At 65.8% G+C, this 51,622-nt stretch carries 45 protein-coding genes, 2 pseudogenes and 1 riboswitch; of the genes and pseudogenes, 23 read left to right on the top strand and 24 right to left on the bottom strand.

Translation table 11 applies throughout. From position 1 onward, the window contains the following. Window positions 1–82: 82 nt before the first annotated feature. Window positions 83–1,600, top strand: coding sequence for a GMC family oxidoreductase (locus A5766_RS13280; RefSeq protein WP_269449449.1), 1,518 nt, complete (start codon window positions 83–85; stop codon window positions 1,598–1,600). A gap of 133 nt (window positions 1,601–1,733) precedes the next feature. On the opposite strand, the gene A5766_RS13275 is transcribed toward A5766_RS13280, so the two are convergent. From A5766_RS13275 to A5766_RS13265, 3 genes are read right to left on the bottom strand one after another with little or no spacing between them, the layout of a single operon-like run. Beyond that, window positions 1,734–2,336: an energy-coupling factor transporter transmembrane component T family protein gene (locus A5766_RS13275; RefSeq protein WP_064865519.1), complete on the bottom strand. Its 603-nt coding sequence runs from the start codon at window positions 2,334–2,336 to the stop codon at window positions 1,734–1,736. Further along, window positions 2,333–3,007, bottom strand: coding sequence for an energy-coupling factor ABC transporter ATP-binding protein (locus tag A5766_RS13270; RefSeq protein ID WP_039856616.1), 675 nt, complete (start codon window positions 3,005–3,007; stop codon window positions 2,333–2,335). Before A5766_RS13270 ends, A5766_RS13275 begins: the two co-directional genes overlap by 4 nt. A 22-nt stretch (window positions 3,008–3,029) precedes the next feature. Then, the gene (locus A5766_RS13265) at window positions 3,030–3,683 is read right to left on the bottom strand and encodes a biotin transporter BioY (RefSeq protein ID WP_005207916.1); all 654 of its coding nucleotides are present in this window, start codon (window positions 3,681–3,683) and stop codon (window positions 3,030–3,032) included. A 114-nt stretch (window positions 3,684–3,797) separates the two neighbouring features. On the opposite strand from A5766_RS13265, the gene guaA reads away from it, so the two are divergent. Then, window positions 3,798–5,423 carry a glutamine-hydrolyzing GMP synthase gene (gene guaA, locus A5766_RS13260; RefSeq protein ID WP_039856614.1) on the top strand — a complete coding sequence of 542 codons (1,626 nt, stop codon included), beginning with the start codon at window positions 3,798–3,800 and terminating at the stop codon, window positions 5,421–5,423. 25 nt (window positions 5,424–5,448) lie between these two features. On the opposite strand, the gene A5766_RS13255 is transcribed toward guaA, so the two are convergent. Continuing rightward, entirely contained in the window at window positions 5,449–5,700 is a 252-nt protein-coding gene (locus A5766_RS13255) for a hypothetical protein (protein ID WP_372495556.1), read from the bottom strand. Next, entirely contained in the window at window positions 5,697–7,052 is a 1,356-nt protein-coding gene (locus A5766_RS13250; RefSeq protein WP_064865527.1) for a PspC domain-containing protein, read from the bottom strand. The genes A5766_RS13255 and A5766_RS13250 overlap by 4 nt, the downstream gene beginning before the upstream one ends. 82 nt (window positions 7,053–7,134) lie before the next feature. Here A5766_RS13250 and A5766_RS13245 point away from each other — a divergent pair, with 82 nt between their 5' ends. Together A5766_RS13245 and A5766_RS13240 are read left to right on the top strand one after the other, a co-directional pair. Then, window positions 7,135–8,475 carry a PspC domain-containing protein gene (locus A5766_RS13245; RefSeq protein ID WP_442902959.1) on the top strand — a complete coding sequence of 447 codons (1,341 nt, stop codon included), beginning with the start codon at window positions 7,135–7,137 and terminating at the stop codon, window positions 8,473–8,475. Beyond that, window positions 8,472–9,167 carry a response regulator gene (locus A5766_RS13240; protein ID WP_005207911.1) on the top strand — a complete coding sequence of 232 codons (696 nt, stop codon included), beginning with the start codon at window positions 8,472–8,474 and terminating at the stop codon, window positions 9,165–9,167. The genes A5766_RS13245 and A5766_RS13240 overlap by 4 nt, the downstream gene beginning before the upstream one ends. A gap of 35 nt (window positions 9,168–9,202) precedes the next feature. Here the strand turns inward: A5766_RS13240 and A5766_RS13235 are convergent, their stop codons facing one another. Beyond that, on the bottom strand, window positions 9,203–10,534 hold the full coding sequence (locus A5766_RS13235; RefSeq protein ID WP_005207910.1) for a serine/threonine-protein kinase: 1,332 nt from the start codon (window positions 10,532–10,534) through the stop codon (window positions 9,203–9,205). A 130-nt stretch (window positions 10,535–10,664) separates the two neighbouring features. Here A5766_RS13235 and A5766_RS13230 point away from each other — a divergent pair, with 130 nt between their 5' ends. After that, window positions 10,665–11,696: an Rv2578c family radical SAM protein gene (locus A5766_RS13230; protein ID WP_039856586.1), complete on the top strand. Its 1,032-nt coding sequence runs from the start codon at window positions 10,665–10,667 to the stop codon at window positions 11,694–11,696. A gap of 61 nt (window positions 11,697–11,757) precedes the next feature. Here the strand turns inward: A5766_RS13230 and A5766_RS24415 are convergent, their stop codons facing one another. Then, entirely contained in the window at window positions 11,758–11,901 is a 144-nt protein-coding gene (locus A5766_RS24415; protein WP_156527456.1) for a hypothetical protein, read from the bottom strand. Between the two features lie 275 nt (window positions 11,902–12,176). Between A5766_RS24415 and A5766_RS13220 the strand changes: the two genes are divergently transcribed. Beyond that, window positions 12,177–13,088, top strand: coding sequence for a hypothetical protein (locus A5766_RS13220; protein ID WP_005207907.1), 912 nt, complete (start codon window positions 12,177–12,179; stop codon window positions 13,086–13,088). Continuing rightward, entirely contained in the window at window positions 13,088–14,671 is a 1,584-nt protein-coding gene (locus tag A5766_RS13215; RefSeq protein WP_005207906.1) for a DNA polymerase Y family protein, read from the top strand. Before A5766_RS13220 ends, A5766_RS13215 begins: the two co-directional genes overlap by 1 nt. Before the next feature lie 182 nt (window positions 14,672–14,853). Here the strand turns inward: A5766_RS13215 and A5766_RS13210 are convergent, their stop codons facing one another. After that, complete coding sequence (locus A5766_RS13210; protein WP_064865542.1) at window positions 14,854–15,921, bottom strand: alanine racemase; 1,068 nt, start codon at window positions 15,919–15,921, stop codon at window positions 14,854–14,856. Further along, the gene (locus tag A5766_RS13205; RefSeq protein WP_064865545.1) at window positions 15,918–17,837 is read right to left on the bottom strand and encodes an SDR family oxidoreductase; all 1,920 of its coding nucleotides are present in this window, start codon (window positions 17,835–17,837) and stop codon (window positions 15,918–15,920) included. Before A5766_RS13205 ends, A5766_RS13210 begins: the two co-directional genes overlap by 4 nt. A 217-nt stretch (window positions 17,838–18,054) precedes the next feature. Between A5766_RS13205 and A5766_RS13200 the strand changes: the two genes are divergently transcribed. The 5 genes from A5766_RS13200 to A5766_RS13180 all read left to right on the top strand — a co-directional run bounded on the left by A5766_RS13200 (window position 18,055) and on the right by A5766_RS13180 (window position 24,253). Further along, complete coding sequence (locus tag A5766_RS13200; protein WP_064865547.1) at window positions 18,055–18,483, top strand: MarR family winged helix-turn-helix transcriptional regulator; 429 nt, start codon at window positions 18,055–18,057, stop codon at window positions 18,481–18,483. Window positions 18,484–18,509: 26 nt separating this feature from the next. Next, window positions 18,510–19,085: a cysteine hydrolase family protein gene (locus tag A5766_RS13195; protein ID WP_064865549.1), complete on the top strand. Its 576-nt coding sequence runs from the start codon at window positions 18,510–18,512 to the stop codon at window positions 19,083–19,085. A 5-nt stretch (window positions 19,086–19,090) separates the two neighbouring features. After that, window positions 19,091–20,482, top strand: a complete 1,392-nt coding sequence (locus A5766_RS13190) for an MFS transporter (protein WP_231894637.1) — start codon at window positions 19,091–19,093, stop codon at window positions 20,480–20,482. Window positions 20,483–20,692: 210 nt separating this feature from the next. After that, on the top strand, window positions 20,693–23,959 hold the full coding sequence (locus A5766_RS13185; RefSeq protein WP_064904998.1) for an error-prone DNA polymerase: 3,267 nt from the start codon (window positions 20,693–20,695) through the stop codon (window positions 23,957–23,959). Between the two features lie 66 nt (window positions 23,960–24,025). Continuing rightward, complete coding sequence (locus tag A5766_RS13180) at window positions 24,026–24,253, top strand: DUF167 domain-containing protein (protein ID WP_005207899.1); 228 nt, start codon at window positions 24,026–24,028, stop codon at window positions 24,251–24,253. A 123-nt stretch (window positions 24,254–24,376) separates the two neighbouring features. Here the strand turns inward: A5766_RS13180 and A5766_RS13175 are convergent, their stop codons facing one another. After that, window positions 24,377–24,841, bottom strand: a complete 465-nt coding sequence (locus A5766_RS13175; protein ID WP_064862286.1) for a tRNA (cytidine(34)-2'-O)-methyltransferase — start codon at window positions 24,839–24,841, stop codon at window positions 24,377–24,379. 60 nt (window positions 24,842–24,901) lie between these two features. Further along, complete coding sequence (locus tag A5766_RS13170) at window positions 24,902–25,858, bottom strand: serine/threonine dehydratase (RefSeq protein ID WP_064904996.1); 957 nt, start codon at window positions 25,856–25,858, stop codon at window positions 24,902–24,904. Window positions 25,859–25,959: 101 nt separating this feature from the next. Here A5766_RS13170 and A5766_RS13165 point away from each other — a divergent pair, with 101 nt between their 5' ends. The 3 genes from A5766_RS13165 to A5766_RS13155 all read left to right on the top strand — a co-directional run bounded on the left by A5766_RS13165 (window position 25,960) and on the right by A5766_RS13155 (window position 28,946). Continuing rightward, window positions 25,960–26,844 (top strand): bifunctional methylenetetrahydrofolate dehydrogenase/methenyltetrahydrofolate cyclohydrolase, encoded by an 885-nt coding sequence (locus tag A5766_RS13165; RefSeq protein ID WP_064865552.1) that lies wholly within the window; start codon window positions 25,960–25,962, stop codon window positions 26,842–26,844. Further along, window positions 26,841–27,164, top strand: coding sequence for a DUF3017 domain-containing protein (locus tag A5766_RS13160; protein ID WP_005207895.1), 324 nt, complete (start codon window positions 26,841–26,843; stop codon window positions 27,162–27,164). The genes A5766_RS13165 and A5766_RS13160 overlap by 4 nt, the downstream gene beginning before the upstream one ends. A 255-nt stretch (window positions 27,165–27,419) precedes the next feature. Continuing rightward, window positions 27,420–28,946 (top strand): hypothetical protein, encoded by a 1,527-nt coding sequence (locus A5766_RS13155; RefSeq protein WP_064865556.1) that lies wholly within the window; start codon window positions 27,420–27,422, stop codon window positions 28,944–28,946. Window positions 28,947–29,006: 60 nt separating this feature from the next. Here the strand turns inward: A5766_RS13155 and metX are convergent, their stop codons facing one another. Both metX and A5766_RS13145 read right to left on the bottom strand, forming a co-directional pair. Then, window positions 29,007–30,155 (bottom strand): homoserine O-acetyltransferase MetX, encoded by a 1,149-nt coding sequence (metX, locus tag A5766_RS13150; protein WP_064904995.1) that lies wholly within the window; start codon window positions 30,153–30,155, stop codon window positions 29,007–29,009. Between the two features lie 29 nt (window positions 30,156–30,184). Then, a complete protein-coding gene (locus A5766_RS13145) occupies window positions 30,185–31,507 on the bottom strand; it encodes a bifunctional o-acetylhomoserine/o-acetylserine sulfhydrylase (protein ID WP_064865561.1) in 1,323 nt (440 codons plus the stop codon). A gap of 62 nt (window positions 31,508–31,569) precedes the next feature. Then, a riboswitch (SAM riboswitch) is annotated at window positions 31,570–31,718 on the bottom strand. Window positions 31,719–32,032: 314 nt separating this feature from the next. Between A5766_RS13145 and A5766_RS13140 the strand changes: the two genes are divergently transcribed. Further along, entirely contained in the window at window positions 32,033–33,853 is a 1,821-nt protein-coding gene (locus A5766_RS13140) for a cutinase family protein (RefSeq protein ID WP_064904994.1), read from the top strand. A gap of 85 nt (window positions 33,854–33,938) precedes the next feature. Continuing rightward, window positions 33,939–35,227 (top strand): annotated as a pseudogene (locus tag A5766_RS13135) (MFS transporter). Window positions 35,228–35,300: 73 nt separating this feature from the next. Here A5766_RS13135 and bfr read toward each other — a convergent pair. Beyond that, a complete protein-coding gene (gene bfr, locus A5766_RS13130; protein WP_005207884.1) occupies window positions 35,301–35,786 on the bottom strand; it encodes a bacterioferritin in 486 nt (161 codons plus the stop codon). 95 nt (window positions 35,787–35,881) lie between these two features. Further along, the gene (locus A5766_RS23895) at window positions 35,882–36,073 is read right to left on the bottom strand and encodes a (2Fe-2S)-binding protein (RefSeq protein ID WP_005207883.1); all 192 of its coding nucleotides are present in this window, start codon (window positions 36,071–36,073) and stop codon (window positions 35,882–35,884) included. A 144-nt stretch (window positions 36,074–36,217) separates the two neighbouring features. Here A5766_RS23895 and A5766_RS13125 point away from each other — a divergent pair, with 144 nt between their 5' ends. From A5766_RS13125 to A5766_RS13115, 3 genes are all read left to right on the top strand, one after another. Then, window positions 36,218–37,063 carry an exodeoxyribonuclease III gene (locus A5766_RS13125; RefSeq protein ID WP_064905004.1) on the top strand — a complete coding sequence of 282 codons (846 nt, stop codon included), beginning with the start codon at window positions 36,218–36,220 and terminating at the stop codon, window positions 37,061–37,063. An 80-nt stretch (window positions 37,064–37,143) separates the two neighbouring features. Further along, window positions 37,144–38,196, top strand: a complete 1,053-nt coding sequence (trpS, locus tag A5766_RS13120; protein ID WP_039856578.1) for a tryptophan--tRNA ligase — start codon at window positions 37,144–37,146, stop codon at window positions 38,194–38,196. A gap of 69 nt (window positions 38,197–38,265) precedes the next feature. After that, window positions 38,266–39,321 carry a YhjD/YihY/BrkB family envelope integrity protein gene (locus A5766_RS13115; RefSeq protein WP_005207880.1) on the top strand — a complete coding sequence of 352 codons (1,056 nt, stop codon included), beginning with the start codon at window positions 38,266–38,268 and terminating at the stop codon, window positions 39,319–39,321. Between the two features lie 5 nt (window positions 39,322–39,326). On the opposite strand, the gene A5766_RS13110 is transcribed toward A5766_RS13115, so the two are convergent. From A5766_RS13110 to A5766_RS13100, 3 genes are all read right to left on the bottom strand, one after another. Continuing rightward, entirely contained in the window at window positions 39,327–40,691 is a 1,365-nt protein-coding gene (locus tag A5766_RS13110) for a D-alanyl-D-alanine carboxypeptidase family protein (protein WP_005207879.1), read from the bottom strand. A 99-nt stretch (window positions 40,692–40,790) separates the two neighbouring features. Next, window positions 40,791–42,164 carry an aspartate aminotransferase family protein gene (locus A5766_RS13105; protein WP_005207878.1) on the bottom strand — a complete coding sequence of 458 codons (1,374 nt, stop codon included), beginning with the start codon at window positions 42,162–42,164 and terminating at the stop codon, window positions 40,791–40,793. Then, window positions 42,161–42,613 carry an Lrp/AsnC family transcriptional regulator gene (locus A5766_RS13100; RefSeq protein ID WP_005174049.1) on the bottom strand — a complete coding sequence of 151 codons (453 nt, stop codon included), beginning with the start codon at window positions 42,611–42,613 and terminating at the stop codon, window positions 42,161–42,163. The genes A5766_RS13105 and A5766_RS13100 overlap by 4 nt, the downstream gene beginning before the upstream one ends. 122 nt (window positions 42,614–42,735) lie before the next feature. Here A5766_RS13100 and A5766_RS13095 point away from each other — a divergent pair, with 122 nt between their 5' ends. Continuing rightward, entirely contained in the window at window positions 42,736–44,235 is a 1,500-nt protein-coding gene (locus A5766_RS13095) for a gamma-aminobutyraldehyde dehydrogenase (RefSeq protein WP_039856576.1), read from the top strand. Continuing rightward, complete coding sequence (locus tag A5766_RS13090; RefSeq protein WP_005207876.1) at window positions 44,235–45,656, top strand: NAD(P)/FAD-dependent oxidoreductase; 1,422 nt, start codon at window positions 44,235–44,237, stop codon at window positions 45,654–45,656. The genes A5766_RS13095 and A5766_RS13090 overlap by 1 nt, the downstream gene beginning before the upstream one ends. An 18-nt stretch (window positions 45,657–45,674) precedes the next feature. Here A5766_RS13090 and A5766_RS25040 read toward each other — a convergent pair whose 3' ends face one another. The 3 genes from A5766_RS25040 to A5766_RS13080 all read right to left on the bottom strand — a co-directional run bounded on the left by A5766_RS25040 (window position 45,675) and on the right by A5766_RS13080 (window position 47,120). Beyond that, entirely contained in the window at window positions 45,675–45,902 is a 228-nt protein-coding gene (locus A5766_RS25040; protein ID WP_005207875.1) for a hypothetical protein, read from the bottom strand. Then, a complete protein-coding gene (locus A5766_RS13085; protein ID WP_005207874.1) occupies window positions 45,902–46,603 on the bottom strand; it encodes an NAD-dependent epimerase/dehydratase family protein in 702 nt (233 codons plus the stop codon). The genes A5766_RS25040 and A5766_RS13085 overlap by 1 nt, the downstream gene beginning before the upstream one ends. Before the next feature lie 70 nt (window positions 46,604–46,673). Next, window positions 46,674–47,120, bottom strand: a complete 447-nt coding sequence (locus A5766_RS13080; RefSeq protein WP_005207873.1) for a PaaI family thioesterase — start codon at window positions 47,118–47,120, stop codon at window positions 46,674–46,676. A gap of 53 nt (window positions 47,121–47,173) precedes the next feature. Between A5766_RS13080 and A5766_RS13075 the strand changes: the two genes are divergently transcribed. Then, window positions 47,174–47,791, top strand: coding sequence for a TetR/AcrR family transcriptional regulator (locus A5766_RS13075; RefSeq protein WP_039856574.1), 618 nt, complete (start codon window positions 47,174–47,176; stop codon window positions 47,789–47,791). 6 nt (window positions 47,792–47,797) lie between these two features. Here the strand turns inward: A5766_RS13075 and A5766_RS13070 are convergent, their stop codons facing one another. The 3 genes and pseudogenes from A5766_RS13070 to A5766_RS13060 all read right to left on the bottom strand — a co-directional run bounded on the left by A5766_RS13070 (window position 47,798) and on the right by A5766_RS13060 (window position 50,957). Continuing rightward, entirely contained in the window at window positions 47,798–48,526 is a 729-nt protein-coding gene (locus A5766_RS13070; protein WP_005207870.1) for a type 1 glutamine amidotransferase, read from the bottom strand. Then, the gene (locus A5766_RS13065; protein ID WP_005207867.1) at window positions 48,523–49,461 is read right to left on the bottom strand and encodes a universal stress protein; all 939 of its coding nucleotides are present in this window, start codon (window positions 49,459–49,461) and stop codon (window positions 48,523–48,525) included. Before A5766_RS13065 ends, A5766_RS13070 begins: the two co-directional genes overlap by 4 nt. Next, a pseudogene (locus tag A5766_RS13060) lies at window positions 49,451–50,957 on the bottom strand (APC family permease). Before A5766_RS13060 ends, A5766_RS13065 begins: the two are co-directional and overlap by 11 nt. Window positions 50,958–51,622 lie beyond the last annotated feature (665 nt).

Genomic DNA, 51,622 nt, shown 5'->3' with positions numbered 1-51,622 from the left:
GAATTCGAGACCATCATCAACCACGAGGCCCCTCAGGCCGCGTGACTAACCCTGTCACCTATCCGTGCACCAGGCCCACGTGATGATCATGGCGGGAGCGGGCGTCGGCGGTGGCTCGCTCAACTACGCCAACACCCTGTACAAGCCTCCGACACCGTTCTTCACCGACCCCCAGTGGAACCACATCACCGACTGGGAGGCCGAGCTCACGCCGCATTACGAGCAGGCTCGACGCATGCTGGGCGTCGTCACCAATCCCACTGTCACCGAATCGGATCGGGTGATGCGCACTGTTGCCGAGCAGATGGGTGCGGCCGACACGTTCACGTCGACGCCGGTCGGCGTGTTCTTCGGTGCCAAGACCGGCCTGGCGGGTGTGCCGGGCGAGACCGTGCCGGATCCGTATTTCGGTGGAGCCGGACCCGAGCGGACAGCCTGCACCGAGTGCGGCGCGTGTATGACCGGCTGCCGGGTGGGCGCGAAGAACACGCTGATGAAAAACTACCTCGGTCTCGCCGAGCGCAACGGGGCGACGATCATCGACCGCACCACCGTCGACGGACTGGCGCAGCGTGCCGACGGGACGTGGGAGGTCGACACCAGGGGCTCGTCGTCGTGGGGTCCGTTCGGCGCGGGTCAGCGCACCTTCACCGCAGATCAGGTGATCGTCGCGGCCGGGACGTTCAACACGCAGAAGCTTCTCCACCGAGCCAAGGGCACGACCCTCCCGAGGATCTCCGACGCAATGGGCGCGTTGACGCGTACCAACTCCGAGTCGATCCTCGGAGCGATGGCTGCGAAATACGATTCGCAACACGACTATTCGCACGGGGTGGCGATCACGTCGTCGTTCCATCCGGAGCCGAACACGCACATCGAGCCCGTTCGATACGGCAAGGGCAGCAATGCGATTGCGTATCTGCAGACGGTGCTCACCGATGGTGGGAGCAGGCGCAACCGGTTCGGCCAGTTCCTGAAGGAGATCGCGCGGAACCCCTTCCTGCTCGTGCGACTCCTCTTCGTGCGCAAGTGGAGTCAGCGCACCGTGATCGCCCTGGTGATGCAGAGCAGCGACAACTCGCTGACCACATTCGTTCGCAAGCGCGGGCCGTTCCGTTATGTCACGAGCAAGCAGGGCCACGGCGAGCCGAATCCGACGTGGATTCCCAAGGGCAACGAGGCAACTCGACGTATCGCCGACATCCTGCCGGGAGGACTCGCTGGTGGCACGTGGGGCGACGTGATGAACATGCCGCTCACCGCCCACTACCTCGGCGGGTGTGCCATCTCCGATGACCCTGCGAACGGCGTCGTCGACGCGTACCACCGTGTGTGGGGCTATCCGACGCTGCATGTCACCGACGGTGCTGCGGTCTCGGCGAACCTCGGCGTCAACCCGTCGCTGACCATCTCGGCGCAGGCCGAGCGCGCGATCTCGTTGTGGCCCAACAAGGGCGAAGACGACCAGCGTCCCGAGCAGGGAAGTGGTTACCTACGGCTCGCGCCGATCGCGCCCGCACACCCGGTGGTGCCCGCCGACGCGCCGGGCGCGCTCCGGTTGCCGATCACCCCGGTGTCCTCGGCGACGGTGTCTTCCTGACCGCACGCCCGGCAGCGGAGGTGGCGCGCGCAGAGAACCACACCCCTCGGGTCCTCCGCCTGTACCGGTACATGCGAGCGACCCACAAGGCGTAACTTTCTGCGCGGCTCGGGACTCGAGCACTCCGGTGTGATCAGTCCAGCCCGCGGGCGCTGAGGCTCTCGGCGAACCCGTCGGCGGTCCGCAGCGCGGCGATCACGATGGGCGCAACCAGGATTCGTGCACCGGGCCGCAGTCCGCGTGCGCGGCGCGCCTCGTCGACCTGGCCTGCGATCTCGACGATCAGCGGAATCGTCCGGATTGTCAGGGCGAGCGAGATCGCGATGAGGTCGGTGCGCACGCCGAGCTTGCTCAGCGGCGACATGGCGCGCGTCAGCGAGTCGAGCATGTCGGTGGTGCGGGTGGTCAGGCTGACGACGGCGGCCAGCAGCACCGAGAGCGCGAGGATGCCGCATACCAGAACCGCTCGACGCCAGTCGGTGAAGATGAGCTGAAACACGAAGACGAACAACAGAATCCACAGCGTCGGCCGGAACTGGCGCCACGCCGTAACAGGGCCGATGCCGGCGAGGGCGTAGACCGCGACGACCGCTGCGGCGGCAATACCGAGGGCCGGAAGGGTTCTCACACACAGGGTGATGACGAGAATGCCTGCGGCGAGGCCCAGCAACTTCACGCCGGGGGACGCCCTGTGCAGCAGCGAGTTTCCGGGGCGGTAGGTGCCGAGCGGATTCATGCCATCGCCTCGCGATAGGCGCGCAGTGCGACGCCGGGCACATCGTCGACGGTGATGACCCCGTCGTCGATGACGAGAATGCGCTCGAAGTCGTCGACCAGGTCGAGGTCGTGGGTGACCACGACGAGCTGGACGTCGAGGTCGGCGAACACACGGCGCAACATGCGGCTGTTGCGTAGGTCGAGGAGCGTCGTCGGTTCGTCGGCGACGATGATCGCCGGTTCGGTGACGAATACGGCTGCGAGAGCGAGGAGTTGCTTCTGCCCGCCGGACAATCTGCTCGCGGGTTGGTCGGCGTGGTCGGCGAGGCCGAAACGATCGAGCACGCTCATCGCGCGGTCCCGACGCTCGGCCTTGTTCAGATCTGTTCTGGTCAGCGAGAGTTCGATGTCCTCACGCACCGTCGGCATGATGATCTGCCGGTCGGGGTCGGAGAAGATGAACCCGACGCGCCGTCGAACACGACGCTTCTCCTTCGACGCGTCGAGGCCATCGACGACGACGGTCCCGGTGTCGGGGACGACGAGCGCGTTGATCATCCGCGCCAGCGTCGACTTTCCGCTGCCGTTGGCGCCCACGATGCCGATGCGTCGTTCGGGGAGGTCGACCGAGACGTCACTCAACACTCGACGACCGTCGAATGAGTGTGAGACATCGCGGAATTCGATCACGCGAGGTCCATGCGGTGAGTTGTCATGCGGTGAGTGCGACGACGCGTCCACGTCGGATGCGCAGTGGGGTGATGAGGCCCGGCCACCCTCGATGTACCTGGCTGGCGACGAGCGCCGCGATCACCGCCTTGACGGCATCGCCTGCGATGAACCAGCCGTTGGCCGCGATCGCCGCCCACAGCGTGAGGTCGGCGCGGATCATCAGGCCGATGGTGCCGCAGATGTAGATCACCAGCACTCCGCCGATCAGATTCGCCACGATGCCCAGCAGGATTCGATAGCGCGGCATCATGAACGCCGTCAGCAACCCGATCACGAATACGCCGGGCAGGAAGCCGACGAAGAACCCGGCCGTCGGCGACGACAGCGCGGTCAATCCGTTGCGACCGCCCGAGAGGATCGGGAGTCCCGCGATCGCGAGGACCATGAAGATGACGACCGCCAGCGTGCCCTTCTTGGGGCCGAGGATGGCTCCGGTCAGCATCACGCCGAGGGTCTGGAAGGTGATGGGTACGCCCGCGCTGCCGACGCTGATCTGTCCCGGCAAGCCGAGTGCGGCGATCAGTGCGGCGAACACGGCGGCCTGGGTGATGTCGGAGATCGACAGGGACAGCCATCGCCGTCCCGGCCTGTCGGCGGATGACCTGGCCTTTTCGCGCTCGTCTGAGGTGCTCATATCGACATGGAGTATCCCACGGCGCCACCTGCGCTCCGAGGGCACCGCCTGCGCGGCGGTGACGGGTACCGCCTGCGCGGTGATGGCGTCGGTGCGCACGCATAGAATGGGGTGGTGACAGACTCTTCCGCCGACAACTCGCCTGCCGACCGATCTTCTGCCGAGAACACGCTCGTCGAGGGCCCGCGACCGGTCCTCGTCGTCGACTTCGGTGCACAGTATGCGCAACTGATCGCTCGACGTGTCCGTGAGGCGCGTATCTACTCCGAGGTCATCGCCCACGACGCCTCGATCGACGAGTTCAAGGCCAAGGATCCTGCCGCGATCATCCTGTCCGGCGGGCCGGCGTCGGTCTACGCCGACGACGCACCGAGCCTCGACCCCGCAATTCTCGAGCTGGGCATCCCCGTGTTCGGGATCTGCTACGGCTTCCAGACAATGGCTGCCGCGCTCGGCGGCGAGGTGGCCAACACGGGTGGGCGCGAGTTCGGACGCACGACGTTCACCGCCACCGACGACGGCGTGCTGCATCGCGGTCTCGACCGCAACCAGCCCGTGTGGATGAGCCACAACGACGCCGTGCAGGTGGCGCCCGAGGGCTTCGTCGTGACAGGGTCGACGCCCGGTGCGCCCGTCGCGGCGTTCGAGTCCGTCGAGACGAAGATGGCGGGTGTGCAGTACCACCCCGAGGTGCTGCACACGCCGCACGGACAGCAGGTGCTCACCCGGTTCCTCTACGAGATCGCGGGCCTCGAGGCCGATTGGACACCCGCGAACATCGCCGACGCACTGATCGACCAGGTCTCCGACCAGATCGGCGACGGCCTCGCGATCTGCGGTCTGTCCGGCGGCGTCGACTCCGCGGTTGCGGCAGCGCTCGTTCAGCGAGCCATCGGCGACCGTCTGACCTGCGTGTTCGTCGACCACGGACTGCTTCGTGCCGGTGAGCGTGAGCAGGTCGAGCACGACTTCGTCGCCGCCACCGGTGCGCGGCTGGTGACGGTCGACGCCGCCGACAAGTTCCTCACCGAACTGTCCGGCGTCAGCGATCCCGAGACGAAACGCAAGATCATCGGACGCGAGTTCATCCGCTCGTTCGAAGGTGCGGTCAGTGACGTGCTCGGCGATCGGGCGGCCGACGGCGACAAGGTCGACTTCCTGGTCCAGGGCACGCTGTACCCCGACGTCGTCGAATCCGGTGGCGGTAGCGGCACCGCGAACATCAAGAGCCACCACAATGTCGGCGGGCTGCCAGACGATCTCGAGTTCAGTCTCGTCGAGCCCTTGCGGTTGTTGTTCAAGGACGAGGTGCGAGCGGTCGGACGTGAACTCGGTCTGCCCGAGGAGATCGTGGGGCGTCAGCCATTCCCCGGACCCGGTCTCGCCATCCGCATCGTCGGCGACGTGACCGCCGACCGCCTCTCGATGCTGCGCAAAGCCGACCTCATCGCCCGCGAGGAGCTGACCGCCGCGGGTCTCGATCACCAGATCTGGCAGTGCCCCGTGGTGTTGCTGGCCGACGTGCGCAGCGTCGGCGTCCAAGGCGACGGCCGCACCTACGGGCATCCGATCGTCCTCCGGCCGGTATCGAGCGAGGACGCGATGACCGCCGACTGGACACGCGTGCCATACGAGGTCCTCGAGACGATCTCCACGCGCATCACCAACGAGGTGCCCGACGTGAACCGCGTCGTCCTCGACGTCACGAGCAAGCCGCCGGGCACCATCGAGTGGGAGTAGCAGCCGAGCGGGAGTAGGGCGAACGCTATCGGCGTCGCGCGCCGCTGACCAGGAGCACCAGGCCGACGATCAGCCCGATCCCGACGACGCCCCAGCCGAGGACCGACGCCGACGGGAGACCGGGCTTATCGGTCAGGCCCCAGATCGCCACCGCGATCGCGGCGATGCCGAGGAGGGCGAGACCGGGTGCGCGGCGGCCGACGGCATCACTAGCCTGCTCGGTGCTCCCGGTTCCCTTGCCTTCTGCTTCCATGCCTTTTGGGCTCCAGTCGTTCATCGGGTCACCTCCACGCTGCCCACGTTGGCGTGCGCGTTGATCGTCAACACCGGCATGTCGGCGCCGGCCGTGCCGACGGATAGCCCTTCTGGACATTGCGGATCACCGACATTCAACGTGCAGTTCGCCCGCACGTTCATGTCCTTCGGAACCCGCACGGTCACCTCGCCGAGGCCCGCACGAAGGTCGACGGTGCGGTCCGACGTGAGTGTGAGGTCGCGGACGTCGAGTTCGAGTGCGCCCATGGTGACCGAGTAGCTGTCGCGAATGTCGTTCTCGGACAGTGGCTTATACATGCGCTGACCCACGCCGCCGGACGGCACGACGCTCTCGTCGGACTGTCCGACCCACGTTGTCGTTGCGCCTGTGACGATGACCGCCGCGCCCAACGCGACGGTGAGGGGGACGAGTCCGACCTGCCGTCGCCCAGTGGATCGACGCAACGCGGCGAGCGTGAGCAGGCCAACGCCCACGACCGCGAGGGCCAAGGAGAGAATGCGTGTCGGGGTGAACCACTCGACACCCGCCTGGTGTGCCGCCACACCGCTCATCGCCACCAGAAGTGCCGCTCCGACGACGAGGAGCGATGCCCGAGTCGAGGAGCGTCGGTTCTCCGGTACCGCGGGGGGCGTCGGCGTCGAGGGTTCGGGTAGATCCCAGGCGAACCGTGCGGCACCGAGCGGGTCCCACGAGGGCGGTTGACGGTCGGCGGTGGTGAACACCGAGGTCACCGCGTCGGCACTGTCGACGCAAGGTGCGGTGGGGACGTCGACGGCGGCGGGGGTCGGGGCAGCGACCGGCGCTCCCGTCGAGCTCGCGAATGTCGGTGCTGCTCCGGTGCGCAGCGCGCGTGGAGTCCAGCGTTGGAACTCATCCGAACTGGCCGACGGCCCCGCGTCGAGCGTGTCGGCGCTGGTACCGGGAAGCGGTGTGGGTGTTCGACGGAACAGCAGCCACCAGCCGAGCACCATCAGGACGGTGCCGAGCACGGCGCCCGAACTCCAGGTGCCGTGCGGACCGAACGACATCACCAGGATGATCACGACGGCGACGACGATCACGAACTTCGGGTTGTGGTGGCGGCCGTGACCGTGTGCGCTGTGATCGTTGGCGGGTCCGGCGGCCGACAGTCTGCTCGAGGGGAATGCGATCCAGCCGATGATGTAGAGGAGCAGGCCGCTACCACCGAACAGCGTCGAGACGACGAAGGCCACCTTCACGAGCGTCGGATCGACGCGGTAACGGAACGCGATGCCGGCGCAGACACCTGCGACGGTGCGTGGAATCGCCGGGCGAACGGGACGCGTGTGCCAGAGCTGTTCGATGTCTCCGCGAACTTGTGTGGCATCCATGAGTCCAATCCTGGCGGCATCACGTGCTGTGGGCATCGGGGACATACCCTGACGTTCCCCCGGAAATCGGGGAACAACCCTGATGTGGCGACCGGGGTGTGTGGGGCAGTATCGAAGTGTGAGTACCCCTGCTGCCCCGGACGTGCCACCGATCCCTCGGCTGGTGCGGCGTGACGCGGGCCGGGTCATCGGTGGCGTCGCGGGCGGCGTTGCCGACCATCTCGGCGTCGATGCGTTCCGCGTCCGTGTGGTGTTTGTGGTGTTGGCTGCGCTGGCGGGTGCCGGTGTGCTGGCCTACGGACTGCTGTGGTTCTTCTGCCCGCAGGGCAACGACACCGAATCGCCCGCGCCGGGGGAGCGTCGACAGGCATTGGGTCTCGCGGTGCTCGCGCTGGTTGCGATGACCGTTCTCGGGTTCGCGGCGTCGGGAACGCCTGCCGCCTATCTCGTGCCGTTCGTGTTCGTCATGGTCGGTGCGGGCCTGGTATGGCGTGAGTTCGACACGTCGAAGACCGCGCCCCACAGCACCGCGCTCACCTGGACACGGTTGGCGGGCGGCGCGGTTCTCGTCGTCGGTGGTCTTGCAGTGATAGTCGTGGCGGGCAGACGCAACTACGGCGGCTTGAGCACCACGTTGCTCGCCGTTGCGGCCACGTTGATCGGTGTCGTTCTGCTGACCGTGCCCCTGTGGATGCGGTTGTGGCGCGCGCTGAACGAGGAGCGTGCCGCCCGTATCCGAAACGCCGAGCGCGAGGAGATCGCATCGCACCTGCACGACTCGGTACTGCAGACCCTCGCGCTCATCCAGAAGCAGGCGGGCAAGCCCGAGGAGGTTGCCCGGTTGGCCCGCAGTCAGGAGCGCGAGCTGCGTGGGTGGCTCTTCGGCGACGTCGCGCAGCGCGGCACGTCGTTGAGTGCGTCGATCCGAGAGGTCGGCGCAGAGGTGGAAGACACGTATGGGATCGAGGTCGAGGTGATCACCGTCGGTGATCTGCGGCCCGACGAGGGAGCCCGTCACGGACCGGGGAGCGAGGTACGACGCTGGCCCGCTCTGATCGGCGCGACGCGCGAGGCGCTCGTCAACGCGGCCAAGCACTCCGGCGAGCGTAGCGTCGACGTCTACATGGAGGTGGGCGACGAGGAGGTCGAGGTGTTCGTGCGCGATCGAGGCGTCGGATTCGATCGCGACGGTGTCGACCCGGACAGACAGGGGCTTACCCGCTCCATCACGTCTCGGGTGGAACGTGCTGGGGGACAGGCACGTATCGATTCGACGCCGGGGCGCGGCACGAACATCCGACTGATCATGCCGCGTCCCACGACGCACGCCGACGCGGATAGCGATGGCCACGACGACGCGCACGAGGCCACGCAGGAAGCCACGCACACCGACGAGTCGATCGACCACGGGAAGGCACGATGAACGAGAACGCGACCGCCGGGCCGGATGCACAGAGCGCATTGTGCCGCGTGTTTCTCGTCGACGACCACGCGGTGTTCCGCTCGGGTGTACGCGCCGAACTCGCCGACGAACCGGGATTGCACGTGGTCGGCGAGGCGGGCACCGTCGCCGATTCGATCACTGCGATCACGCGACTGCGGCCAGACGTCGTGCTCCTCGACGTACACATGCCCGCGGGCGGTGGTGTCTCCGTATTGCGCGGTGTCACAGAGACATTGGGCGACGACGCGCCCGTCTTCCTCGCGCTCAGCGTGTCCGACGCCGCCGAGGATGTGATCGCCACGATCAGGGCGGGCGCACGCGGGTACGTGACCAAGACGATCGACGGTCGGGAACTCGCGGACGCGGTCCGACGTGTCGCAGACGGCGATGCGGTATTCAGTCCGCGGCTCGCCGGATTCGTGCTCGATTCGTTCACCGGGAAGTCGTCGGTGCCCGAGCCCGCCCTCGATCCCGAACTCGACTCTCTCACAAGGCGAGAACTCGAGGTGTTGCGTCTGTTGGCGCGCGGATACACCTACCGCGAGATCGCCGAAGAGTTGTTCATCTCGATCAAAACCGTCGAAACCCACGCGTCGAACGTCTTGCGGAAGACTCAGCAGTCCAACCGAAATGCGTTGACCCGGTGGGCGGCCACTCGCCACATCGGTTGAGGCTCAGCGCGAGTGTGTTTCAGTGCGAGTGTGTCTCAGCGCATCAAGACGATCGCGAGGACGATCACGACGGCCAGCACCACGAAGAAGGCGAGTACCGCCAGCGCGAGGGCCGTCGGCGAGGTGCCCGAAGCTCGTTGGGAGGGTGGAAGACTCGCGTACGGGTCGATCGGGTAATGCTCGCCTTGATACCGGCCACTCGGGTATTGCCCGCTTGGATACTGGCCACTCGGGTACTGGCCGCTCGGGAATGGCGGTGTCGACGAGACCAGAGTGTGGTGTCGAGGTTGCGACGGTGGGGTCTGCCATCCGGCGGCCACCGACGTGCCGGAGGTTAGTTGGTCTGACACGGGGCGGGCTGATGGGAAACCACCGGGACGGGCCGAATCTGGTTGCGACGTCTGGCCGGGTCCTGCGGGGCCCGCGCCGTGCGGCGTCTGCGGGGGAAGGGTTGCCGCACCCGATGCGCGGGGAATCAGGCTCGTCAGTACCTGGTCGGCGGAGGCGCGGCCACCCGACGCGACCGCGATGAGTTCGTCGCGGGCCTGTGCCATCGTGATCCGCTTTGTGGGACTGGGCTCGAGCATGTGCAGCAGCACTGGTTCGAGAGCGCCCGCCCGCTTCATCGGATTGATCTGCGCACGAGCCACCTTGTGCAACATGACAAGTGAGTTGTCGTCGACTCCGAACGGTGGTTCGCCCTCGACCATCGTGTAGACCGTCGCACCCAGCGAGTACACGTCCGATGCCTCAGACGGTTCGGCACCGCGCGCGACCTCGGGGGCGAAATATGCTGGGGTGCCGGTGATCACGCCGGTTTGTGTCAGGGAGACATCGTCCTTGGCGCGAGAGATACCGAAATCGGTGAGTTTGACCAGCCCCGCGTGACGTCCCGATTCGGAGATGAGGATGTTGCCGGGCTTGATGTCTCGGTGCACGATGCCCGCGGCGTGGGCCTCGGCCATGGCGTCGGCGACCTGTGCGCCGATCTTGGCCGATTCGGTGACGTCGAGTGTGCCTGCCGAGTAGAGGATCTGGGCGATACTCCGTGACGGAAGGTACTCCATCACCAGCCACGGTTCACCGCGGTCGAGCGCAACGTCGTGCATCGCGATCGCGTTGCGATGGGCGAGTTTCGCGGCAATCCTGCCCTCACGCATCGCGCGCTTACGGGCATTGTCGGCGGAATCGTCGGAGAGGCCCTCGGTGGAGAGGACCTGCTTGACCGCGACGTCGCGATCGAGCAGTTGGTCGCGGGCGAGCCAGACGGTGCCCATGCCACCGCCGCCGATTCGGGATTTCAGCCGATAACGGCCGGCCACCAGGTACTGCGGACCCGGTGTGCGGTAGCTCTCGGCGAGTGACATACGGAAATGATAGCCGCGTGGCGCGCGGGGACGTGGCCGTCGAGAGCCCGTCGGCGGTTCAGTGGTCCATACATGGCGGTCATGGCAGCGCGGGTTGACAGTGCCTAGTACGTATGTTCGACTCATCACCATGAGGTGGTCCGAACAGGTGGTCGAAGTCGACGACGGCGCGCTACCCGGTTTCGCGCGTGCAGGACTCGTGCGGTCGGTGCAGACTCCGGAGTTCGAGGGCATCACCTTTCACGAGGTGCTCGCCAAGAGTGCGCTCAATGCCATGCCGGAGGGGTCGGGATTGCCGTTCCGGTTCACGGTCAACACATTTCGTGGATGTTCGCACGCGTGCCGATACTGCTTCGCGCGGCCGACGCACGAGTACCTCGACCTCGACGCCGGGCTCGACTTCGATTCGCAGGTGGTGGTCAAGCTCAACGTCGCCGCGGTGTTGCGCAAAGAACTCCGACGACGTTCGTGGCAACGGGAGACCGTCGCATTGGGCACCAACACCGATCCGTATCAGCGTGCTGAGGGTCGATATCGGCTGATGCCCGGCGTGATCACCGCGCTCGCCGAATCGGGGACGCCGTTGTCGATCCTGACCAAGGGCACACTGCTACGTCGAGATCTACCGCTGTTGCGCCAGGCGTCGGCTCAGATCCCGGTGAGTATCGGAGTGTCGCTGGCCATCTTCGACGACGACCTGCAGAAGCAGATCGAACCGGGAACGCCGTCGCCGCGGGCACGGTTGGAGCTGATCCGTGCGATCGCCGAGGCGGGATTTGCGCCACACGTGATGGTTGCGCCGGTCATTCCGTATCTGAGCGATTCCACCGCGCACCTCGACGCGCTGCTCGGTGCGCTCGCCGACGCCGGGGCGGCCGGGGTGACCGCGTTCCCGATGCATCTGCGCAGTTCGACCAAGCCGTGGTTCATGAATTGGCTTGCCGCTAATCATCCGGCGCTGGTGCGCAAGTACAACGGGTTGTACGGCCGGGGCGCGTATGTCACCGCGGAGTACTCGTCATGGCTGCGAGATCGATTGCAGCCGTTGGTGGCTCGACACGGTTTGGCAGGGCGCGATCACGGCAGGACGGAGTTGGTGGATACCGGCGAGCGCGACCTGATCGCCCCGCCCGAGATGGCCGAGGCGTTGACCTTGTTCTGAGCCGCGCAGTTCTAGGCTGCGCAGTTCTAGGCCGCGCAGTTCTGAGCCGCGCGGTTTTGAGTCAAGCGGTTCTGAGCCACGCGCCCAGGTGTTCTCGGGCGGCGTGGTTGTTGTGCGGGGTCGCTGTGGGGTCTGCGTCGCCGTAGGTCTGCGTCGTCGTAGGTCTGCGTCGCTGTGGGTCTGCGCCGTTGCGGGTGGTGATCATGTCGGCTCCTGAGCCGGTCGTCGCGTCTGCGGTGTCGACGGTTTGTCGAAGGTTTGGGGCAGGAAAGAGCAGGTCATCCTGCATTTTCGCGTCGTGATCGGTGTTCGTGAGCGGCGGCTCGACCGTTCGTCACCTGGGCTGTTGCGGAGTGTCAGAGGGGCGTCGTACGATCTGAATATCGAAAAAACGTTCGATCAAACTCGGTGATCCGAGCGACCGACGGCGCAGCAACTTCCCGGCTCGCCATGCATCACAACGCTGGCCAGGAGGTCTTCATGAGTGTTTTGCCGTTGGCTCATCCGAACGCATCGCAGTCGGATGCTGATGCTCTCGATGAGGGTGGTCTGCCCGATCGGGATGGTCTGCCCGACGGGGCGCGGGCCGATACGCTGGCGCAACTCCGCAAGCGAATGGCGGTGCTGTCCGGCATGCCGGACAGGTTGTCCGTCGATCGTGTTGACGAGGTCGGCGACAGGTTGCCGCTTCCGGATGTTGTCGCAGATCTGTTGCCGCACAGCAATTCTCGACAACATGATGCTCGCCGCGGGGGGATCCCCCGAGGGAGCGTGATCGATTGTTCGGGAGCCCGGTCGTTGGTGGTCGCGATGATCGCCGCGGTGAGTCGCAGTGGTGGTCAGGTGGGAATCGTCGGCTTGCCGTGGCTGAGCTTGTTGTCGGTCGCAGAGATGGGTGCCGATCTCGCCCGTATCGCCATCGTGCCGGATCCGGGGGTCGATCCGATCGAGATCGCCTCGGTATTGCTCGACGGCATGGATCTGGTGGTGCTCGGCCTGCGTGGAGTCGACGTTGCGCCCGCGCGGTGCCGGGTGGTCAGCGGCCGGGTGCGCCAGCAGTCGTCGGCGCTGCTGGTCGTCGACGGTCATTGGCCGGGCGCGCAGGTGCGTATGGAGGCGAGCGTGCTCACCTACCGGCATGTCCCGGGAACGTCGGGCGCCGATCTCTCCGCAGCACGACGTGGGCACGGTCGGATCGGGGGTCTGCGGCTGCAGGTCACCGCAACCGGGCGTGACCGCAGGCGACGCAGCGCCGACGTCGATCTGAGTTCGTTGAGTGCGCAGGGTCAAGCAGGGCTGGTGGGGCTGACACGCCCGGAAGAACCGGTAGTGGGTAGACCGGATGATCAGATCAGCGCAGACGACCAGATGCTCACCGCGGTGGCGAACTGATGGGTCGGGTCATGGCCGTGTGGTGCCCGGACTGGCCAGCGATGGCGGCAGCGGCCGACGAGGATCTGCCTCCGGCACAACCGATTGCGGTGCTGTCGGCCAATCGGGTGACCGCAACATCGGCGACTGCCCGAGCGGCGGGGGTCCGACGCGGCATGAGAAAACGGCAGGCGCAGGCGGTGTGTCCGGAGATGCGGGTGTTCACCGCGGACGTCGATCGTGATGCACGTTTCTTCGAGCCGGTGGTGGCTGCGGTGGCCGAGGTGGTCGCCGTGGTCGAGGTGCTACGCCCGGGGCTGGTAGTGATGCCTGCCGATGGCGCCGCGCGACATCACGGCGGAGAGGAGTCGCTGGCCGAACAACTCGTCGACCAGATCTCGGTGTGCGGAGTCGAATCGCAGGTCGGGGTTGCCGATGAACTGTTCACTGCGGTGATCGCTGCACGTCGGGGTCATCACGTCGAACCGGGCGGAAGCCGCGCTTATCTGGCCGATCTCCCTGTGGCAGAACTGAACGTGGAGCCGAGTTTGTCTGTGCCCGAACGGGCAGAGCTGGTCGATCTGTTGCGTCGACTCGGACTCGTCACCATCGGCGATTTCGCCGCGATGTCTGCACGCGACGTCGCAACCAGATTCTCCGCCGACGCCGCCGTCGCCCACCGGCTGGCCAACGCGCTGACCGATCGTCGACCGTCGGGCAGTGCGGTCGCGCCGGAGTTGGTGATCGAGTACGTCTGTGAGCCACCGATCGACCGGATCGACGCCGCGGCGTTCGCTGGCCGACGCCTCGCCGACATGCTGCATCGTCGACTCGCCGACGTACCCGCGGCGTGTACCAAGCTCAGGGTCGAGGCCGTTACCGAACGCGGACAACGACATTCACGGATCTGGCGGTGTGCACAACCGCTGACACCCGACGCCACTGCCGACCGCGTCCGGTGGCAGTTGGAGGGCTGGCTGACCGGCGCGGGCAGGGGGAGGAGTCGCGGCGACACCCGACCCGACTCGCCGATCGCGATGCTTCGACTCGAGCCGGTGGAAACGGTCGACGCCGGCGAGTTGCGCTACGCACTGACCGGTGCGGGACTGCCGGGCGAGTCGGAGGTCTCCGAGCGCGCACGCCGGTCGTTGGAGCGTGTGCAGGGTCTGCTCGGTGGCGACGCCGTGCAGGTGCCGGTGCGCAGTGGTGGTCGCGGGCCGTCGGAGCAGATCACGATGATCGCACTCGGTGACGAGAAGATCCCCGAGCGCGACCCGCAGGCACCGTGGCCAGGCCGCGTGCCCCAGCCCGCACCCGCGGTCATGTCCCGCGCCCCGGTGTCGTTGACCGACGCGTCGGGGCAACCGGTGACCGTCACCGGTCGGGGAGCGTTCTCCGACGAGCCCGCCGTCGTACGCATGGCACGTCCCGGCCGCGACGCCGCCCGCGACACCTGGGCGTTGAGCTGGTGGGCCGGACCGTGGCCTGCGGGCATGGACGATACCGGCATCGTCGCCAGAGCCCAAGTGCTCCTGGAGGATTCACGCGCGCTGCTGCTCTACTACCGGGCAGGCGAATGGATGGTCGAGGGCGTGTACGAGTAGCGGTGCTCTGGTGTGCGCGGCGGTGCGGAAAGTAGGGGAAGGATTCTTTCCTTGGGTTCTTTACGTTTTCTCGTGTTGTTTCTGGGGGAGGGGTACGAAACCCGCGGAAAAATTCTTTCCCCTAGTTTCTGCGCGGGCCGGCGCGGCGCGACCCGAGCCGTGCACGCGCGCGGAGCCCGCGGTCAGCTGTTCGCGCCGCGGGCGACCACGCGCCACGTCGCAACCTCGCCCTCACCACCCTCACCAGCACCACCGCCGACGACCAGCTCGTCGACGAGGTTCACCGCGGTGCAGACGTGGTTGGGTACGACGCGCACCGTCGAGCCGAGCGAAGGGACGTACTCGTCCGGGTACTCGACAACCGCGTGGTGTTCGGAGAGCGCGACGATGCGTGCGGCAGGCTCGTCGAGTATCCGACCGTGCCCGCTGGCCCACGCGGGGCGGTCGGCGCCGATGATCTTGCTGCCCGCGTCGAGAACCACACGACGCCCGTCACGACGGACGACGGTGCTGACGGCGGTCAGCGCCACGTCGTCGAATCCGCAGACGCCGAGCTCCACCTGCTGGGCGTCGTAGAACGGGTAGACGCCCGGTCGGATCTCGGTCAGCACGCCCGAATCCGCGAACTCGATCGTCGGCGTCGAGCCGCCGCTCCGCACGCGTGGATCGATTCCCTTGTCGCGCAACCGCTCTGCCGCCGCTGCGAGTGCCGCGATCTCCTGTGCGGCGGCGTCACGGCGCGCATGTCCTGGGCGGTATCCGTGGCCGGGAAAGGTGAACACCCCGACCACCTCGAGCCCAGCCGATCGCGCAGCTACTGCCACCTCGCCCGCGAACTCGGGTGCCACACCTGTCCGGTGTTGTCCGGAGTCGACTTCGACGAGAACTTCGGCGCCGGACAGCTCGGCGGCAAGGCGCGCAGCACCCTCGACGGAGTCGACGGCCAGGCGGAGTGCAATCCGATCGGCGAGCGCGCGCAGTCGAGAACCCTTGTGCGCGCACACCCACAGCGGATATGCGAGGAACAGGTCGGAGACGCCCGCATCGGCGAACGCCTCGGCCTCGCCGATCGTCGCCACCGTGAGTCCCACAGCGCCGCTGTCGATCTGGCGTCGAGCGAGCTCTGCGGTCTTGTGCGTCTTGGCGTGGGGGCGCAGATCGACGTGAGCGTTCCGTGCGAGCTCGGCGACCGCCTGCAGGTTGCGATCGAGGCGGGCGAGGTCGACGGCGAGATACGGGGTGTCGGTCACCGATCCACGGTACCGAGGGAGGCCGCCGATTCGTCGACCAGAAGGTACTCCTGGTGCAGAATCCGTGCGGTCAGTCGCGGCGTGAACTTCCGGCCGAATTCGGCGAGCTGCCCGAGCGGCGGGCTGATCCGCGCAGGACGCGTCACGATGCCCCGCAACACCTTCGACGCCCCCTTGTCGACGCTCCACACCCCGGCGGAGTTCTGATAGGCCTCGGTGGGCGCGATCATCCGCGTGCGGACCAGTGGTAGTCGCACGTTGGTGAACGAGACGTGTTCGGAGAGGGTTTCAGCACCCGTCGACTCGCTGAACGCCTCCAGTGCCGCCTTCGACGCCGCGTACGCGCCGAATCGTGCGCCACGCGTCTGCACGGCGATCGACGACACATTCACCACATGCCCGCTCTGTCGTTCCACCATGTGCGGCAACAGTGCGAGTACGACGTTGACGGCTCCGAAGTAGTTGACCGCCATCACCCGGTGGTAATCATGCGAGCGCTCAACGGAATTGAGCGTTGATCGACGAATCGACCGGCCCGCGTTGTTGACCAGGATATCGACGTGGTCGTGGTCGGCGATGACCGATTTCACCAGTGTCCGCACCGCTTCCTCGTCGGTGATGTCGCACTGATAGGCATAAGCACGTCCGGGCGGAATGCCCGGTTTCGATTGGGACGCATTGAGATCGGCGACCGCGGACGCCAATTCGTCTGCGCTGCGGGCGATCACGTAGACGTCGGCGCCCCGTTCGAGGCACATCCGGGCTGTGGCCTTGCCGATGCCACTCGACCCGCCGGTGACCAACACGTGCTTACCGACGAGCGGCCCGCGCGGGTCGTGCCTGCGGTGTCGCGACGGGTCGAGATGGGTGGTCCAGTACTCCCACAACCTGGGCCCGTAGTCGTCGAGATCAGGAAGTTCGACGCCGCGCGCACTCAATCGTGCCAGGGTTCGTGTGGCACGGAAGTCCGCCGTCATTCGCATGCCGTCGAGCAGTGCGGGTGGGATGCCCTCCTGTTCCGCGACAAGATCGCGGATCGGACGTAGCGGCCCGAATCCGGTCAGCGCGATAGCTGGTGCGACGATCCGATTGCTCACCACGCCAACACCTTTGGGTGAACCGATCGCGGGCGCGAGCGCGTTGTACATGCCGATGACACCACGGTCGCGCGAGTCCCCGAGATGGAATACCTCACCACTGCGCTCCGGCTCGTCGTCGACGAGGGTCGCGATGGATTGCGCCACGAAATCGACGGGAACGAGATTGAGCCGACCGAGGTCTGGCATCGGCAGTGGAATGCCCGATGGCAGGAGTCCCAGGAGCGCCAATCGGGGGAAGAAGTAGTACGGGCCGTCGACCTTGTCCATCTCGCCCGTCCGCGAATCGCCGACCACGACCGACGGCCGGTACACCCGCCAGCGCAGTCCCTCCCGCTCGCGGACGAGCTTCTCCGCCTCGTACTTCGTGCGGTGATACGGCGTCGGAAACCCCTGCCCCAGGTCGAAATCGTCCTCGGTGAAGGCGCCCGCATAGTCGCCGGCGACAGCGATCGATGAGACGTGGTGCAGCATCGCGTCGTGTTCGACGGCGAAGTCGACGACGCGCGCGGTGCCGTCGACATTTGCACGCTGCTGGGCCTCGGCGTCGGCGGTCATGTCGTAGATCGCGGCGAGGTGGATGACGTGGTCGATCTCGGGCAGTTCGGTGCCGGACAAGGCCAGCCCGGGCGAGGTGAGATCCCCGGCGATCGGATGCAGGCGATCCGGCGGAGCGTCGGCGAACATCTCGTCGAATCGTGTGCGTGACCCCGCGCGGACCAGCGCGTAGACCTGCGCGTCCCGGTCTGCGGCGAGCAATCGTTCGATCACCCGGCGTCCGATGAACCCGGTCCCTCCGGTGATGAAATACGTGGTCATCTGTTCCTCCGGCCGGCTGGCAACTGCGGACTCGCTCTTTCTTACTCCGCGGTAAGAAGTGCTCGGATTCACCCTGACACTTACATCGCCAAATGGCAACGTCACCACGGAGGGTTGTCAGGCCTCGGGAGATCCAGCATCGGCGGGGGAGTTGTCTGAAATCTCCCTTTCTGTCAGGAACCTTATCAGTTGGCTGACTATTTGCTAGACTCACGATATGTCTGAGAACCCCGCCGAGATGGCCGCGACCCTGCGCCCCGTGCTTGCGGCGCTCAATCGCCGACTGCGCGCGCAGGGGCCGATCGGGGATCTCACGCGGTCGCAGACCAACGTGCTCGGCAGGCTCGAACGTGGGGGACCGTCGACGGCGAACGACCTCGCCCGGGCCGAAGGTGTTCGCCCGCAGTCGATGTCGACGACGGTTGCGGCACTGCTCGAGCAGGGACTCATCGTCGGGACGCCTCATCCGAACGATCGTCGAAAGACGCTCCTTGATCTCTCGGATAAGGCCCGCGAGACCTACGCGCGTGGACGATTGGCTCGCGAGGACTGGCTCGCTGATCGGCTCGGGCAGGTTCTCACCGACGAGGAACGGGCGCAGATCGCCACCGCAACAGAGCTTCTCCGCCGTGTGGCGGAGTCCTGATAGTCGCTTCGATCAAGGAGGAATCCATGGCAATGACAGCTCTCGACCCGCGGGTCGCACTGATCGTCATCGACATGCAACGTGGAATCGCGTTGCGCGACAATCTCGCACCGTACCCGGCGTCGGAAATCGTCGACCGCGCAGGACAATTGGTCGACAGATTCCGCAAGTACGGCCACCTCGTGGTGATGGTCAACGTCGACGCCGTGCCGCCCGGCCGGACGGACCGCAACTCTGGATCGGCGAGGCCGCAATTGCCGACGGAGTGGACCGAGCTCATCGACGAATTCGCCCCCCAGCCTGACGATCTGGTGGTGACCAAACATTCGCGCAGTGCATTCGCGGGTACCGGCCTCCTGGAGGAGTTGCGTTCCAGGGGCGTCACCCAGGTCGCCGTCGTCGGGATCGCCAGTGGCGCAGGTGTCGAATCGACGGCCCGTGACGCACACGAAGCGGGGTTCAACGTGACGTTGCCGACCGACTCGATGACCGATTCCGACGGGGAGCGTCACGCGCACAGCGTGCGCGAGGTGTTTCCCCAGATCGCCGAGACAGGTTCGACCGCAGAGCTTCTCGAACTCCTCGACGCCACAGCTCAGTGAGCGCCGTGGCCACCGGCGACGCCGGTGTGGCACAGCGCAATCCGTTCGGCTGGCGGTTCACCGGGCCACTGTTGATGGGGTCGACACTCAACCCGATCAACAGTTCCATGATCGCCACCGCGCTCGTCGGGATCGGCGTCGACTTTCATCGGGGTCCGGCCCAGACGACGATTCTGATCTCGGTGCTCTACCTGTGCAGCGCAGTGGCGCAACCGACAATGGGCAAGCTCGCGACGGTATTCGGTCCTCGTCGCGTCTTCGTCTCAGGGCTGGTCATTCTGCTGATCGCCGGTGTCATCGGTGCCGCCGCGCCGGCGTTCTGGTGCCTGATGCTCTCGCGTGCCCTGATCGGCATCGGCACCTCTGCGGCGTATCCGACGGCGATGGCGCTCGTGCGGTCTCGTGCCGACTCATTCGGAACGGGAGTGCCGAGTCGCGTGCTCGGCGGGTTCTCGATCGCCGCCCAGGTGATCGCGGTGATCGGACTGCCGCTCGGTGGTGTGCTGACCGGTGTGTTCGGCTGGCGGGCAGTGTTTTTCGTCAATATTCCGATCGCGCTGATCACCCTCGCGTGGGCGCTGCGCAGCATCCCTCGTGACGGTCCGGTGCAGGTGGGCGGCTTCGGTGGCCTCGTCCGCGTGGTCGACGTCGTCGGGGTGGCGCTCTTCGCGGTGACCGTGATCGCGACGCTCGAGTTCCTCGCCGCGCTCGGTTCACCGAAGTGGTGGCTGCTGGCGGTGATCGTCGTAGCGGGGTTGCTCCTGGTGCTCTGGGAACTGCGCGCGACACAACCCCTCATTGATGTGCGGATGCTCGCGGCCAACTCCCCGTTGGTGCGCACCTACCTGCGCCAGATGCTGGCAGGGCTCGGCTCGTACACGGCGATGTACGGCATCAGCCAGTGGATGGAGCAGTCCGCGGGATACACCGCGGCGCAGGTCGGGCTCATCCTCATCCCTTACTCGGCGCTGAGCGTGGTGTGCGCGCGGGTGAATTCGACGCACGGCTGGGTACGAATCCCGTTGATCCTCACAGGTTTCTGCTTTGTCGGCGCCGGTGTCACCGCCGTGGCGATCCATCATTCCTCTGGGCTGTGGATCCTGCTCACGATGACCTTCCTGTTCGGCGTCGCCAACGGACTGAGCGGCTACGCCAACCAGGCGACGCTCTACACGCAGAGTCCGCCGGAGTCGATCGGTGTGGCATCCGGGCTGTACCGGACGTTCATGTACTTCGGGGCGATCTTCTCGTCGAGCCTCATCGGTATCGCCTTCGGCGCCCGCGCCACCGATGGCGGACTCCACGTCGCGGGGTGGGCCATCGTGGTCATCGGGGCGGCGCTGATCGCCATGACCGTGGCGGATCGTCGAATCCCGCGGGCGGTGTCGGCCGACTGATGGCGCGGTGTCGCCGGTACGGGCGCGGGTGCCGAGCGCCGTCGAGCTGAGGCGAGGATGTGGGTCCAATCGAAGGATGTGGGTGCTGCAGCACCCACATCCTTCAGTTCGACACACATTCACAGTCGGGTGGCGGGGATTGTCGTCGGCGAGGCGAGCGGGGCAGCCCGCCACCCATCGTCTGTCGAACAGGTGTTCTATACTGGCTGAGTGGGCTGGAACCAGGGCCCGCCGACGTGGCGGGAGATGGAGCGGGTGCTGTCGGGGCGCTCGCCCGATGGCGGTCGTCCCGGGGAGTTCTTCGGTCCCGAGCAGACGGGCGACGGCAACGACAGCCCCGCGTGGTCGCGCAAACGTGGCGCCTACACGGCGCCGGAGGTGTCTCGTGAGCGATCGTCTGTGCGCTATGCGGAACTGCATGCGCACAGTTCCTACAGTTTCCTCGACGGGGCGTCGATGCCCGAGGAGATGGTGGAGGAGGCGGCCCGACTCGACCTGACCGGTCTGTCGATCACCGACCATGACGGTTTCTACGGCGTGGTCCGATTCGCCGAGGCCGCAAAGGAATTCGCGATGCCGACGGTGTTCGGTGCCGAACTCTCCCTCGAGCCGGACGTGACCCGCACCGGGGTGACCGATCCGGCCGGTGAGCATCTGCTGGTCCTCGCGCGTGACAGTGAGGGCTATCGGAGGTTGTCACGAATCATCGCCGACGCCCACATGTCCGGTGGTGAGAAGGGGCTGCTGCGCTACGACGTCGACCGGCTGACCCGCGACGCAGGCCACTGGGTGATCCTGACGGGCTGTCGCAAGGGCGCGGTTCGGCGCGCGTTGGATCGTGCGGGTATCGGTGCTGCCGAGGCCGCTCTCGGTGGAATGGTCGAGCGGTTCGGACGCGACGACGTCGTCGTCGAACTCACCGCTCAGGGCCTGCCCGACGACGACGAGCGCAATGCGGTACTCGCCGACCTCGCGCAGCGGTTCGGGCTGCCGACCGTCGCGACGTCGGGGGCGCACTTCGCGGGGCCGCGTCGTCGACGCCTTGCGCTGGCGATGGCGGCGGTGCGTGCCCGCACCGACATCGAGACCATCGCGGGCTGGATGCCGGGGGTCGGCGGTGCGCATCTGCGCAGCGGTGACGAGATGATGCGCCTGCTCCCCGCGCACCCCGACGCCATCGCCGCCGCGGCAGACCTCGCCGACGATTGCGCTTTCTCGCTCGGATTGATCGCGCCGCAGTTACCGCCGTTCGACGTGCCGGCCGGCCATACGGAGTCCAGTTGGCTGCGGCACCTTACGATGACCCGCGCACGACGCCGCTATGGGACACCAGCCCAACATCCGGCGGCCTACCGGCAGATCGAGCACGAACTGGCGATCGTCGAGACGCTCACCTTCCCCGGCTATTTCCTCGTCGTCGCCGACATCGTCGACTTCTGTAAACGCAACGACATCCTGTGCCAAGGCCGGGGGAGCGCCGCCAACTCCGCGGTGTGTTACGCGTTGGGTATCACCAACGTCGACCCGGTGGCCAACGAGTTGCTGTTCGAGAGGTTCCTCTCACCCGAGCGTGACGGGCCACCGGACATCGACGTCGACATCGAATCGGACCGTCGTGAAGAGGCGATCCAGTACGTGTACCGACGGTATGGCCGCGAGTACAGCGCGCAGGTCGCCAACGTGATCACCTATCGGGGCCGATCGTCGGTGCGCGACATGGCACGGGCGCTCGGCTATGCCAGCGGTCAGCAAGACGCCTGGAGCAAGATGCCCGACACCGCGCCCGACGACGTGCGCGAACTCGCAAGCGACATCGCCAACATGCCAAGACATCTCGGAATCCACTCCGGTGGAATGGTGATCTGTGATCGTCCCATCGCCGATGTCTGTCCGACGGAGTGGGCGCGGATGGAGAATCGCAGCGTATTGCAGTGGGACAAAGACGACTGTGCCGCAATCGGTTTGGTCAAGTTCGATCTGCTCGGTCTGGGGATGCTCTCGGCGCTGCACTACGCGATCGATCTGGTCGCCGAACACAAGAACATCCACGTCGACCTCGCCAAACTCGACCTCTCCGAGCAGGCGGTGTACGAGATGCTCTGTCGCGCAGACTCTGTCGGGGTTTTCCAGGTGGAATCGCGAGCACAGATGGCGACTCTCCCGCGGCTGAAGCCCCGGTGCTTCTACGATCTGGTCGTCGAGGTCGCGCTGATCCGTCCGGGACCGATCCAGGGCGGATCGGTCCACCCGTTCATCCGCCGACGCAACGGCCAGGAGGAGCCGACCGTCGAACATCCGTCGATGTGGCCGGCGCTCAAGCGAACACTCGGCGTACCGCTGTTCCAGGAGCAGCTCATGCAGCTGGCCGTCGACGTCGCCGGATTCGACGCCGCCGAGGCGGACCAGCTCCGTCGAGCCATGGGGTCGAAGCGATCACCGGAGCGTATGCACCAGCTTCGTCGACGCTTCTACGAGGGCATGCAGCGCTCGCACGGCATTACCGGCGACGTCGCCGACCGGATCTTCGAGAAGATGGCGGCCTTCGCCAATTTCGGTTTCCCCGAGAGTCATTCGCAGAGTTTCGCATCGTTGGTCTTCTACTCGTCGTGGTTCAAGCTGCACCATCCTGCCGCATTCTGCGCCGCGTTGCTGCGCGCACAGCCCATGGGCTTCTACTCGCCGCAGTCATTGGTCGCCGACGCCCGCCGACATGGCGTCGACGTGCACCGGCCGCATATCAACGCGTCGCTGGCCGAGGCGACGTTGGAGAACGACGGGCTCGACGTGCGGCTCGGGTTGGCGTCGATACGCGGGGTCGGAGACGACGTCGCGGCGCGCATCGTCGAATCAAGGGGAGTCGCCGGTCCGTATACGAGCATCACCGACCTGTCGCGGCGAGCCGACCTCAACCTCGCGCACCTCGAGGGATTGGCGGGCGCGGGGGCGTTCGAGTGTTTCGGCATGAGTCGACGACAAGCGTTGTGGGAGGCGGGCGCCGCGGCCTCCGCGAGCGCCGAGCAACTCGAGTTGGAGTCGTCTGCGCAGGTACCGACGCTGCCGGGATTGTCGGATGTTGAGCTGGCCGCCACCGATGCCTGGGCGACGGGGATCACGCCGTCGAATTATCCGACGCAGTTCCTGCGTCCGCGGTTGACTGCGATAGGTGTCCTGCCCGCTGAGGCGCTATTGTCTGTGCCGGATGGGTCACGTGTCATCGTCGGAGGGGCTGTCACCCACCGGCAGCGTCCGGCGACAGCATCCGGCGTGACGTTCATCAACCTCGAAGACGAGACCGGGATGGTCAACGTGGTGTGCTCGGTCGGGCTGTGGTCGCGGTATCGCGAGTTGGCACACTCGGCGTCGGCGCTGCTGGTACGCGGCAGAGTGCAGAATGCAGAGGGTGCGGTGACGGTGGTTGCAGATCGGTTGCAGCGGATGGATCTTCGAGTGGGTACCCGCTCGCGGGATTGGCACTGATGTGAGATGTGCACTGACAACGGCGCGGAAAGCATTCGCGCACAACGACAGCGGGGAGAGGAACAGATGGCGAAACAGGTGATCGTCACGGCAAAACCGAGCAGTCGCAAGGGGCCGCTCGTCGAGACCGGGCCGGACGGTTCCATCACCATCTACGTGCGCGAGCCCGCCACCGAGGGTAAGGCGAACAAGGCGGTCGCCGAACTGCTCGCCAAGCACCTCGGCGTGCCGAAGTCCAAGGTGGCACTCATCGGGGGAGCGACCGCGCGCACCAAGCGTTTCCGCGTGGGCTAGGCGGGCTTTCCGTCGGGTTCTACCAAGCCCGCGCGCCTCCATCGAGTGGGCCCCGCACAGTGTCGACTGTGCGCTCCGTGGCGCCGACTGTTCGTCAGTCCCGTTCGTGCGCAGGTACTTTCGTCACACCGCGCCGTCGAATCCGTTCTGTCGCCACGCCTCGTACACGACGATGCTCGCGGCGTTCGCCAGGTTGTGTGAGCGTCGCCCGGCGAGCATCGGGATACGAAGCCGGTCGGTGATCTCGGGTTCGGCGAGTACCTCGTCGGGGAGTCCGGTGGGTTCCGGACCGAACAGCAGCACGTCGCCGGGTTGATAGTCGACGTCGGTGTGATACCGCGATGCGTGCGCGGTGAATGCGAAGACGCGTTGCGGTTTCAGCTCGGTGAACGCTGTGACGAGGTTCGGGTGGACGGTCACGTTCGCCATCTCGTGGTAGTCGAGGCCCGCCCGTTTCACCTGAGCGTCGGACATCGAGAAACCGAGCGGCTCGATCAGATGGAGTTCGCTGCCGGTGTTGGCAGCCAGCCGGATCGCGTTACCCGTGTTGGGCGGGATGCACGGCTGATAGAACATGATGCGGAACATGGCGTCCATTGTGCAGAGCGTGATCCGACGCCTTGTCGGGGCGGTCGGCGCCCAGTCGGCTCAGAGGTCGTCGAGTCGGGTGTTGGCTCCGCACAGCAGCACGCAGAGCGTCGAGTCGGGGGCCGGCGTCACCAGCCCTGCGGCGACCGCTGCGACCGCGGTGGCGGTGCCGTGCTCGACGACGATGCGGAACCGCTCCCACAGCATTCGACGCGCGGCGATGATCTCGTCGTCGGAGACGACGACGCTCTCGACTGCCTTGTCGGCGATGGTCGACCAGCAGATGTCGCCGATCCTGGTGGCTCCCAACGAGTCCGCGGCGATGCTGTCGAGCTCGACCGACACCGGCCCACCCGCCTTCACCGCTTGATGCAGACTCGACGCTCCGGTGGGCTCCGCGCCGACGAGACGATCGCCGGGGCGCTGGGCAGCTGCGAGACCTCCAAGCAGTCCGCCGCCTCCCACGCATGCGACGACGGTCTGCGGCCCGGGAACGTCTGCGGCCAACTCGAGGGCGATGGTCCCGGCGCCCGCGACGATGTCGGGAAGGTCGTACGCGTGGAGCAGCAGCGCACCCGTCTTCGTGGCGAGCGCACCCGCGAACTCGGCCGCGTCGTGATACCTGGAGCCGTGTAGACGCACGTCGGCTCCCAGATCCCGCAGCGCCGTCACCTTCACCGGTGGCGCGTTCTCGGGTACGACGACGGTGCACCGCGTGCCGACGATCCGCGCCGCATGCGCTGCGCCGATCGCGGCGTTTCCGCCGGACGCCACCACCGCTCCACTATCTGCGAGCTCTCCCGCGTCGCGTGCCGCGAGCACGGCATTCACGCTTCCGCGGGCTTTGAACGAGCCGCCGAGCTGCAGGTACTCCAGCTTGAAGACCACCGGAACACTTCCGCTGACCGTGTCGATCTCCGCGCGCAGCACCGGCGTGCGTCGAACGTGCGTCGCGATGCGGCCTCGCGCCCTCCTGACGTCGGCGATGGTGACCGGGCGGGCGGCGTTCGTGGGCATATGGCAGCACGGTACTCGGATGGGCGCAACGAATCGCCGACCCTGACATCTGACACCCGACACCTGACACCGAGCCTCGGACAGGATGGAACAATGGACGGGTGAGCGCGATACGACTCGACGGCAAGCTGACCCGCGACGAGATCTTCGCCGATCTCCGTGAACGCGTCGACAAGCTGCGGATGGCCGGCGTGATGCCGGGTCTCGGCACGATCCTCGTCGGCGACGATCCGGGTTCGCAGTCCTACGTCAAGGGCAAGCACTCCGACTGCGCCAAGATCGGCATCGCGTCGATCCGTAAGGATCTACCCGCGGACGCCACCACCGAAGACCTCAACGCGGCCATCGACGAGCTCAACGCAGACCCCGGCTGCACCGGCTACATCGTGCAACTCCCGCTGCCACGGCATCTCGACGAGAACGCCGCGCTCGAGCGGATCGATCCCGCCAAGGACGCCGACGGTCTGCACCCGATCAACCTCGGACGACTCGTCCTCGGCAAGGAGTCGACGCTCCCGTGCACGCCGCGCGGCGTGATTCACCTGCTGCGGCGCTACGACATCCCGATCAACGGTGCCCGCGTCACTGTCGTCGGCCGTGGTGTGACGATCGGACGCCCGATCGGTCTGCTGCTCACTCGACGCAGTGAGAACGCAACCGTGACGCTGTGTCACACCGGAACCCGCGACCTCGCCGCAGAGATCAAGCGTGCCGACATCGTCGTGGCCGCGGCAGGTGTGCCGCATCTGGTTACCGGAGACATGGTCAAGCCGGGGGCAGCGGTCATCGATGTCGGCGTCAGCCGCACCGAGGACGGGCTGGTCGGCGACGTCGCCCCAGACGTGTGGGACGTCGCGGGATATGTGTCACCGAACCCGGGCGGCGTCGGGCCACTGACGCGCGCGTTCCTGCTCGTCAATGTGGTCGAGCGTGCAGAGGCAGATCTTGCAGCCGGAGTGAGCGTCGCCGGAGGTTCCGGACGGTGAACTCAGCGACGGATGCGCGGGTGCGGCAGCTTCGCCATGCCCGTCGGGTCCGCGCCTACATCGCGCAGATTCCCTATCTGCTGGTGATGCTCGGCGTGATCGCCGGAGCGGCGCTGGTGTTGTTCGACCGTTGGCGACGTGGTTCGTTCGTTTTCGGAACGGCTCTGCTTCTCGGCGCATTCATGCGCGCGGTGTTGCCAACGTCACGAGTCGGATTACTGCAGGTCAGAGGAAGATTCTTCGACGTTATATCCCTTGCCAGCGTCGGAGCCCTCATGTTATGGCTAGCTGCGTCAATAGATCCGTTGGGCACGGATTGATTACAATATGGAGCACGCTTCGGTAAAGTGTCCCGTGACGTGAGCTGATTCGGCACCTGTCGGATCAGCATCCGGGACCTCTGGATTCATTGAACCCGGGCGTGAGCGCACCGAGTGAGTCGTGGTGCGCTGCGGCAGTGCTAGAGCGCGCCGCAATGAACGGCGAACGACGAACGGCGACAAACGGGCAGGCAACCAATCTCTTCGACGCTGGATAGACCAAACGATCGCTCCACCCACGACGAGACGACGTCGATGGGTGTTTCCTTGGGTCAGGGCATGATTCACTTCGTCCTGCTCACACGTGACGGCTCGGGTCGCGAACTCGTGGAGTCACGGGTGATCGACGTCGATCCCAGCGATGGTCACGACACCGCGGGCAGGGTCAACGCGGGCATCGACCTCATGCTCGACGCCGCGCGCGGCGCCGACCGACGCGTGGGGCCGATCGGCGTCGCGGCAGGCGGCGATCTCGGGCGTGAGCTCATCGGCTCGACGGGGTCGGGTCCACGCCGGCAGATCCACCTCGTCTCCGTCGAGGAGGCCGTGGTGGCCTGCTTGATCGAAACGGGCCAGATCGGGCGATACAGGTCGGTGGTCGTCGTCGACTGCGGCGATACCGGCACGACCTTCTACACCGTCGAGCCTTCGAGCGGAGCCATCGGCGACATCACACACTCACGCGCACTGTCGGGGCGCGCGCTCGACGACGCGATCGTCCGCCAAGTGGTCGACGACGCGGGCGCCGTGAGTGGTTCGTTCTCGAACAAGCTCAGTCGCAACGCTTTGCGTAGTGCCGTCAGAACCGCCAAGGAGGAGTCGGGTGAGCACGGCACAGTCGACGCCGCCGGCCGGTTCCGAATCGGCGACGCAACGCTCGCCTCGGCGGTACGTCCATTCCTGAAAGACGCTCGCGAAGAGCTGAGCCGTTACCTCGCAACGCATTCGGCGTGCGCGGTGGTTCTCGTCGGTGGTCTGGCGAACCTGCCGACCATCGCCGACATGGTGCCCGAAGAGGATGCCGAAGGCGGACTCGTCGAGGTCATCATCCCGACGAATCCGGAACAAACCGCAGCTGTGGGCGCCGCGATGCTCTCGTCCGAGCAGGCAACGGCGCCTAGTCGACTGGCCTTCATCGGAGGCGGGAGGCGCAGGGGAGTGCTCTCTCCGCTGCCGATTGCTGTTGCAGCCGTCGTCATCGCCGCAGCGATGTTCACGGTGTACGCGGTGGGTTCGACACTCACCGGCAACTCCACGGACATCCCGTCGCCCTCGAGTGCTCGCGTCGCGTCGATATCGACCGACTCCGACCAGTCCGACATCGTTCCCTCGGAAACGAGACAGGAACCGACACAACTCACCTCGACGTCGGCCGAAGCCCCGCGCACAGCTCGCGAGGACGACGGACCGGGTTGGGCGACAACGCAATTGCCTCCGACGACGCCGTCGCCGTCCACGCTGACACTCTCCGCGCGTCCGAGTACGCCGTCGACGACAACGCGGCCACCCAGCGCGGAGACCAGTCGTCCCACTTTGCCGCTGCCACCCGGAATCACGATTCCGCCCAAGCTGCTGCCGCCGGGGTTCGTTCCGCCGTCGGGGACGCCCGCTCCCGGCCTGGAGACGCCGACTCCCAACCATCAGCAACCCTCTGGCGGGGCTGGTTCGAATGGTGGTGCGTCCCAGTCACATAACGATCGTGGTGCAGGAGCGGGTCAACTGACACCTCCGACCACGACGACCACGACGCCGGTTCCCGACGGACTGCTGCCGCCGCCCTGACGGGACGAGAGCGTTCTGACTCCTCGAGCGTCTGGGGTAGTGCCCGTGACGCCCCGAGGCTCAGTGACGCGCGAGATCGACTGTGCGCTTGAGTAGATCGCCGATGGCGTCGAATTCGGTGAGGAATCCGTCGTGGCCGTTGTCGGACTGAACCACCTGCAGGCCGCCGACGCAATTGCCGAGCTCTTCGGCGAGTTCGACCTGTAACCGCAAGGGGTACAGGCGATCCGAGTCGATACCGCCGACGATCACCGGAACGTTGCACGCGTTGAGTGCGGCCTTCACGCCACCGCGATCGCGCCCGACGTCGTGGTGATTGAGTACTTCGCTGAGGATGACGTAGCTGCCCGGATCGAAACGCTCGACCAGTTTGCCCGCCTGGTGCTCGAGGTAACTCTGCACGGCGTAACGTCCGCCGGTGAGTGGATTCTCTTGGCCCTGAGCGTCATTCGCGAAGCGTTCGTCGAGCTCCGGTTCGCTGCGGTAGGTCAGGTGCGCGATCCGACGCGCGATTCCCATTCCGGTCGTCGGCGCCTCGCCGGTGCCGTGATAATCGCCGCCGTGCCACGCCGGATCGGACGTGATGGCTGCGATTTGCGTTGTCTGCGTACCGATCTGGTCGGCCGTCGCACGAGCGCCGACGGCGAGCACGAGTGCGCTTCGAACCCGTTCGGGGTACTCGATGATCCACTCGAGTGCGCGTGCGCCGCCCATCGAGCCGCCCACAACCGCGCCGATGCTCTCGATGCCCAGATGATCCATCAGTGCGACTTCTGCGCGGACCTGATCGAGCACGGTGAGTTGCGGGAAGCTCGAACCCCACGGTCGGCCGGTGGAGTCCAGCGATGCCGGCCCGGTCGATCCACGGCATCCGCCGAGCACGTTCGCCGAGATGACGCACCATTCGTCGGTGTCGACTGCCGCACCGGGGCCGATCAGACCGTCCCACCAGCCGGGGGAGGGGTGAGCGGCATCGGCGGGTCCGGTGACGTGTGAGTCGCCGGTCAGGGCGTGCAGCGTGAGGATGACGTTGTCGCGAGCAGGTGACAGTTTTCCCCACCGCTGAAAGGCGAGGGTCACGTCGTCGATCTGCTCACCGTTGTCGAGTGAGATCGATCCGAGACGGGCGCTGAGCATCTGGCCGTCCGGGGCGTTCTCCCAGTCCGGCCGTTGCTCTGTATCCGTCTGCGGGTCGATGCTCACCGACACAGGTGTCCTCGCTCCTTGCTCTGCGTTGTCTACTTGGCTGCTTCGAAACCCCGGTCGAGGTCGGCGAGGATGTCGTCGATTCCCTCGATGCCCACCGCGAGGCGGACGAGGCCGGGGGTGACACCCGCGGCGAGTTGCTCCTCGGGGGTCAGCTGGCTGTGGGTGGTCGATGCGGGGTGGATCACCAGTGAGCGCACGTCACCGATGTTGGCGACGTGGCTGTGCAGTGTGAGCGCCTCGACGAACCGCTTGCCCGCGTCGACGCCGCCTGCGATCTCGAACCCGATGACAGCGCCCTGCCCCTTCGGTGCGAGCTCCTGGCCGCGCTTGTACCAGGGCGACGACGACAGTCCGGCGTAGTAGACCTCCTCGACCTGCGGGTTGTCGTTGAGGTACTCGGCGACGCGCTGCGCGTTGGCGACGTGACGCTCGACGCGCAGGCTCAAGGTCTCGAGACCCTGTGCGAGCAGGAACGCGTTGAACGGCGAGATGGCTGCGCCGGTGTCGCGGAGCAACTGCACACGTGCCTTGAGTGCGTACGCGGGAGCGCCGAGATCGGCGAAGACCGCACCGTGGTAGCTCGGGTCGGGCGTGGTGAAACCGGGGAAGAGGTCTTTGCCGTCGCGCTGTACACGCCAGTCGAAGGTGCCGCCGTCGATGATCACGCCGCCGATCGCGGTGCCGTGCCCACCGATGTACTTGGTGGCCGAGTGCACGACGATGTCGGCGCCATGCGCGAGCGGGTTGAGCAGATACGGGGTGGCGACGGTGTTGTCGACGATGAGCGGCACGCCGTTGCGATGTGCAACCTCCGAGATGCCCTCGATGTCGAGGATCTCGTTGTTCGGGTTGGAGATCGACTCGCCGTAGAACGCGCGCGTGTTGTCGCGCACCGCGGCCTGCCACGAGTCGAGATCTTCCGGATCCTCGACGAACGTGACCTCGATGCCGAGCTTGGGCAGCGTGTAGTGGAAGAGGTTGTACGTTCCGCCGTAGAGGCGCGGACTCGACACGACGTGCCCGCCGTTCTCGACGATGTTGAGGATCGAGTATGTCTCCGCAGCCTGACCCGACGCGACGAGCAGCGCCGCGACACCGCCCTCGAGAGCGGCGAGACGCTGCTCGACGACATCCTGTGTCGGATTCATCAGGCGCGTGTAGATGTTGCCCGGCTCGGCGAGGCCGAACAGATTCGCGGCATGGGTGGTGTCGTTGAACGTGTACGACGTGGTCTGGTAGATCGGCAGAGCGCGGGCGTTGGTCGCCGCGTCGGCTGTCTGGCCTGCGTGAATCTGCTTGGTCTCGAAACTCCAGTTGTCGGCTGGATTCTGGTCGACGTCGACGTCAGACATTGAATACGCATCACTTTCTACGGTCGGCAGGGCACGACGACCCTGTTGGGGTCCGACCTTCGGACCCGCGCTTGCTGGGGACCCGAAACCATCATCGACGAAGGATCGTCGCAGAACGGGGTCCCACAACCCGGTCATCACCCGGAGCACCCCACCGCGGTTGGAGGGTTGCCGATCAGCGAGCCGGGGCTTTGCGCTGATACTCATGACCTGGCGTCAAGGATATAACACGGCCGAAATGAAGTGAGAACCCTCCGACGCAGCCTGGTTCTTGGGGTGGACAAGGCATCGCTGCGGCGACATTGCGTGCGGGCGTCGAAAAGGCCGCGATTGAGGGTCTCTCGTGTAGTCCGAACAGTCGAATTTGGCGTCCATCGTCGTCGGTTCGCTGTTCGACCGTCGGATTCTGCTGTGGCGTGGGTCACGAAATTCTACGATCCGAACATTCGCGAGTAACTCGGCCGGAGCGGAACGCCGACGACTCGCGGCGACGCGGTACAGATCGTCCGGATTGGTGGAGAACGCATGGGTGGTCACTTCGGTTTCCGGCGATCGATCACTGCGGCGAGCACACTCGGACTCGCCGCAGTCGCAGCGGTTCTCCTCGCCATAGGTCAAACCTCCGGCGCGGGTGTCGCGCGGGCCGAGACCGCCGACAATTGCGGCAACGGCGCACTCGTCTTCGTCGGTGGTACGTGGGACCCCCAGGGACATCTGCTCGACGGCGTCACGCGCCAACCCCAATATGCCGGCTACACCGTCGAGCGCGTCGAGTATCCGGCGTCGATCTGGCCGTTGGGTGCCTTCGGATTCGACGACAGTCAGTCGCAGGGCGTCGCGGCAACGATGTCGACTGTGGCGAATTATCAGGCGCAGTGTGATGGCAAACCCGTCGTGATCGTCGGGTACTCGCAGGGCGCAGGAATCGGCGGCGACGTACTCACAGATATCGGCACCGGCAACACGTCTGGCTACGAGATCTCATCGACCGGCGTGTCCGGACTGCTCTACTCCGATCCGCGGCAAGCGGGAACTCTCTACGGACAGGGCATCGAACGCGTCCTGATCGGCGTGATCCCCGGACTGACCATGGCAGGCGGACGCGACGTCGACGACTTCGGCGGGATTCCGGTGACCACCGTGTGCTTCACGGGCGATCCGATCTGCGATCTTCCCGATCCGCTTCACGACCCGATCGGGGCCCTCGACGGCCTCGCGGGCTACTGGGTCAAGCACGGTCTGTATCCGCTCTACATGTATCTGCCAGCCACCAACGGAGCCCTGTGGGACGCCTGGGGAGTCAAGCCGTTGGACTGCCAGGACACCACCGCTGAGGTCAACACCTGTCAGCTCGTCGTGCCGTCGTCGGCGTGGGTCCTCACCCAGCAGTTCGTCGACAAACTCGGTCTCGGCTGGACCGTGCCCGACCTCGTGAGCAAGCGGTGGAAATTCCCGGACATCCTCGGCATCACACTGGCCGACTTCCAGCCGCCGATCCGGTGGGCCATGGGTTGGTTCCCGCAGTTGCCCGACCTCGGCTACGGCGGGGTGCTCACCGACGTCTACACGTTCCAGAACATGGCACAGGGACTGTTCACGTGGAACCCGGTGCTCTGGGGACAGGGCGTCGACGCGTTGCGGACCAGTGTCAGGAGCATCGCGTCGATGCCTCTGAACTTCGGAAAGTTCTGGGCCTACACACTCACCGGCCGCGATGTCACCGGCATTCCCGGACCTGCGTACCGACCGTCGCTGGTCGCGTTCGAAGAGTGGCTCGCGTCGCTGCGCACCCCGACGACCACCAGCCAGACCGAGTCAGTGGCGGCGCTGTCGGCATCGGAGGAGATCGCCGACGCCCCGGGGACCGTGAACACCGCGAAGACTCTCGGCGGGCCCGAAGCGCGCAGTGCCTCGGGTACTGATGGAATCTCCGGCGGGGGAATCTCCGGCGGACAAGGCGTCGACGATCCTGGCGACTCGGGTGGCGCAGGCACAGGTGACGGGACCGGCACCGGAGCTGCGTCGACGCCTCCTGCCGGCGGCGGCTCACTGCAACCACAGGCGCCGCTCGGCGGCTCTTCGCAGCCGGTTGAGGCTCCCGGCGGCGCGCAGGTGCCAAAGCCAGGACCAGGAGAGTCGACGCCGGAGAAGCCTGCACCCGAGAAGCCGACGCCTGAGCAGTCGACATCGGAGCAGTCAACATCGGGGGATTCGACACGCGACAAGTCGACATCTGACGAGTCGGCACCCGGTGCGTCGACACCCGGTGCGTCGACACCCGGTGCGTCGACGCAGCAGCAGGGTGCGACCCCGAAAGCAGCAACGCAGGGCGCACCCGCCGCCTGACTCGGAACCCCTCCGCAGGCGGGGTGTGAACGATGTCACCGTCGACGATGGAATCACGCCCACTGGCGTGCTCGTTGCAGCGTGAATGTCCCCAACCAACCCAACCGAGACGAACACGGCCGAGACGAACACGGACGGGACCAGCAGTAATGTCGTCCACTCCGACGCCACTCGTCGGTTCGCCATGCTGGCGATGGCGCTGGGCGGGTTCGGGATCGGCACCACGGAGTTCGTCGCGATGGGCTTACTGCCGAACATCGCGTCCTCGGTGCATGTCTCCGAGCCGACTGCGGGCTACGTCGTCTCGGCCTACGCACTCGGGGTGGTGGTCGGGGCGCCTCTCATCGCCGCACTGACCGCGCGGATGTCTCGTCGCACGCTGTTGATCGGGTTGATGGTGGCTTTCACGGTCGGCAATGCGGCCACTGTGTTGGCGCCCGACTTCGGGACGCTGATGGTCGCGAGATTCGTGGCCGGACTGCCGCATGGCGCGTACTTCGGCGTCGCTGCTCTCGTCGCGGCGCACCTGGCCGGACCTCGTAACCGTGCCAAGGCCGTCGGGCTGGTTCTCCTCGGATTGTCCGTAGCCAATGTCCTGGGTGTGCCGTTGGCGACCTGGCTCGGCGAAAGTCTGGGTTGGAGAGCAGCTTTCGTTGTCGTGGTGGTCATCGGCATCGTGACGATCGGCGCGCTGTTCATCACGTTGCCCGCACTCGACGACATGGCCGTCACCAATCCGATGACCGAACTCGGCGCACTCACGAGGCCTCAGGTGTGGTTGACGCCGGCGATCGGCTTCGTCGGCTTCGGCGGGATGTTCGCGTTCTACACGTACCTCAACACTGCGCTGACGAGCCTCACGGGCATCTCGGTCGGTTGGGTTCCGGTGGTGTTGATGGTCTTCGGTGTCGGCATGGTGGTCGGCAACCTGGTCGGCGGTGCTGCCGCCGATCACACGTGCCGCGCGCGATTCTCGTGGGACTCGTCGCGACCGCGGTGGTGCTCGGATTGTTTGCCGCACTCGTCACATCGCCGTGGGCGGCCGTTCCATTGACGTTCCTCGTCGGGGTCAGCGCGACGGCGATGGTTCCCGCACTGCAAACCCGCCTGATGGACGTGGCCGAAGACGCTCAGACGCTCGCCGCGGCGCTCAACCATTCGGCACTCAACATTGCGAACGCACTCGGCGCGTGGCTCGGCGGCGTTGTCATCGCCGCAGGTCTCGGGTACCGCGCGCCGTCGGTTCTCGGGGCAGGACTCGCGGTTGCCGGGATCGTCGTACTGGGTGTGGCGCTGGCTGTCGCCCGGCGCACGGCCGCTCGCCACACAGCGGCATCGACTCAATCGGCATCGACTCAAGCGGCATCAACCTAAGCGACTTCACCTTCAGCGACATCGACCCCGGCACCTGTTGGTACCGGGGTCGATGTCGGAGTGAGTGGCTGGATCAGCCGACGTCGGGAGGCGTGGCGATCGTCTTCGACAGGTAGAGCGGCTCACCGAGCTTGTCGAGCAGCTCGAGCTGCGTCTCCAGATAGTCGATGTGGTGCTCCTCGTCCTTGAGGATCTCCTCGAAGATCTTGGCTGTCGTGATGTCCTGCTTCTCGCGGCACAGCACGATGCCCGGCTTCAGACGGTTGACCACCTCGATCTCGATCGCGAGGTCGGACTCGAACTGCTCACGGAGAGTCTGGCCGATGCGGAGCGGCAGCAGCTTCTGATAGTTGGGCAGACCTTCCAGGAAGAGGATGCGATCGGTCAGGATCTCCGCGTGGGTCATCTCTTCGATCGATTCGGCCCTCGTCTTCGAGGCGAGCTCGGTCAAGCCCCAGTTGTCCTGCATTTTTGAGTGCAAGAAGTACTGGTTGATGGCGGTGAGTTCACTGGTCAATTGCTCGTTGAGTAGAGCGATGACCTCATCGTCTCCACGCATGGCATACCTCCGGTTCGGACTGATTGTGACAGTGAACCTAGCACGCCAAAAGACCCCGTGGGGAATATCCGCACGGGGTGTTTTCGCAGGTCAGGCTAGGCTGCGCTAGTTGTGGCGACCCTTCCTGCGGTGCGCGAGGCGACGATCTGGGTGAGTCGTTCGATGCAGGTTCCGCAGCCTTCGCCTGCGCCGCAGCGCTCACTGACGGCGTCGGGAGTTCTGGCTCCGGCGTCGCAGTGCTCGTGGACCTCGTCCACCGTGACGGCCCGGCAAATACACACGAACATCTCGCACCTCGCATTCTGTTAGGCAAGGTTTACATAAAACCCTGACGATCGCAAGGTTCGCCTTACCTTTTGGACTCGGTCCGGATTGGCCTGCGGCGGGGTACGCGGCGTCGTTGTCGGTGGCTCGCCGTAATGTGGCGAACCGTGCCAACTGCGATCACCACCGTGAATGTGAACGGCGTCCGAGCGGCCACCAAGGTGCGCTCGGAGAACAATGCTGGATTCGTTCCGTGGCTGCGCTCCGCCGGAACCGACATCGTCCTCCTGCAGGAGATCCGCGCCAACGAAGAACAAGCCAGGGAAGTCCTCGAACCCCTGCTCGACGACGGATGGCACCTGTCGATGACGGAGCCGGTCGTCAAGGGACACGCGGGCGTCGGAGTGCTCAGCAAAGTCGAGCCGACGGCAGTGCGCGTCGGATTCTCCAGCGACGAATTCGATTCCACGGGAAGGTATCTCGAAGCAGACCTCGACATCGAAGGTGGAGCCGTCACCGTCGCGAGCCTCTATCTGCCCAAGGGTGCCGCAGCCCCGACGGCCGGCTCGTCGGAGAAGGACGCGGAGAAGTTCGCCGAGAAGAAGCGATTTCTCGACGCCTTCGGTGCGCACCTCGCCTCGTTGGCACGGAAGCGACGTCCGGTGGTGGTCGGCGGTGATTGGAACATCGCGCACTCTGAGCACGACATCAAGAACTGGAAAGGCAACCTGCGCAGCCCGGGCTTCCTTCCGCACGAGCGGGAGTGGGTCGGTGGATTGCTGGAGTCCGGTTGGTCTGACGTGATGCGCGAGCTCCACCCCGACGCAGACGGGCCGTACTCGTGGTGGTCGTGGCGCGGAAAGGCGTTCGACAACGACTCGGGCTGGCGGATCGACTATCACCTCGCCAACAAGGCAATGGCGGCGCGCACCGTCAAAGCGTTCGTCGACCGGGCCGACACCTACGACCGCCGGTGGTCTGATCACGCGCCGGTTACCGTCGTGTTCGAGTGACCCGCCGGAGCACCGTTGAGCAGCACGCCCGCATAGCACCTCCGAATAATGAGGTGCTGCCGTCTGAGAGACTGGAAGCCATGAGCGACGTCGAGAAATCACCTGCGTCGGGTACGCGGCGGCGGGTGTTGTCGGGTATCCAACCGACCAGCGATTCCTTCCACCTCGGAAACTATCTGGGTGCGGTGCGTCAGTGGGTCGAGCTGCAGGACGAGTTCGACGCCTTCTACTTCATCCCGGACATGCACGCGCTGACCGTGCAGTTCGACCCGTCGGTGCTCGCCGACCGCACACGCATGTCGGTGGCACAGTTGCTCGCCGTCGGCGTCGATCCCGCTCGCTCGACGGTGTATGTCCAGTCGCATGTCCCCGAGATCGCGCAGCTCACCTGGGTTCTCAACTGCATCACCGGATTCGGCGAGGCAAGCCGGATGACGCAGTTCAAGGACAAGGCCGCCAAGCAGGGTGTCGAGTCGTCGAGCGTCGGACTTTTCACCTATCCGATCCTGATGGCCGCCGACATCCTCGCGTTCCAGGTTGACCAGGTACCCGTCGGCGAAGACCAACGGCAGCACCTCGAGCTGACCCGGGATCTCGCGCAGCGATTCAACAAGCGCTTCGGCAAGGCGTTCACTGTGCCGCAGCCGTACATCGTCAAGGAGTTCGCCAAGATCTACGACCTGCAGAACCCGACGGCCAAGATGAGCAAGTCGGCCGAGACCGACAAGGGATTGATCAATCTTCTCGACGACCCGAAACGGTCGGCCAAGAAGATCCGGTCGGCGGTTACCGATACGGGCAGCGAGGTGGCGTTCGATCCCGAGAACAAGCCGGGAGTCTCGAATCTGCTCACCATCCAGGCGGCGTTGTCCGGGGTGGAGGTCGCCGATCTCGTCGCCAAGTACGAGGGCAAGGGATATGGCGACCTGAAGGTCGAGACAGCCGAGGTCCTCAGCGACTTCGTGACCCCGCTGCGCGGACGCGTCGACGAGTATCTCGCCGATCCCGCCTACCTCGACGGCATCCTCGCCGACGGTGCAGCGCGAGCGCGCTCGGTGGCGTCTGCGACGCTGCGCGATGTCTACGACAAGGTGGGGTTCCTGGCGCCGAGCGTGTCAGGTACCAAATCCTGACCCGCGGCACTCGTTTCCGGTAGACACGGTGAGTAGGGACAGCACCGACCGAAGGGGAAACGAGGGTCTATGGCTTCGGTGATCGATTCGGGCAAAGCGCTTGTCGCGCGCGGAAAGGACGAGTTCGAGTCGGCCCGAGAGCGGTGGGGCTGGCTCGACCACATCTTGCGCACGGTGCAGCGATACAACGATCGTCGCGGCAACCTCTACGCCGCGAGTATCACCTTCACCGGAATCCTCTCGATCGTGCCGATCATCATGGTCGCCTTCTCGATCGGCGGTTTTGTCCTCGCAGCCCACCCAGAGTGGCTCGACAGCATCAAGGACCAGATCGTCAAGGCCATGCCCGGCGAGCTCGGCACGACGCTCGAGAGCGCGATCGACTCGGCCATCGAATCACGCGCGACAGTCGGCATCATCGGTCTGGTCGGCGCGGCCTTGACCGGTATCGGGTGGATCTCCGGCGTGCGCCTGGGAATGACCGAGATGTTCGGGGGCAGGGTCAACCGCAATGCGGTCATGTCGAAGATCAGCGACCTCGTGATTTTCGTGTTGCTGGGTCTCGCCTTCCTGTTCACGCTCGGCCTCACCGCCCTGGGCAACAGCGGGTTGATCAACAAGATCCTCGAGTGGGCGCACGTCGACGGCTTCAGTGGCTCGACCGTCGTGGTGCGGGCTGTGGCCATCGTCGTATCCCTTGTCGCGACCTGGCTGCTCTTCGTATTCATATTTGCCCGACTTCCCTTGCATCCGTTGCCGTTTCGTAACGTGCTCAAGGCGGCCCTGCTCACCGCGATCATCTTCGAGATCCTCAAGTCTGTCGCAGGCATCTACCTGAAATCGGTGCTCGGCAGCCCGGCGGGTGCGGCGTTCGGACCACTGCTGGGCATCATGGTCTTCGGCTACCTGGCCTCGCGAATCGTTCTGTACGCCACGGCGTGGTGTGCCACGGACAGTGCCAATGAGCCCTACCAGGTGGTCGATCCCACCGAACAGCCCGAGCCGCCGACCGTCGTCGTGCGTCCGGTCTACGAGGTGGATCCTGTGCCGAAGGCCGGCCCGTTGGCCGTGGCGGCCGCGATCGGCGCCGCGGTGGCTCTCGTGACGCGGTCCAGGCGACGCTGACCCGATCAGCGGCGTCGGATCAAGCGAAGCGCAAGCAGGAGCAGGAGCAGCGCCGCCAGCAGCCCCACGAGTCCGACGAGGATGCGCACCGACCATCCAGATGTCGACTCTTGAAGAGCCGCGCCCTGGGGAGTCGACGCTTCGGCTTCGGTCGTCGGAACCGCGACGCGCGCGTCGTCGGAGGTATTCGCGCGTTCGCCTGAGGTCGATGCGAGTTCGCCCACCTTCGCCTCGCGTGGAGCGTGCGCACCGTAGGCGACGAGCGAGCGTGCCTGATCCCAGTAGTTGTCGTCGGCAGTCGACAAGCCGTACATCTGAACCACCAGAACGGTACGACCGTCCTTCTTGACGGCCCCGACGAACGTTTTCTGCGCGTCGTCGGTATAGCCGGTCTTGCCGCCGAGGACGCCCGGATCGCCTTCCAGCAGAAGATGATTCGACGTCTGCATCAGGTAGCCGGGGTGGTCGACGTCGCCGGGGACGTCGGGTCGTTTCGGGTACCCGGGAAACGGGTGGTTCGGCATGGCGATGATGTCGCGGAACGTCGAGTTCTGCATGGCGGCACGGAAGATCACCGCGAGGTCATATGGGGATGTCGACATTCCGGCGGAGTCGAGACCAGACGGGGTCGACGCCCTGGTGTCATACGCCTGCAGCGAGTGCGCGAGCTGGTTCATCTTGGTCAGCGTGGCGTCGATGCCGCCGAGGTCTCGCGCGATGACGTGGGCGCAGTCGTTTCCGGACACCATGAGGAGCCCGATCATCATGTCGCGCATGGTGTATTTGCCGCCCGGACCCATCCCGCACGAGTCGCCCTCGGCGCTCCAATCGTCTGCCGTCGCGGTGACCGGTTTGTCGAGCGAGATCCCCGAGCGCAATGCGGTGAGCGCGAGCAGGATCTTGATGGTCGACGCTGGGCGGTACCGACCGTGCGGGTCTTTGGCCGCGATCACGGCGCCGCTGTCGAGATCGGCGACCAGCCAGGCCGCCGACGTCAGCCGCTCCGGCACACGACCCGCCGACGAGTCTGCGACGACGCCGCACCCGCCCAACGCTTCGCCGCCGACCGGTGGGGAATGCACCGGCAGTGGGGTTGGTGTCGTCGAGCCGGGAGCCACGACTTCCGACTCGTCGACAGCGGGAGGCGGCGAGACCCGATGCGGGCAGTGGTCGGTGTCAGGCGAGGTGTCCTGCGACTGTGCCTGCGTCGGGGCCGCCCACGCGGGCGATGCGACCAGGCCCGGACCGATCGCGCCCACAGCGACGATCCCGACCGCAGCTGCAATCCTCACCACAGCGACGATCAGTGCGACCACGCGGCGGACGACGAAGTCTGTGGCGAAGGGCGCGGTGGCGCGAGTAGGACGCATATCGCACAGGAGGCTACAGCGCCTCACGTCATAGCGGTAGCGCGCCGGCGGAACTGCTTGTCCGCCGACGCGCCCGTCGTTGCTCAGTCCTGGAGAACCTCAGAGGAGTGTGTACGCCTCGGTGAGAACGCCACGCAGGATCTGCTCGATTTCGTCGAACTCTGCCTGGCCGCAGATGAGCGGCGGCGCGAGCTGGATGACCGGGTCGCCGCGGTCGTCGGCGCGACAATAGAGACCGGCGTCGAACAGCGCGGTTGAGAGGAATCCACGCAGGATGCGCTCGGACTCTGCCTCGGTGAACGTCTCCTTGGTGGCCTTGTCCTTGACCAGCTCGATGCCGTAGAAGAATCCTTCGCCACGCACGTCGCCGACGATCGGTAGGTCGTGGAGCTTCTCGAGCGTCGATCGGAACGCGGGCGCGGTGGTCTTCACGTGGTCGTTGAGTCCCTCGCGTTCGAAGATGTCGAGGTTGGCCAGCGCGACCGCCGCCGACACGGGGTGACCGCCGAACGTGTAGCCGTGCGCGAAGGTCGTCGTATTGTCGTTGAACGGCTCGAAGAGTCGCTCGCTGGCGATCATCGCGCCGATCGGCGAATAGCCCGATGTCATGCCCTTGGCACAGGTGATGATGTCGGGCTGATAGCCGAAGTCCTCGCAGGCGAACATCGACCCGATGCGGCCGAACGCGCAGATCACCTCATCGGAGACCAGCAGGACGTCGTACTCGTCGCAGATCTCGCGGACACGTTCGAAGTAGCCGGGCGGTGGCGGGAAACATCCGCCCGCGTTCTGGACCGGTTCGAGGAACACAGCTGCGACGGTGTCGGGGCCCTCGAACTCGATGGCCTCGGCAATGCGGTCGGCTGCCCAGCGGCCGAACTTCTTGGGGTCGGCAGCAAGTTCCTCGTCGGGAGCGCGGTAGATGTTGGTGTTCGGTGCGCGGAACCCTCCGGGAGTCAGCGGTTCGAACATCTTCTTGAGGTCGGGGATGCCGGTGATGGCCAGCGCGCCCTGCGGGGTGCCGTGGTAGGCGATCGAACGCGAGATCACCTTGTGCTTCATCGGTTTTCCGGTCAGCTTGAAGTACTGCTTGGCGAGTTTCCACGCGCTTTCGACGGCCTCGCCGCCACCGCTGGTGAAGAAGACGCGGTTGAGGTCGCCCGGCGCGTTGGCCGCGAGTCGCTCGGCGAGCTCGATGGCGGGAGGAGTGGCGTAGGACCACAGCGGAAAGAACGCCAGTTCTTTGGCCTGCTTTGCCGCCGCTTGGGCGAGCTCGTCACGTCCGTGCCCGACCTGGACGACGAAGAGTCCCGCGAGTCCGTCGAGGTAGCTGCGACCGCGATCGTCGAAGATGCGTGCGCCCTCACCTCGTGTGATCACCGGTGGCGTGATCTCGTCGCCGTGACGGGAGAAGTGTCCCCACAGGTGCGCAGCGCTTCGCTGCCCGAGGGATTCGGTTACGGATGCGGTCATCGTGTACCCCAATTGTATTGCTGTTTCACTAGTTTCAGATAAACGAGGGTCTCGGTCGAGTTCACCTCTGGGTGTGTTCGAACCCTACGATTGATGATGTCGAGGAGGTGATCGTCGTCCTCGCAGACAACCTCGATCATGATGTCGTAGGTACCGGCGGTCAGCACCACGTAGTCGATCTCGGGATGCTCGGCGAGTTGCCGGGCCAATCGCTCCGTATCGCCGGTGCAGCGGATGCCGACCATCGCCTGGCGGGAGAAGCCGAGCTTGAGCGGATCGGTTACCGCGACGATCTGCAGCAGGCCGCTCTCGCTGAGCTTCTGAACGCGGTTGCGCACAGCAGCTTCCGACAGGCCAACGGACTTGCCGATCGCCGCGTAGGAACTCCGGCCGTCGGCCTGGAGTTCTTCGATGATCTTCTTCGCGATGGCGTCGAGGTGTGTCGACATTGGTTCGCCCACATGTCGATGGTGGCGGATTCTGCAGATATTGGCAACCGAAACCACGGTTTCAGTTGAAAAGTGATGCTTCGAGTCGTGAATCCGTTGTTTTGGCGGTATCGTGATCTGTCGTGTCAACCATCACGACAGTTCCCAGTGGTTGGGTCGACGGTGCTCCCTGCAGCGGATCGGGACTCGATCACACAGTGATCGATCCCGCCACTGATACTCCGGTAGCGCACCTGGTGCTCGCCTCCGCCTCCGACGTTACCTCTGCGGTCGCACATGCCGCGCGCGCACAACACGATTGGGGTGGAGCCACGCCGGCGGAGAGGTCGGCGGTACTGCACACCTTCGCGCGTCTGCTCGACGCCAACGCCGATCTGTTGGCGAGCGAAGAGGTCTCACACACCGGCAAGGCGATCCGCCTAGCAACGGAATTCGACGTGCCGGGCAGTATCGACAACGTCGACTTCTTCGCGGGCGTTGCACGCAATCTCGACGGCAAGGCGAGTGCGGAGTACTCCGGCGACCACACGTCGTCGATTCGACGCGAACCCGTCGGGGTCGTCGGATCGATCACTCCGTGGAACTACCCCCTGCAGATGGCCGTGTGGAAAGTGTTGCCCGCGTTGGCCGCCGGGTGCTCCGTAGTACTCAAACCCGCGGAGATCACTCCGTTGACGACGCTGACACTCGCTCGCCTGGCGACGGAAGCGGGTCTGCCCGATGGCGTCTTCAACGTCCTGGTCGGCACTGGCGCGGATGTCGGCGCCGCCATCGCCGGACACCCCGACGTCGACATCGTGACCTTCACCGGTTCGACGGCGGTCGGGCGCATGGTGATGTCGCAGGCCGCGGCGAATGGCACGCGCGTACAACTCGAACTCGGTGGCAAGGCGCCGTTCGTCGTCTTCGACGATGCCGACCTCGACGCGGCGATCCAGGGTGCCGTCGCGGGAGCGCTCATCAACGCCGGACAGGACTGCACGGCCGCCACGCGGGCGATCGTCGCGCCGTCGCTCTACGACGAATTCGTGGCCGGCGTCGCCGATGTCATGTCGTCGGTGCGGGTCGGCGATCCGCGCGACCCCGACACCGACATGGGCTCACTCATCTCCCACGCACACCGCGACAAGGTCTCGGCAATGGTAGAACGTGCCCGCGCCGCCGGCGCGCGTGTGGTGACCGGCGGGGTGCTGCCCGACGGCCCCGGCAGCTTCTACCCGCCCACGTTGATCGCCGACGTCGCGGAGGACTCCGAGATCTACCGCGACGAGGTCTTCGGCCCGGTGCTGACCGTCTCGTCCTTCGCCGACGACGACGACGCGCTGCGCCGCGCGAACGACACGGTCTACGGACTCGCCGCATCGGCGTGGACGCGCGACGTCTACCGCGCGCAGCGGGCGAGCCGTGAGATCAAGGCGGGCTGCGTGTGGATCAACGACCACATCCCGATCATCAGCGAGATGCCGCACGGCGGTGTCGGCGCGTCGGGCTTTGGCAAGGACATGTCGACCTACTCGCTCGACGAGTACCTGACCGTCAAACACGTGATGAGTGATATCACCGGTGTTGCCCGAAAGCCTTGGCATCGAACGGTGTTCACGAATCCGGGAGAGGTTTGCTGATGAGCGAGGCATGGGCCACAGAGCCCACAGCACGCGGGGCAGCACTGGTCTCCACCGCGCACGCGTCGTCGTATTGGCTCGATCGCGCGGATCGGCCTGCGCCGCGTCCGCGCGTGCTCGGTGAGGTGACCGCCGATCTCGTCATCGTCGGTGGGGGTTTCACCGGACTGTGGACCGCGGTGCAAGCCGCAGAACGCAATCCGGGACGTCGGATCGTGCTGGTCGAGCGTGATCGGATCGCCGAGCACGCCAGCGGACGCAACGGCGGCTTCTGCTCGGCGAGCCTCACCCATGGCCTCGGTAATGGCATGGAACGCTTTGCCGACGAATTGCCGACACTGCTGCGCCTCGGTCACGAGACGCTCGACGCCATCGATGAGGCCATCCGCCGCCACGGCATCGCTGCCGACGCCGAGCGCACCGGCGAACTCGACTTTGCCAATTTCGATTGGCAGGCAGACGAATTGGCCGAGTACGCGGCGTCGGCAAGAGAACTCGGCGAAGACCTGCCGCTGCTGACGGAGGCGCAGGCGCGCGAACGTGTCGACTCGCCGATGGTGGCGGGAGCGGTGTTCGATCCCGCCGTCATCATGCTCGACCCCGCGCGACTGGCGTGGGGTCTTGCCGACGCCGCGGAACGTCTCGGCGTGCAGATCTTCGAGCAGTCGGAAGTGACCGGAATCAGCAGCGAGGGTGACAGGTTGCGACTGGGTACCGGCCTCGGCGAGATCGTCGCCGATCGAGCCGTACTCGCGACGTCGGCGAGCCCGTCGCTGGTTCGTCGTCTACGGCTGTACACGGTGCCGGTGTGGGACTACGCGATCATGACCGAACCGCTGTCGGAGGCGCAGCTCGCGTCGATCGGCTGGAAGGGCAGGGAGGGACTTGCCGACGCGGGGCCGCGGTTCCACTACTTCCGTCTGACCGCCGACAACCGAATTCTGTTCGGCGGCTGGGATGCGTTGTACCACTACAGATCCGACGATTCTCCGCGTCACCAGCAGGAACCGCGCGAGTTCGCATTGCTCGGCGAGCATCTGCTGCAGATGTTTCCGCAACTCGAGGGTATCCGCGCAAGTCACGCGTGGGGTGGGGCCATCGATACGTGCTCGCGGTTCTGTGCGTTCTGGGACCGCTCGTACGGTGGACGCGTCGTCACCGCGGTGGGGTTCACCGGTCTCGGCGTCGGTGCGTCGCACTTCGCTGCCGCAACGGCACTCGACCTCGTCGACGGTGCCGACACCGAGCGCACGCGTTTGAACATGGTGCGCTCCAAGCCGATTCCGTTTCCGCCGGAACCCTTGCGCGCGTTCGGCATCAACATGACCCGCCGCGAACTGGCTCGCAGCGAGCGGCGTCAGGGCAAGCGCGGCCTGTGGTTGACCGTGATGGACAAGGTCGGGCTGGGCTTCGACAGCTGATGTGGCCGCGCGCGTTGTCTAGTAAGTGACGAGTTGGGCGACGCCTGCGTCGTACGTGGTCACGGCGAAGTCGGGGAAGGCTCGGGTGAACTTGTCGGAGACGAAGACGGTGTCGACGCCGTAGCGCGGCAACAACTCCCACAGTTCGCGGACGTTCTTGCTGAAGAGTCTGCCGAGCGCGAAGACGGGTGTGCCGAGCACCGTGTACTTGTTCCGGTGGCCGCTCGCCTGTGAGGTCAGCTCCATCAGCTGTGCGTAGGTGCGTAGGTGCGTCGGTTGCTGTCGATCGGGAGATGCCAGGTCTGCCCGTAGGCCGACTCGGTGTTGCCGATCAGCGCCATCGCCCGGCTGGCGTCGGGAGTCCAGATCAGGGACCGCAGGGTGTCGTCGCGGATCGGGACGAACGTCCGCTTGTGCTGCGCGATTCGATCGAAAACCAATGCGTTGGTGAAGCTTTGGGTCTGGTCCGGACCGTAGAACTCGGGGGCACGACAGATCACGGCGTCGACGGTTCCCGCGTTCATCGCGTCGAGCAACATGGTTGCGGTCTGCGCGCGCGTGCGGCCCTTGCTGCCTGCGGGGCGGAATGGGGTGTACTCGGTCTGTGGCTCACTCGTCATCGGATACATATAGGTGTTGTCGAAGAACACGAGCTTCGTGCCGTGGTGAGCGCAGGCATCGATCGCGTTGCGCATCATCACCGGAAAACGCTGCGCCCACATCTGAGAATCGGCGGGCAGTCCGACGGTCAGGTATGCGATGTCGCTTCCCGCGACAGCGGCGTCGGTGTGGGCGGCATCCATGAGGTCGGCGGCGACAAGTTCGTCGGTCTCGTTCACCCGCCGGGGGTGTCTGCTGACGAGGCGGATGTCGCGGGTGTGGTTGCGGTGGAGCTCGCGAGCGAGCTCTGTCCCGATCTGCCCGTTGGCGCCAAGGATCGTCTGCATGGTTCGACGCTAAGCGTCGATGTAAGCAGTGTCAACAATTATTGGCGCGCAGTGTGTCCGCAGTTGTTGGTCAGCCGATCTGATAGGTGCCCGTCGCGCGGGCGACAAGTGTGCCCGCAGTTGCGGAGATCAGATCAACAGTGCAGTGGCACAGCCGATTTCCGTTGTGGAGGCGGTCGGCGACGATGCGCAGATCGTCGGCGATCAGTGGGCTGATGAAGTTCACCGACATCGCGGTGGTGACTCCACGAAGCCGATCGGAAATGGGTCGGCCTGCCCAGGCGGCCGCCATGATTCCGATGTCCGCACATGCGCTGATCGCGCCGCCGTGGACCATCTCGCCGATGGTCGTCAGCTCCGGCCGGTAGGGCATGACCAGTTCGGCGTGGCCGTCGGTGATGTCGGTCAGTCGTAGCCCGAGTTCTGCCACGAAGGGCGAGCGGGGGATGAGTAGTGATATCACCTCGGAGCCGTCGGTGGGTGTTGGCAGGTCGGAGGTGGAGACCGTGGGAGACATGTCGATCCTTCTGTAGTTGGACTATGAAAACGTAGTCAGACTACAATTAGCACATGTCCTCACTGCTTGACGAGCCCCGCGATCGACGACGACGGCGGACGCGGGCCGCTGTGCTCGACGCCGCCGCCGAGTTGTTCTCACGCAACGGATTTCGTGGCACGTCGGTCGATGCGATCGCTGCGAACGCCGACGTCGCGCTGACATCGCTGTATGGGAATTTCCCCGACGGCAAGGCAGAGGTCTACGCGGTGGTCGCGTGTCGACTGGCGCGCGACCACGCCGAACGGATGCGGCGCAGCGTCGAGGGAACCGGTGGTGGGGCGCCGACGGCTCGCGCGGCGTTCGAGGAGTATGTGCGCTTCCATCGGGACGAGCCGCTCGCCTTCCGGATGCTGGGTCTCGCCGACGTGTCCGAGGTGCACGGGGATGTCGTCGACCAGGCGCGGTCGGAGATCGCGCGGGCACTCACGGGCGTAGCCGACGACGTGATTGATGCGATCGACTCCGACGACCCCTCCGCTCGTTCGTCGGTACTGCTCGCATGGGCGGCCATCAACGGGGTTCTCGCGCTCGAACAACGTGGGCACATCGGCGCCGCCACCAGTGACAGCCTGCTCGCTGACGCCGTGGAACTCCACGTTGCCCGCGTGGCGCAGGTGTCCGATGTGTGAGCGGGCCTAGCGTGTTTGTCGCGCGACGACGACGTCGAACCACCGCGACATCGCTGCCGCAGCCATCGCGCGGGTCGTCGACTCGACGTCGGCGAGGTCGGCGCTGACCTGATCGGGGCCACTTGGACCCAGCGCATCGACGAGTTCGGTGCGGTAGTCGGGGTCGTCGAGCCAGGTGGCGAACAGCGGGGAGTCGACTTCGAGATGGAACTGCAGGCCGTAACTCGCGCCGAGACGGAACGCCTGGTTCGGGTACGCCTCCGACGACGCGAGCAGCGTCGCGCCTTCGGGTAGTTCGAATGTGTCGTAGTGCCACTGCATGCAGTCGAATGTCTTGTCCGACAGGTCTTTCCAGACAGGGTCGACGACGCCGTCCGGGGTCCAGGTGACCTTCGAGATACCGATCTCGGGGGCAGGTCCCGTGCTGACCTTCGCATCGGCCGCGCTCGCGAGCAACTGAGATCCGAGGCAGACTCCCCAGATCGGTACATCCTCGGCCAGTGCCCGTCGCAGGAACTCGATCTCGTCGTCGATCCACGGATGGGTCGGGCCGTCGTTGGCTCCCATTCCGCCGCCCATCACTGCGATGGCGTCGAACGACGCAGGGTCGTCGGGAAACGTGTCGCGCTCGGCTCGCAACGTGGTGACCTCGGCGTCGTGTGGAAGACCGCCCGCGTACGTGCCGAGTGATTCGCACTCGGCGTGCCTGATCTCGAGCAGTCGCAGCGTCGTCACTTCTCCTGCGCCTTGGTTGCTGTCGGTTCCGTGGCTTCAGTGTCTGCGGTTGATTCCTTGGGTACGACGATCACCGGGGCTGTGGTCCAGCGCAGAATGCGTGCGGCCGTCGTGCCGAGGAAGACGCGATTGTCGGCGCCCAGGTGCCCCGAGCCGACAGCGACGATGTCGTTGGCGTCCCACGGGAGATTGGCGAGCGCTTCGTCGAGGGTGTCGCCATCGGCGACGAGGACGTCCACCTCGAGGTCGACGTCGAGCTGGTCACGGGTGTGTTCGAGGAGCTTCCGCGCAACGTCGACCTGTTGCTTGCGCACCGCGAGGCTGGTGTCGTCGACCGTTGGGTCCAGTGACACCAACGAGAGCAGACGTACGTCGATCGACGCGGCTTCGGCGAAGCGGATGGCGAACGGGAGGGGGTCGCTGGCCGACTTCTTGACCGGCACGGCGACGGTGATCATGTCGATCACGACGTCGGAGCGACGCGCGTATCCACGCGGCGCCAGCGCGACGGGCAGGGGAGAGGAATGCAGCAACTCGGTACTCACCGTGCCGAGAGCGTGACGCGAGATGATGCCGTCGCCCGTGCCGCCGACGACGATCATCGCCGCTCCGGATTGCTCGGCGACCTCGATGAGGCCCTCGGTGAACGACTCGTGCACGGTGACGACGGTGCGCACCTCGATGCCCTCCGGGATGCGTGATGCACCGTCGGCAAGCCATTCCGCCGCTTGGTTTTCGAGGCGCTCCATGTACTGATCGATGCCCGGTTGGCCGTCGTAGGGGACGGGGTGGACCACGCAGATGAGGTCGATCGCCGCGCCCGTCTTGGTTGCGATGGCCGCGCCGAGTGCGACCCCGTCGTCCCCCGATTGTGTGGCGAGATAGCCGACAGCGACACGTTTCGGGCTCGCAGCGGAGTTGTCGTCAGTAGACATCGGGGACCTTCACTTCGGTATTCGCGTTGAGGGTCTTGCCCTTGAAGAAGTCGCTGTCGGCGGCGCAGCAGGCGAGCATCAACGGGACCCCGAGGACCAGCATGCCGACGCCGAGGATGAACACGCCACCGATTCCGCCGATCGACGTCGAACCGTAGTCGGGGTTGATCATGTCGATGGCGCTCTTGATGAATGCCCAGGCCATCGCGATGCCGCCGAAGAGTGGGAAGAGTCCGCGCATGAAGAAGTTTCGGGCGGAGTCGAACAGGGTTCGACGGAAGTACCAGACACACGAGAACGCGGTGATGCCGTAGTAGAACGCGACGGCGAGACCGAGTGACGCGATCGAGTCGGCGAGCGTGTTCTGACTCGCGAACGACAGCACGAGGTAGAAGATCAGCGCCGACGCCCCCATCACGGCCGTGCCGAACGCAGGCGTCATGTAGCGCGGGTGGATGTAGGCGAACCGCTGGGGGGAGCGCCTTGTACACGGCCATTGACAGCGTGCCGCGTGCCGTCGGCAGGATGGTCGACTGCGTCGAAGACAGGGCCGAGATGCTGACGACGAGCAGCAACGCCGACGCCATCACGGCGCCCGCGACCGGTTCGCCGAGGATGGTGAGCACGTCGTCGGTGTTGTCGGGGTTGTTCAGACCGATGCCGGTGGTGCCGAAACCTGCGAACGATTCGACGGCGTAGGCGACCAAGACGTAGGTGGCAACGAGGATCAGGCAGCAGATCACCGCCGCCCGGCCGGGTGTCTTCTCGGGATCCTTGGTTTCCTCACCCACTGCCAGGCACGCGTCCCATCCCCAGTAGATGAAGATGCACAGGATCACCGCCGCGGCGATCGACGACTGGTCGAGACCCGTCGGCGACAACCAACTCCACTGAGGTGTGACGGCCTGGGCGCCGGCGTGGTCGGTCGCGACCTTCACGAGCGCGATGACGCTCGCCAGGATCAGGATGCCGAACTGGATGAACATGAGCACCGACTGGATGCGCTCACTGATGACGATGCCGCGGATGCTGATCCACGTCATCACGATGATGAAGAAGCACCCGAGAGCGACCTTGGCCCAGAGGTTGTCGGCGAGTGAATCGAGGTGCAGAAAGCGGAGCAGGTACACGGCCGCGATCTCGGCGACGTTGGCGAGCACGATGATCGCCGACACCGCGAGACCCCATCCACCGATCCACCCGATCCACGGCCCGAACGCTTTGGTGCCCCAGGTGAAGGTCGTTCCGCAGTCGGGGGTGTCGCGCGAGAGCTCCCGGTAGGCGAACGCCACCAGCAGCATCGGGATGAACGCGATCACGAACATCGCAGGCGCTTTGCTGTGCACCGCCGCGACCACGTAGCCGAGCGTCGCGGCCAGACTGTAGGCGGGCGCCACTGCCGACAGTCCGATGATCACGTTGCCCAGCAGTCCGATCGACCCGGCCCGCAGTCCCTTGTCGCCCGACTGGATCTCGGCGTGAAGCTTCTCTGCCATGCCGTGATCACCCCCTATGACGTCGCTCAGTGGTTCGTCAAGACTATGGTTCCCGCAGAGTCTGTGCGCGGTGACGGAGCAAATCGACGTCGAATCGGCGGGATTGATTCGGAATACGCGATTTTTGTCCGATTCGACGAGGCTAAAGATTTTAGGCGCGCTCAGGGGTTTGGGGTGTGCGCTGGGCGGCTCGGGCGCGCGCGTCCGGACCGGTTTTGGCCCGCGCAGAAAGTGGGGGAAGGGTGCGGCGTCGTGGTGGGGCGGTGGCCGCTCGGCGTTCGGCCCGCGCAGAAAGTGGGGGAAGGATTCTTTCCTCGGGTTGTGTGCTCTTCCTTGGGTAGCTTCGCGGGGAAACGTCGAGGAGTGGGGGAAGAGTTCTTTCCGCGACATTTTTCCGTGTGTTTTGGGAGCTGTCCGCGGCCGCGCGCGTGAACCGGCGTCGGGAACTAGGGGAAGAGCTGCGCGCTGGGCGTCGGGAAGTAGGGGAAAGACGGGGTGGTTGGTGCTGGGGTGGTCGGGCGGCCGCCGGCGGGCTGGACGGCGCGCTGACCTGCGCAGAAACTAGGGGAAACGATCCTTCCTCGGGTTTTAGGCCGTTCCTTGGGTAGCTTCGCGGGGAAACGTCGACACCCCGGGGAAAGAACCCTTCCCCTACTTTCTGCCCC

The sequence above is a fragment of the Gordonia sp. 852002-51296_SCH5728562-b genome (assembly GCF_001665475.1).
GTDB lineage: Bacteria > Actinomycetota > Actinomycetes > Mycobacteriales > Mycobacteriaceae > Gordonia > Gordonia sputi.
This window is presented reverse-complemented; position numbering and strand designations above follow the sequence as displayed.

What these genes read in the sequence shown, in the direction of transcription:
- A5766_RS13175 (WP_064862286.1), bottom strand. Translation starts at nt 24,841, where the DNA reads ATGTTCCGCATCATGTTCTATCAGCCGTGCATCCCGCCCAACACGGGT.
- A5766_RS13200 (WP_064865547.1), top strand. Translation starts at nt 18,055, where the DNA reads ATGTCTGAGAACCCCGCCGAGATGGCCGCGACCCTGCGCCCCGTGCTT.
- A5766_RS13235 (WP_005207910.1), bottom strand. Translation starts at nt 10,534, where the DNA reads ATGTCACTCGCCGAGAGCTACCGCACACCGGGTCCGCAGTACCTGGTG.
- A5766_RS13245 (WP_442902959.1), top strand. Translation starts at nt 7,135, where the DNA reads ATGTGGCGACCGGGGTGTGTGGGGCAGTATCGAAGTGTGAGTACCCCT.
- A5766_RS13145 (WP_064865561.1), bottom strand. Translation starts at nt 31,507, where the DNA reads ATGTCTGACGTCGACGTCGACCAGAATCCAGCCGACAACTGGAGTTTC.
- A5766_RS13155 (WP_064865556.1), top strand. Translation starts at nt 27,420, where the DNA reads ATGGGTGTTTCCTTGGGTCAGGGCATGATTCACTTCGTCCTGCTCACA.
- A5766_RS13090 (WP_005207876.1), top strand. Translation starts at nt 44,235, where the DNA reads ATGAGCGAGGCATGGGCCACAGAGCCCACAGCACGCGGGGCAGCACTG.
- A5766_RS13205 (WP_064865545.1), bottom strand. Translation starts at nt 17,837, where the DNA reads ATGACCACGTATTTCATCACCGGAGGGACCGGGTTCATCGGACGCCGG.
- A5766_RS13280 (WP_269449449.1), top strand. Translation starts at nt 83, where the DNA reads ATGATCATGGCGGGAGCGGGCGTCGGCGGTGGCTCGCTCAACTACGCC.
- A5766_RS13080 (WP_005207873.1), bottom strand. Translation starts at nt 47,120, where the DNA reads ATGTCTCCCACGGTCTCCACCTCCGACCTGCCAACACCCACCGACGGC.
- A5766_RS13240 (WP_005207911.1), top strand. Translation starts at nt 8,472, where the DNA reads ATGAACGAGAACGCGACCGCCGGGCCGGATGCACAGAGCGCATTGTGC.
- A5766_RS13100 (WP_005174049.1), bottom strand. Translation starts at nt 42,613, where the DNA reads ATGTCGACACACCTCGACGCCATCGCGAAGAAGATCATCGAAGAACTC.
- A5766_RS13110 (WP_005207879.1), bottom strand. Translation starts at nt 40,691, where the DNA reads ATGCGTCCTACTCGCGCCACCGCGCCCTTCGCCACAGACTTCGTCGTC.
- bfr (WP_005207884.1), bottom strand. Translation starts at nt 35,786, where the DNA reads ATGCGTGGAGACGATGAGGTCATCGCTCTACTCAACGAGCAATTGACC.
- A5766_RS13230 (WP_039856586.1), top strand. Translation starts at nt 10,665, where the DNA reads ATGAGGTGGTCCGAACAGGTGGTCGAAGTCGACGACGGCGCGCTACCC.
- A5766_RS13250 (WP_064865527.1), bottom strand. Translation starts at nt 7,052, where the DNA reads ATGGATGCCACACAAGTTCGCGGAGACATCGAACAGCTCTGGCACACG.
- A5766_RS13105 (WP_005207878.1), bottom strand. Translation starts at nt 42,164, where the DNA reads ATGACCGCATCCGTAACCGAATCCCTCGGGCAGCGAAGCGCTGCGCAC.
- A5766_RS25040 (WP_005207875.1), bottom strand. Translation starts at nt 45,902, where the DNA reads ATGGAGCTGACCTCACAGGCGAGCGGCCACCGGAACAAGTACACGGTG.
- A5766_RS24415 (WP_156527456.1), bottom strand. Translation starts at nt 11,901, where the DNA reads ATGATCACCACCCGCAACGGCGCAGACCCACAGCGACGCAGACCTACG.
- A5766_RS13170 (WP_064904996.1), bottom strand. Translation starts at nt 25,858, where the DNA reads ATGCCCACGAACGCCGCCCGCCCGGTCACCATCGCCGACGTCAGGAGG.
- A5766_RS13275 (WP_064865519.1), bottom strand. Translation starts at nt 2,336, where the DNA reads ATGAATCCGCTCGGCACCTACCGCCCCGGAAACTCGCTGCTGCACAGG.
- A5766_RS13255 (WP_372495556.1), bottom strand. Translation starts at nt 5,700, where the DNA reads ATGAACGACTGGAGCCCAAAAGGCATGGAAGCAGAAGGCAAGGGAACC.
- trpS (WP_039856578.1), top strand. Translation starts at nt 37,144, where the DNA reads ATGAGCGACGTCGAGAAATCACCTGCGTCGGGTACGCGGCGGCGGGTG.
- A5766_RS13180 (WP_005207899.1), top strand. Translation starts at nt 24,026, where the DNA reads ATGGCGAAACAGGTGATCGTCACGGCAAAACCGAGCAGTCGCAAGGGG.
- A5766_RS13220 (WP_005207907.1), top strand. Translation starts at nt 12,177, where the DNA reads ATGAGTGTTTTGCCGTTGGCTCATCCGAACGCATCGCAGTCGGATGCT.
- A5766_RS13215 (WP_005207906.1), top strand. Translation starts at nt 13,088, where the DNA reads ATGGGTCGGGTCATGGCCGTGTGGTGCCCGGACTGGCCAGCGATGGCG.
- A5766_RS13195 (WP_064865549.1), top strand. Translation starts at nt 18,510, where the DNA reads ATGGCAATGACAGCTCTCGACCCGCGGGTCGCACTGATCGTCATCGAC.
- A5766_RS13075 (WP_039856574.1), top strand. Translation starts at nt 47,174, where the DNA reads ATGTCCTCACTGCTTGACGAGCCCCGCGATCGACGACGACGGCGGACG.
- A5766_RS13065 (WP_005207867.1), bottom strand. Translation starts at nt 49,461, where the DNA reads ATGTCTACTGACGACAACTCCGCTGCGAGCCCGAAACGTGTCGCTGTC.
- A5766_RS13140 (WP_064904994.1), top strand. Translation starts at nt 32,033, where the DNA reads ATGGGTGGTCACTTCGGTTTCCGGCGATCGATCACTGCGGCGAGCACA.
- A5766_RS13115 (WP_005207880.1), top strand. Translation starts at nt 38,266, where the DNA reads ATGGCTTCGGTGATCGATTCGGGCAAAGCGCTTGTCGCGCGCGGAAAG.
- A5766_RS23895 (WP_005207883.1), bottom strand. Translation starts at nt 36,073, where the DNA reads ATGTTCGTGTGTATTTGCCGGGCCGTCACGGTGGACGAGGTCCACGAG.
- A5766_RS13265 (WP_005207916.1), bottom strand. Translation starts at nt 3,683, where the DNA reads ATGAGCACCTCAGACGAGCGCGAAAAGGCCAGGTCATCCGCCGACAGG.
- A5766_RS13085 (WP_005207874.1), bottom strand. Translation starts at nt 46,603, where the DNA reads ATGCAGACGATCCTTGGCGCCAACGGGCAGATCGGGACAGAGCTCGCT.